56 protein-coding genes, 1 tRNA gene and 1 riboswitch (1 of these 58 running past the window's edge) are annotated in these 56,190 nt (G+C 64.3%); of the genes, 24 read left to right on the plus strand and 33 right to left on the minus strand.

The window, feature by feature from the left end; genetic code table 11:
* The 9 genes from RHOSA_RS0111675 to RHOSA_RS24270 all read right to left on the minus strand — a co-directional run.
* On the minus strand, positions 1-1,578 hold the 5' portion of the coding sequence (locus RHOSA_RS0111675; protein ID WP_027288815.1) for a xanthine dehydrogenase family protein molybdopterin-binding subunit. It extends 786 nt beyond the left edge of the window; only the first 1,578 of its 2,364 coding nucleotides appear in the window; its start codon is at positions 1,576-1,578; its stop codon lies beyond the left edge, outside the window.
* A 4-nt stretch (positions 1,579-1,582) separates the two neighbouring features.
* On the minus strand, positions 1,583-2,050 hold the full coding sequence (locus RHOSA_RS0111680) for a (2Fe-2S)-binding protein (protein ID WP_027288816.1): 468 nt from the start codon (positions 2,048-2,050) through the stop codon (positions 1,583-1,585).
* Between the two features lie 177 nt (positions 2,051-2,227).
* Positions 2,228-2,998 (minus strand): SRPBCC family protein, encoded by a 771-nt coding sequence (locus tag RHOSA_RS24765; protein ID WP_027288817.1) that lies wholly within the window; start codon positions 2,996-2,998, stop codon positions 2,228-2,230.
* Between the two features lie 195 nt (positions 2,999-3,193).
* Complete coding sequence (locus RHOSA_RS0111690; RefSeq protein WP_051432078.1) at positions 3,194-4,042, minus strand: ABC transporter ATP-binding protein; 849 nt, start codon at positions 4,040-4,042, stop codon at positions 3,194-3,196.
* A complete protein-coding gene (locus RHOSA_RS0111695; protein WP_027288819.1) occupies positions 4,042-4,785 on the minus strand; it encodes an ABC transporter ATP-binding protein in 744 nt (247 codons plus the stop codon). Before RHOSA_RS0111695 ends, RHOSA_RS0111690 begins: the two co-directional genes overlap by 1 nt.
* Positions 4,782-5,873, minus strand: a complete 1,092-nt coding sequence (locus RHOSA_RS22070) for a branched-chain amino acid ABC transporter permease (RefSeq protein ID WP_081728678.1) — start codon at positions 5,871-5,873, stop codon at positions 4,782-4,784. The genes RHOSA_RS0111695 and RHOSA_RS22070 overlap by 4 nt, the downstream gene beginning before the upstream one ends.
* Entirely contained in the window at positions 5,870-6,769 is a 900-nt protein-coding gene (locus tag RHOSA_RS0111705) for a branched-chain amino acid ABC transporter permease (protein WP_027288820.1), read from the minus strand. Before RHOSA_RS0111705 ends, RHOSA_RS22070 begins: the two co-directional genes overlap by 4 nt.
* A gap of 153 nt (positions 6,770-6,922) precedes the next feature.
* Positions 6,923-8,167: an amino acid ABC transporter substrate-binding protein gene (locus RHOSA_RS0111710; RefSeq protein WP_027288821.1), complete on the minus strand. Its 1,245-nt coding sequence runs from the start codon at positions 8,165-8,167 to the stop codon at positions 6,923-6,925.
* Positions 8,168-8,437: 270 nt separating this feature from the next.
* Positions 8,438-9,097 (minus strand): response regulator transcription factor, encoded by a 660-nt coding sequence (locus tag RHOSA_RS24270; protein WP_169816629.1) that lies wholly within the window; start codon positions 9,095-9,097, stop codon positions 8,438-8,440.
* A 321-nt stretch (positions 9,098-9,418) separates the two neighbouring features.
* Between RHOSA_RS24270 and RHOSA_RS22080 the strand changes: the two genes are divergently transcribed.
* Genes RHOSA_RS22080 through mnhG form a run of 7 tightly spaced genes read left to right on the plus strand, consistent with a single transcriptional unit; the run spans position 9,419 to position 15,498 of the window.
* A complete protein-coding gene (locus tag RHOSA_RS22080) occupies positions 9,419-11,800 on the plus strand; it encodes a putative monovalent cation/H+ antiporter subunit A (RefSeq protein WP_200372031.1) in 2,382 nt (793 codons plus the stop codon).
* A complete protein-coding gene (locus tag RHOSA_RS0111725; protein WP_027288822.1) occupies positions 11,797-12,216 on the plus strand; it encodes a Na+/H+ antiporter subunit B in 420 nt (139 codons plus the stop codon). The genes RHOSA_RS22080 and RHOSA_RS0111725 overlap by 4 nt, the downstream gene beginning before the upstream one ends.
* A 1-nt stretch (position 12,217) precedes the next feature.
* Positions 12,218-12,649 (plus strand): Na+/H+ antiporter subunit C, encoded by a 432-nt coding sequence (locus tag RHOSA_RS22085; RefSeq protein ID WP_051432080.1) that lies wholly within the window; start codon positions 12,218-12,220, stop codon positions 12,647-12,649.
* Positions 12,646-14,175, plus strand: coding sequence for a Na+/H+ antiporter subunit D (locus RHOSA_RS0111735; RefSeq protein WP_027288823.1), 1,530 nt, complete (start codon positions 12,646-12,648; stop codon positions 14,173-14,175). The genes RHOSA_RS22085 and RHOSA_RS0111735 overlap by 4 nt, the downstream gene beginning before the upstream one ends.
* Positions 14,172-14,732 (plus strand): Na+/H+ antiporter subunit E, encoded by a 561-nt coding sequence (locus RHOSA_RS0111740; RefSeq protein WP_081728679.1) that lies wholly within the window; start codon positions 14,172-14,174, stop codon positions 14,730-14,732. Before RHOSA_RS0111735 ends, RHOSA_RS0111740 begins: the two co-directional genes overlap by 4 nt.
* Positions 14,729-15,064, plus strand: a complete 336-nt coding sequence (locus tag RHOSA_RS22090; protein ID WP_051432081.1) for an MrpF/PhaF family protein — start codon at positions 14,729-14,731, stop codon at positions 15,062-15,064. The genes RHOSA_RS0111740 and RHOSA_RS22090 overlap by 4 nt, the downstream gene beginning before the upstream one ends.
* 32 nt (positions 15,065-15,096) lie before the next feature.
* The gene (gene mnhG / locus RHOSA_RS0111750) at positions 15,097-15,498 is read left to right on the plus strand and encodes a monovalent cation/H(+) antiporter subunit G (protein ID WP_037258198.1); all 402 of its coding nucleotides are present in this window, start codon (positions 15,097-15,099) and stop codon (positions 15,496-15,498) included.
* 31 nt (positions 15,499-15,529) lie between these two features.
* On the opposite strand, the gene RHOSA_RS0111755 is transcribed toward mnhG, so the two are convergent.
* Both RHOSA_RS0111755 and RHOSA_RS22095 read right to left on the minus strand, forming a co-directional pair.
* A complete protein-coding gene (locus tag RHOSA_RS0111755; protein WP_027288826.1) occupies positions 15,530-16,288 on the minus strand; it encodes an ABC transporter permease in 759 nt (252 codons plus the stop codon).
* Positions 16,281-17,132, minus strand: coding sequence for an ABC transporter ATP-binding protein (locus RHOSA_RS22095; protein WP_215905003.1), 852 nt, complete (start codon positions 17,130-17,132; stop codon positions 16,281-16,283). The genes RHOSA_RS0111755 and RHOSA_RS22095 overlap by 8 nt, the downstream gene beginning before the upstream one ends.
* Positions 17,124-17,238: riboswitch (TPP riboswitch) on the minus strand. It overlaps the preceding gene by 9 nt.
* Before the next feature lie 95 nt (positions 17,239-17,333).
* On the opposite strand from RHOSA_RS22095, the gene RHOSA_RS22100 reads away from it, so the two are divergent.
* Both RHOSA_RS22100 and RHOSA_RS0111770 read left to right on the plus strand, forming a co-directional pair.
* The gene (locus RHOSA_RS22100; RefSeq protein ID WP_051432083.1) at positions 17,334-18,506 is read left to right on the plus strand and encodes an acetoin utilization protein AcuC; all 1,173 of its coding nucleotides are present in this window, start codon (positions 17,334-17,336) and stop codon (positions 18,504-18,506) included.
* Positions 18,507-18,519: 13 nt separating this feature from the next.
* Positions 18,520-18,981 (plus strand): DUF192 domain-containing protein, encoded by a 462-nt coding sequence (locus RHOSA_RS0111770; protein WP_200372030.1) that lies wholly within the window; start codon positions 18,520-18,522, stop codon positions 18,979-18,981.
* Positions 18,982-18,992: 11 nt separating this feature from the next.
* On the opposite strand, the gene RHOSA_RS0111775 is transcribed toward RHOSA_RS0111770, so the two are convergent.
* Both RHOSA_RS0111775 and RHOSA_RS0111780 read right to left on the minus strand, forming a co-directional pair.
* A complete protein-coding gene (locus RHOSA_RS0111775; protein ID WP_027288828.1) occupies positions 18,993-19,640 on the minus strand; it encodes a uracil-DNA glycosylase in 648 nt (215 codons plus the stop codon).
* Positions 19,641-19,660: 20 nt separating this feature from the next.
* Positions 19,661-20,275: a LabA-like NYN domain-containing protein gene (locus RHOSA_RS0111780; RefSeq protein ID WP_027288829.1), complete on the minus strand. Its 615-nt coding sequence runs from the start codon at positions 20,273-20,275 to the stop codon at positions 19,661-19,663.
* A 161-nt stretch (positions 20,276-20,436) separates the two neighbouring features.
* Between RHOSA_RS0111780 and folK the strand changes: the two genes are divergently transcribed.
* From folK to era, 9 genes are all read left to right on the plus strand, one after another.
* Positions 20,437-20,952: a 2-amino-4-hydroxy-6-hydroxymethyldihydropteridine diphosphokinase gene (folK, locus tag RHOSA_RS0111785; protein ID WP_207140268.1), complete on the plus strand. Its 516-nt coding sequence runs from the start codon at positions 20,437-20,439 to the stop codon at positions 20,950-20,952.
* 73 nt (positions 20,953-21,025) lie between these two features.
* On the plus strand, positions 21,026-21,487 hold the full coding sequence (rpoZ, locus tag RHOSA_RS26070) for a DNA-directed RNA polymerase subunit omega (protein ID WP_027288831.1): 462 nt from the start codon (positions 21,026-21,028) through the stop codon (positions 21,485-21,487).
* A gap of 309 nt (positions 21,488-21,796) precedes the next feature.
* Positions 21,797-23,968, plus strand: a complete 2,172-nt coding sequence (locus tag RHOSA_RS0111795) for a RelA/SpoT family protein (RefSeq protein ID WP_027288832.1) — start codon at positions 21,797-21,799, stop codon at positions 23,966-23,968.
* Positions 23,969-24,077: 109 nt separating this feature from the next.
* A complete protein-coding gene (locus RHOSA_RS22105) occupies positions 24,078-24,611 on the plus strand; it encodes a DUF2062 domain-containing protein (protein WP_242468787.1) in 534 nt (177 codons plus the stop codon).
* Positions 24,608-25,387, plus strand: a complete 780-nt coding sequence (locus RHOSA_RS0111805) for a pyridoxine 5'-phosphate synthase (RefSeq protein WP_027288833.1) — start codon at positions 24,608-24,610, stop codon at positions 25,385-25,387. Before RHOSA_RS22105 ends, RHOSA_RS0111805 begins: the two co-directional genes overlap by 4 nt.
* Positions 25,384-25,794: a holo-ACP synthase gene (gene acpS, locus RHOSA_RS0111810; RefSeq protein WP_027288834.1), complete on the plus strand. Its 411-nt coding sequence runs from the start codon at positions 25,384-25,386 to the stop codon at positions 25,792-25,794. Before RHOSA_RS0111805 ends, acpS begins: the two co-directional genes overlap by 4 nt.
* A gap of 67 nt (positions 25,795-25,861) precedes the next feature.
* Positions 25,862-26,590, plus strand: a complete 729-nt coding sequence (lepB, locus tag RHOSA_RS0111815; RefSeq protein ID WP_027288835.1) for a signal peptidase I — start codon at positions 25,862-25,864, stop codon at positions 26,588-26,590.
* Entirely contained in the window at positions 26,577-27,296 is a 720-nt protein-coding gene (gene rnc / locus RHOSA_RS0111820) for a ribonuclease III (RefSeq protein WP_037256194.1), read from the plus strand. Before lepB ends, rnc begins: the two co-directional genes overlap by 14 nt.
* Complete coding sequence (gene era / locus RHOSA_RS0111825; RefSeq protein ID WP_027288837.1) at positions 27,293-28,243, plus strand: GTPase Era; 951 nt, start codon at positions 27,293-27,295, stop codon at positions 28,241-28,243. The genes rnc and era overlap by 4 nt, the downstream gene beginning before the upstream one ends.
* Before the next feature lie 62 nt (positions 28,244-28,305).
* On the opposite strand, the gene RHOSA_RS0111830 is transcribed toward era, so the two are convergent.
* Positions 28,306-29,088 (minus strand): SDR family oxidoreductase, encoded by a 783-nt coding sequence (locus tag RHOSA_RS0111830; protein ID WP_037256212.1) that lies wholly within the window; start codon positions 29,086-29,088, stop codon positions 28,306-28,308.
* Between the two features lie 69 nt (positions 29,089-29,157).
* Positions 29,158-30,066, minus strand: coding sequence for a nucleoside triphosphate pyrophosphohydrolase (gene mazG / locus RHOSA_RS0111835; RefSeq protein WP_242468786.1), 909 nt, complete (start codon positions 30,064-30,066; stop codon positions 29,158-29,160).
* Between the two features lie 132 nt (positions 30,067-30,198).
* Between mazG and RHOSA_RS22110 the strand changes: the two genes are divergently transcribed.
* Positions 30,199-32,250: a methyl-accepting chemotaxis protein gene (locus RHOSA_RS22110; RefSeq protein ID WP_242468820.1), complete on the plus strand. Its 2,052-nt coding sequence runs from the start codon at positions 30,199-30,201 to the stop codon at positions 32,248-32,250.
* A gap of 165 nt (positions 32,251-32,415) precedes the next feature.
* Complete coding sequence (locus tag RHOSA_RS0111845) at positions 32,416-33,366, plus strand: calcium/sodium antiporter (RefSeq protein ID WP_027288840.1); 951 nt, start codon at positions 32,416-32,418, stop codon at positions 33,364-33,366.
* On the opposite strand, the gene RHOSA_RS24275 is transcribed toward RHOSA_RS0111845, so the two are convergent.
* Positions 33,363-33,827: a PAS domain-containing protein gene (locus tag RHOSA_RS24275; RefSeq protein WP_169816630.1), complete on the minus strand. Its 465-nt coding sequence runs from the start codon at positions 33,825-33,827 to the stop codon at positions 33,363-33,365. The genes RHOSA_RS0111845 and RHOSA_RS24275 overlap by 4 nt on opposite strands.
* Positions 33,828-34,152: 325 nt before the next feature.
* On the opposite strand from RHOSA_RS24275, the gene RHOSA_RS24280 reads away from it, so the two are divergent.
* Positions 34,153-34,818 (plus strand): LuxR C-terminal-related transcriptional regulator, encoded by a 666-nt coding sequence (locus RHOSA_RS24280; RefSeq protein ID WP_051432088.1) that lies wholly within the window; start codon positions 34,153-34,155, stop codon positions 34,816-34,818.
* 100 nt (positions 34,819-34,918) lie between these two features.
* On the opposite strand, the gene RHOSA_RS0111860 is transcribed toward RHOSA_RS24280, so the two are convergent.
* On the minus strand, positions 34,919-35,938 hold the full coding sequence (locus tag RHOSA_RS0111860) for a TRAP transporter substrate-binding protein (protein WP_200372028.1): 1,020 nt from the start codon (positions 35,936-35,938) through the stop codon (positions 34,919-34,921).
* A gap of 399 nt (positions 35,939-36,337) precedes the next feature.
* On the opposite strand from RHOSA_RS0111860, the gene RHOSA_RS0111865 reads away from it, so the two are divergent.
* Positions 36,338-38,386, plus strand: coding sequence for an elongation factor G (locus RHOSA_RS0111865; protein ID WP_027288842.1), 2,049 nt, complete (start codon positions 36,338-36,340; stop codon positions 38,384-38,386).
* Here the strand turns inward: RHOSA_RS0111865 and RHOSA_RS0111870 are convergent.
* From RHOSA_RS0111870 to RHOSA_RS22125, 10 genes are all read right to left on the minus strand, one after another.
* Complete coding sequence (locus tag RHOSA_RS0111870; protein ID WP_027288843.1) at positions 38,383-38,934, minus strand: nucleotidyltransferase family protein; 552 nt, start codon at positions 38,932-38,934, stop codon at positions 38,383-38,385. The two genes, RHOSA_RS0111865 and RHOSA_RS0111870, sit on opposite strands and share 4 nt — an antisense overlap.
* Before the next feature lie 32 nt (positions 38,935-38,966).
* The gene (locus RHOSA_RS0111875; protein WP_027288844.1) at positions 38,967-39,371 is read right to left on the minus strand and encodes a DUF1499 domain-containing protein; all 405 of its coding nucleotides are present in this window, start codon (positions 39,369-39,371) and stop codon (positions 38,967-38,969) included.
* A 47-nt stretch (positions 39,372-39,418) separates the two neighbouring features.
* The gene (locus RHOSA_RS0111880) at positions 39,419-40,216 is read right to left on the minus strand and encodes an MBL fold metallo-hydrolase (protein WP_244880637.1); all 798 of its coding nucleotides are present in this window, start codon (positions 40,214-40,216) and stop codon (positions 39,419-39,421) included.
* 52 nt (positions 40,217-40,268) lie between these two features.
* The gene (locus RHOSA_RS0111885) at positions 40,269-41,060 is read right to left on the minus strand and encodes a TatD family hydrolase (protein WP_027288846.1); all 792 of its coding nucleotides are present in this window, start codon (positions 41,058-41,060) and stop codon (positions 40,269-40,271) included.
* Complete coding sequence (metG, locus tag RHOSA_RS0111890) at positions 41,060-42,637, minus strand: methionine--tRNA ligase (protein ID WP_037256215.1); 1,578 nt, start codon at positions 42,635-42,637, stop codon at positions 41,060-41,062. The genes RHOSA_RS0111885 and metG overlap by 1 nt, the downstream gene beginning before the upstream one ends.
* Positions 42,638-42,763: 126 nt before the next feature.
* Positions 42,764-43,873 carry a DNA polymerase III subunit delta' gene (locus RHOSA_RS0111895; protein ID WP_027288848.1) on the minus strand — a complete coding sequence of 370 codons (1,110 nt, stop codon included), beginning with the start codon at positions 43,871-43,873 and terminating at the stop codon, positions 42,764-42,766.
* A complete protein-coding gene (gene tmk / locus RHOSA_RS0111900; RefSeq protein ID WP_027288849.1) occupies positions 43,874-44,506 on the minus strand; it encodes a dTMP kinase in 633 nt (210 codons plus the stop codon).
* A 22-nt stretch (positions 44,507-44,528) separates the two neighbouring features.
* Positions 44,529-45,665, minus strand: a complete 1,137-nt coding sequence (locus RHOSA_RS0111905; protein WP_051432089.1) for a D-alanyl-D-alanine carboxypeptidase family protein — start codon at positions 45,663-45,665, stop codon at positions 44,529-44,531.
* Between the two features lie 152 nt (positions 45,666-45,817).
* Entirely contained in the window at positions 45,818-46,756 is a 939-nt protein-coding gene (locus tag RHOSA_RS0111910; protein ID WP_027288851.1) for a septal ring lytic transglycosylase RlpA family protein, read from the minus strand.
* A 136-nt stretch (positions 46,757-46,892) separates the two neighbouring features.
* Positions 46,893-48,200 (minus strand): lytic murein transglycosylase, encoded by a 1,308-nt coding sequence (locus RHOSA_RS22125; protein ID WP_081728685.1) that lies wholly within the window; start codon positions 48,198-48,200, stop codon positions 46,893-46,895.
* Positions 48,201-48,383: 183 nt separating this feature from the next.
* On the opposite strand from RHOSA_RS22125, the gene RHOSA_RS0111920 reads away from it, so the two are divergent.
* Positions 48,384-48,476: transfer RNA gene (locus RHOSA_RS0111920), tRNA-Ser, on the plus strand.
* Between the two features lie 61 nt (positions 48,477-48,537).
* Here the strand turns inward: RHOSA_RS0111920 and RHOSA_RS0111925 are convergent.
* The 5 genes from RHOSA_RS0111925 to RHOSA_RS0111945 all read right to left on the minus strand — a co-directional run bounded on the left by RHOSA_RS0111925 (position 48,538) and on the right by RHOSA_RS0111945 (position 53,271).
* Positions 48,538-49,461 (minus strand): efflux RND transporter periplasmic adaptor subunit, encoded by a 924-nt coding sequence (locus tag RHOSA_RS0111925; protein ID WP_437123669.1) that lies wholly within the window; start codon positions 49,459-49,461, stop codon positions 48,538-48,540.
* Positions 49,458-49,667, minus strand: coding sequence for a DUF1656 domain-containing protein (locus RHOSA_RS0111930; RefSeq protein WP_027288853.1), 210 nt, complete (start codon positions 49,665-49,667; stop codon positions 49,458-49,460). The genes RHOSA_RS0111925 and RHOSA_RS0111930 overlap by 4 nt, the downstream gene beginning before the upstream one ends.
* Positions 49,664-51,721 carry an FUSC family protein gene (locus tag RHOSA_RS0111935; RefSeq protein WP_027288854.1) on the minus strand — a complete coding sequence of 686 codons (2,058 nt, stop codon included), beginning with the start codon at positions 51,719-51,721 and terminating at the stop codon, positions 49,664-49,666. Before RHOSA_RS0111935 ends, RHOSA_RS0111930 begins: the two co-directional genes overlap by 4 nt.
* Entirely contained in the window at positions 51,718-52,194 is a 477-nt protein-coding gene (locus tag RHOSA_RS0111940; protein ID WP_027288855.1) for a MarR family winged helix-turn-helix transcriptional regulator, read from the minus strand. Before RHOSA_RS0111940 ends, RHOSA_RS0111935 begins: the two co-directional genes overlap by 4 nt.
* 174 nt (positions 52,195-52,368) lie before the next feature.
* Positions 52,369-53,271, minus strand: coding sequence for a LysR substrate-binding domain-containing protein (locus RHOSA_RS0111945; protein ID WP_027288856.1), 903 nt, complete (start codon positions 53,269-53,271; stop codon positions 52,369-52,371).
* 69 nt (positions 53,272-53,340) lie between these two features.
* On the opposite strand from RHOSA_RS0111945, the gene RHOSA_RS0111950 reads away from it, so the two are divergent.
* Complete coding sequence (locus RHOSA_RS0111950; protein ID WP_051432090.1) at positions 53,341-54,273, plus strand: DMT family transporter; 933 nt, start codon at positions 53,341-53,343, stop codon at positions 54,271-54,273.
* Positions 54,274-54,389: 116 nt separating this feature from the next.
* Here RHOSA_RS0111950 and RHOSA_RS22135 read toward each other — a convergent pair whose 3' ends face one another.
* The gene (locus tag RHOSA_RS22135; RefSeq protein WP_051432091.1) at positions 54,390-55,979 is read right to left on the minus strand and encodes a BCCT family transporter; all 1,590 of its coding nucleotides are present in this window, start codon (positions 55,977-55,979) and stop codon (positions 54,390-54,392) included.
* Positions 55,980-56,190: the final 211 nt, after the last annotated feature.

Below are 56,190 nucleotides of genomic sequence, written 5' to 3' on the forward strand. Positions count from 1 at the left end.
GTTGTAATCGGTACCGAACTTGTCCGCGACCATCTGGGCAAAGGTCGTCTCGTGCCCCTGGCCGTGGCTGTGGCTGCCGGTGAAGACCGAGATCGAGCCGGTGGCGTTGAAGCGCACCTGCGCACTCTCCCATAGGCCAACCCCAGCGCCGAGCGCGCCGACCACCTGCGAGGGCGCGATGCCGCACGCCTCGATGTAGGCGGAGAAGCCGATCCCGCGCAGCTTGCCCTTACGCTCGCTCTCCTGCCGGCGTTGGGCAAAGTTCGGGTAGTCGATCATCTTCAAGGCTTCGTCCAGCGCCAGCTCGTACTGGCCGCTGTCGTAGGTCAGGGCGACCGGCGTCTGATAGGGGAACTCGTCCGGCTGGACGAAGTTGCGCCGCCGGATTTCCGCCGGGTCCATGTTCATGTCCCGGGCACAGCGCTCGACCAGCCGCTCGACGACATAGGTCGCTTCCGGACGACCGGCACCGCGGTAGGCGTCGACCGGGGCGGTATTGGTGAACACCGCCTTCACATTGCCGTGGATCGCGGGGGTCTTGTACTGCCCGGCCAGCAAGGTGCCGTAGAGGTAGGTCGGCACGGCGGTGGCGAAGTTGGACAGGTAGGCGCCCAGGTTGGCCAGCGTGTCGACCCGCATGCCCAGGAATTTGCCGTCCTTGTCCATCGCCATTTCGGCGGTGGTGATGTGGTCGCGGCCGTGCGCATCGGCCTGGAAGGCTTCGGTACGGGTAGCCAGCCACTTGATCGGCCGGCCGTTGAGCTTTTTCGACGCCCAGACGCAGACCGTTTCCTCGGCATAGCAGTAGATCTTGGAGCCGAACCCGCCGCCGACGTCCGGCGCGACCACGCGCACCTTGTGCTCTGGCAGGTTGAGCACGAAGGCGCACAGGATCAGCCGCAGCAGATGCGGGTTCTGACTGGTCGAGTAGAGCGTGTACTCGTCGGTCCCCGGATCGTATTCGCCGATCGCCGCGCGCGGCTCGATCGCGTTGGGGATCAGGCGGTTGTTGACCAACTCGATCTTTGAGACGCGGTCGGCCTTGGCGAAGGCGTCGTCGGTCGCCTGCTTGTCGCCGATCTCCCAATCGAAGCAGAGGTTGTCCGGCGCCTCGTCATGGACCTGTGGGCCGTTCAGCGCCTTGCCGGTCTCGACCACCGCATCCAGCGGCTCGTAGTCGACCTCGACCAGCTCGGCGGCGTCGCGCGCCTGGGCATCAGTCTCCGCAACCACGAAGGCGACGTGGTCGCCGACGTAGCGCACCCTGTCGCGCGCCAGCGGCCAGTGAGGCGGTGCCTTGTGCGGATTGCCGTGCTTATCGGTGACGGTCCAGCCGCAAGGCAGCGAGCCGACGCCGTCGGCCTCCATATCCTTGCCGGTAAAGACCGCGACCACGCCCGGCGCCTGTTCGGCCTGGCTGGTGTCGATGCTCTTGATCCGCGCATGCGCCATCTCGGAGCGCACAAACACCCCAAAAGCCTGACCCTGACGGTTGAAATCGTCGGTGTAGTGGCCGCGACCGGTCAGGAAGCGGTTGTCCTCCTTGCGCAGAACGCGCTGGGCACCTGTGTCCGGCATGACCTCACCCCCTCATGTCCTTAGCGGCATGCTGAATCGCCTTGACGATGTTGTGATAGCCCGTGCAGCGGCAGATGTTGCCCTCGAGCCACTCCCGAACCTCGTGTTCGTTCGGATCGGGGTTGCGCTGCACCAGATCGACCGCGCTCATCACCATGCCGGGGGTGCAAAAGCCGCACTGCAGTCCGTGATGTTCCTTGAACGCGGCTTGCATGGGGTGAAGCTCGCCGTTCTTGGCCAGGCCTTCGATCGTCGTGATCTCACAGCCATCGGCCTGCATCGCGAGCATGGTGCAGGCCTTCTGCGACGTGCCGTCGACGTGCACGACGCAAGCGCCGCACTGACTGGTATCGCAGCCGACGTGCGTGCCGGTCAGATGCAATTCATTGCGCAGGAAATCCACGAGCAGTGTGCGCGGGTCGACCTCTCGGCTGACCTGCTGCCCGTTCACCGTCATCGTCACGGTGGGCATACCTACCTCCCTCATGTGGCCCATCCGGCCCACCTGGACTTTGGTGGCAGGCCGGCCTGTCGCGTTCATTCTTGCCCGGCTTACTGTCCGGGATTGTAGCTTAGCCTGTATTGGAGTGTGCGAGCGCCCCCATAGCAGGTCAAGCGCGCGTGCGGCGGTTGCAGACCTGGGGCGTGCTCACAACGCAAAGATGGCGAGCAGCGCGATGACCACCGCAATCAACCCCGCGACCCAGACAGGGTAGGGGACGATCATCTTGTCGTCGCGGGTACCCACGTCCTTGCCCTTCTCTTGCTGGGATGCCTGGGCAGCCTGCTTGGCCTGCGCATCGTCCCGGGCGGTCTGAGCGTTTTCGCCGGCGGTCTCCGGGTAGGTGCCGGCAGCCTGCGCAGCGGCGTGCGCCGCATCGGACTCGGCCTTCTGCGCCGAACCGGTCTCCGGCGTGCTCTGTTCCCCCTGAGCTGCCGCGGCGTCAGCTTGCGCCCCGGCCGTCTCGCCGGCTGCGCCGCCGCCAACGATGTCCTCAAACTTGTCGAAGAACTGTTTGGCGTACTTGTTCGCCGTCGACTGGATCAGTCGCTGGCCAAGCTGGGCCAACTTGCCGCCGACCTGGGCGTCCACCTTGTAGGACAGCTTGGTCTGCTCCGCATCGAGCTCTTCCAGCTTGACGTCGGCACCGCCCTTGGCGAAGCCCGCTGCACCGCCGCTGCCCTCGCCGGAGATCGTGTAGCTTTCCGGCGGGTTCAGGTTGGACAGGGTCACCTTGCCGGAGAAGCGCGAGTTCACCGGCCCGACCTTGGCTTTGACCTTCGCGGAGAACTCGTTGTCGTCGGACTGCTCGATCTCCTCGCAGCCCGGGATGCACTGCTTCAGGATCTCGGGATCGTTCAGGGCCTCCCAGACCTTCTGACGGTCGGCCTGGATGGTGTGCTCGCCGGTCAATTCCATCGCGCGGGTCTCCTCGAAAGCGGTTCGGGTGCCGGCGGACCGCGCTGGGTCTTGGAGAGCGCGGCCCAGAGCGCCGGAGGTGAAAGAGCGTTGAAGTCAACCTACCCTACGCTGTACGCGCGCGGTGGGGTGCGGCGCAAGCGCGCGGGTGTGATGGCTGTGGGTCCGTTCTGCGCCTTCACCGCAAGGGCAAGATCAGCCGCCCAGGAACAGTTTTGCGACTTCGTCATCGTTCAGCAGATCGGTACCCGGACCCGCCATAGCAAGCTGGCCGGCAACCAGGACGTAGCCGACGTCGGCGAACTCCAGACCCTTCTTGGCGTTCTGCTCGACCAGCAGAATGGTCTTTGCGTCGGTTTCCTTCAGGTCGGCCAGAATCTGGAAGACCATTTCGATGAACCGAGGTTCCAGGCCGATCGACGGCTCGTCGACCAGCAACACCGACGGGTCCATAACCAGCGCCCGGCTGATCTCCAGCAGCCGACGCTCACCACCCGACAACACCCCAGCGCGCTGGTTCTTGCGCTCGGCCAGGCGCGGGTATTTCTCGAACACCCGATCGGCCGCCTGTTTGGCTTCCTTCTTCGTCTCCAGAAGATAGCCACCCATCAGCAGGTTTTCCTCGACGCTCAGGTCGGGGAACACGGAATTGTCCTGCAGGATGTAAGCGATGCCCGCACGGGCCAGCTTATCCTTGGGCGAAAGACGCGTCACATCGCGTCCCTGCACCTTGACCGCACCATCGAAGATGTTGGTGAAGCCGAACACCGAATGCAGCACGGTCGATTTGCCCGCACCGTTCGGCCCGATCAGGCAGAGCGACTGGCCCGAGCCGACCATTAGATCGAGGTCGTGCAGAATCTCCATCTTGCCGTACCCGGCGGTCAGGCCTGCGATCTCCAGATGCGGCTCCCCCCGGCACAACTCCTTCAGGCGCGTCCTGTCCGGGGCATTCTCGGACAACTGCCGAGCCTGTCGGGCGACCTCGTCAACCGACAGCGCGCTGGTCAGGCCGGTGCGTTCGGTGCTGCTATGCTGCGCCATCACTGGCCTCCCAAATAGGCGTCGATCACGCGTGGATCGGCGCGCACCGCCTCCGGGTCGCCGTCGGCCAGCATCTGGCCGTGCGCCAGGCAGTAGATCCGCTGGGCGAGCGACATGATCACGCGCATGTTGTGCTCGATCACCAACAGCGTGATGCCGAGTTCCCGGTTGGCGTAGACCAGTCGCTCCAGCAGGCCGTTGATCAGCGTCGGGTTGATGCCGGCTGTGGGCTCGTCGAGCAGCAGCATTCTCGGCTTGTTCATCAACGCCATAGCGAACTCGAGCAGCTTCTGCTGACCGAACGACAGCTCGCCTGCCTGCAGGTTGCGCTTGGCGTACAAGCCGACCAGTTCGAGCAGGTCGTAGGCTTCCTGGTAGTCCGCATCATCGAAGTCGGCGAGCATCGTGCCCAACGTCTCGTTCGTGTGCGGGCGCGAGATCAGCATGTTCTCGACACAGGTCATCTTTTTGTAGATGCGCGTCTGCTGGAAGGTGCGCAGCAACCCGCGCCGGGCGATGTGCGGCACGCGCAAACGGGAGAGCTCTTCGCCACGGAATGTGATCGAGCCTGTGTCGATCGGGTGGTAGCCGACGATCGAATTGAACAGCGTGGTCTTGCCCGAACCGTTCGGCCCGATGATTCCGACGATCTCGCCGTCGGCCACCTGCAGGGAGATGTCCTGGTTCGCCCGTATGCCGCCGAACGACTTGGAGACATGACTAACCTGAAGCAGCGGGGTCATCGGCTGCCTCCCTGTTGGGCGGGATCCGTGCTGACGGCGGCGCTCTCGTCGACCGTGTAGCCGAATTTCTCCGGCCACTTGTCGCGGAGGTAGCCGACAATGCCTTTGGGGAAGAACACCACGATCAGAACGATCAGCAGGCCGAGCGCCACCCGCTGCCAGCCGAGCAGGTAGGTCCAGAACAGTTCCTGGGTGACGTGGAAGACGGCCGCGCCCACCACCGGGCCCCAAAGCGTGCCCTTGCCGCCGAGCACGGTCATCAGGACCATCCACACGCCGTAGGTGACGCCGGCGAAGGCGACCGTACGGGGATCGATGAAGCCGACGATGTTGCCCACGATGCCGCCGGCGAAGGCGGTGAAGAAGGCGCTGACGCACCAGGCCACCGTCTTGTAGCGGGTGGTGTGCAGGCCCATCGCCTCCGCCTTGTCCTCGTCGTCGCGGATCGCGTTGAGGGCGAGACCGAACCGGCCGCGGCGCAGGCGCTTGAGCGTGAAGAAGGTCGCCACCGTAAGCACGAAGGCGATGTAGTAGAACACCTGGGTGCGGTCGAAGCTGCCCGGGAACTGCGGCGGCACCATGCCGGAACCCGCCCCGATCCAATCCCAACCGGCCGCAAGTTCCGCCGCCGCGATGCCAAGGCCCAAGGTGCCGATGGCGAAATAGTGCCCCCGGAGCCCCAGCATGCCGAGACCCAGGACGCCCGCGAGCACGACCGAGAGGAGCGCGCCTGCGACCATGCCGGCGGCCAGACCGATGAAGTACTGGCTCGCCGTCAGCTGCAGCTCCAATCCTCCCTTGGCGGCGGTATAGGCGGCGACGTCGGCGTAGAGACCGACCTGCACGACCGAGGTCGCATACATGCCGACGCCGAAGAAGACGATGTTACCGAACGAGTTATAACCCATCTCGCCGCCCATCACGTTCCAACACAGCGCGATGACGACGAGCACCCAAAGGAAGGCGAACTGGGTCGTGAACGCCGGAAACACCAGCGGCGCAGCGATCGAAATGGCGAGCAGGGCGCCGTAGCCGCCGGTCAGGCGCACTGTCGTGCCCCTGGCAAAGCCGCGCGACGGCGCGGTCATCTCAGCACCTCCCGCTTGCGCTGCAGACGCAGGTTGCGCACCACCAAAATCACCACCAGCAGCAAGAACACGAACGCGTTCTGGTATTCCGCGCCCAACATGAAACCGGCGAACTGCTCGGCCACGCCGAGGCCGAAGGAGGACGCGATCACCCCCGGCAGATTCCCTAGACCGGCGACCACCACGATGGTGAAGGAGCGCACCGTATAGATCAGACCCTGGTAGGGGTGGATGGTGAAGGCCATCACCACGATCGCGCCGGCCGCGCCGCATACGGCCGCGTTCAGGCCGTAGGTAAAGGCATACACCCGATCGGTGTCGATCCCTAGGATGCGTGCGGCCCGTGGGTTCTGGGCGGTGGCGCGGATCGCCTGGCCCATGCGCGAGGAACGCATGAAGACCGTCAGCACCACCGCGATCACACCCGCCAGCACGAAGCCCAGCACCTTGGTCTGGCTGATCGAGACCATCGAATTGAAGAAGTACCAGCTCCCCAGGCCGCTCTCGAGCGTACGCACGTCAGAGCCGAAGATCTGGTTCATCAGCTGCTGAAACAGGATCGACAGTCCGAAGGTGGCCAGGATCGAGGTGAACAGGTCACGATCGACAACCCGGAAGATAATCGTCTGATAGGCTAGCCAGCCGATCGCGAACAGCACGGCGGCGGCGACAGGGATGCCGAGCAGGGTGGGCAGGCCCCACTGACTAAGCGCGAAGGCGACGAAGCCGCCCAGCATGACCCATTCGCCCTGTACAATGTTGATGATGTTCATGACGCCCCAGACGAGCGCCATCCCGTAAGCGGCGAGTGCGAACACGCCGCCCAGCAGAATGCCTTCGATTACCAGTTGAAGAGCGAGCGGCGGTGCCTGCAGCAGAAGGGACAGGTTATCCATTTCTCAGGTCACGGCGTCCTTGTGCGCGCAACGCAGCCCTCCGTATGCCTCAGGCAACGTACGGGGGACCGCATCGCATTACGGCGGGTAAAAGGGGGCCGGCGGGGTGGTCCACACCGAGCACCGGTCACCCGGCGGAGCAGTTTAAAGCGCTTAACGCTCGGACCACTTCGGCATCGGGTAACGCACCTCGGCGCTGGCATACTCGGTCGGAGCAACGACCTTATATTCGCCGTCCTGAACCTGGTAGAGCACCATCGGCTTGGCGGTGTTCTTGCCGGTGTCGTCGAAGTTCACCGGGCCGTAGAAGGTCATCAGATCGGTCGCCTGCAGGGCGTCACGCACCGCCTTCTTGTCCAGGCTGCCCGCCCGCTCGAAGGCGTCCTTGTAGACCAGCACGGCCGCTGCGGATTCCGCCGACTGATACGGCGGCGCATAGTCATAACGCGCCTCGAAGTCCGCTGCGAAATCGCTGGCCGAACCGAAATAATCGTCGCTGTAGGTCAGCGACGGCGCCCACTGGCTGGCGCACAGCGTGTATTCAGCCTTGTCGCCGAACTTCTGGATGATCTGCGCGCTGTCGCAGTGGGTCATCGCCAGCATCGGTACGTCGACGCGCATTTCGGACATCTGCCGGATCGCCAGGGCCGCGCCCTTGGAGTGGCCGGAGACGACCATCATGTCCGGGCTCTTCGCCTTCACTTTGATCAGCGTCGAGGACATGTCGTTGATCTCCGGCGGCAGCTTGTCGTCGACCACCAGTTCCATGCCGTGCTCTTCGGCGTCGGCAATCACGCCGGCGCGGATATCCTGGCTGAAGGGGTCGTTTTCGAAAACACCGGCGATGGTCATCTCGGACGGGTCCATGCCGTCCTTCTCCGCCAGTTCCGCGCGCAGCTGAACCGCGCTCGCGAGATACTGCTCGCTGGTCGACAGCACGGCGAACAGGTACTCGTACCCCTGTGTGAACAGCGAACGGGAAGCGCCGTTCGCTTCCACCATCGGCACGCCGTACTGCTCGGTGACCGGGGCGATCGCCTTGGTCATACCGGACGAGTAGGGGCCCAGGACGAACTTCACGCCGTCCTGCTGGATCAGCCGCTCGGCGAGCTGTGCGCCACGTGCCGGCGTGGACTCGTCGTCGTAGTAAGTGACCTCAAGCTTATAGGTCTTGTCGCCGACTTCGACGCCGCCCATCGAATTGATGCGGTCGACGGCCATGTCGTAGCCGTTCTTGGTGTGCCCACCGTTCGTGGAGTACTTGCCGGTGAGGGAAATCGCGGCACCCAGCGTGATGGTGCCGTCGAACTGCGCATCGTCGGCTGCCGAGACCGGTGCTGTGATTGCACACGCGGCCAAACCGGCAAGCCCGACGGTCAGCTTGCGGAAAGCAGTCATAGCGTGAACCTCCCCAGGTTTTTAATTTTTTTGATCGACGGGCGCCCACGGCTCGCATTGTTCGACTGCGGCTTCAATGATGGGCGCACGCCGGCATTCTCCATTCGGCAAGCAAGTTTGCCACACAAAGGCACGCCAAACAGACCAGTTTATAAAGCGGAAGGTAAAGACAACCTGCGTGGGACGCAACTAAGGCCGGTTCACGGCTTAGCGATCACGCCGAGACGATCTTAGTGACAATCCGGGGCAGAAGAGCAGCCCCTCATGTGCTCATGCCGGGTCGTTCATGCGACTGGCGCACAGCGCGACATCCACGCGGTTTCGCATGCCCAGCTGGCGGATCACCCGGTGGACGTAAATTCGGATCGTGCCCTCGCGCAGACCAAGGGTTTCGGCGATATCCCGGTTGGCGTAGCCCTTGCCAAGAAGCTCCATGACCTGCCGTTCGCGCCGGGTCAGGCGCCGGGCGCGACGCTCCAGTTCGGGATCATCGAGTTGCGGGGCCGGTGGCGCGGGTGGCCGCTCGGTCGGCAGATAGGCACGTTCGCCCGCCCGCACACGCCGGATCACCTCCATCGTGTCGTCGCGCCCGGCATCGAAGTGCATATAGCCAAGCAGGCCGAGCGCGCGGACATACTGAGCCACATCCAGGTCCGGTTCCGGGCTCGCAGCGATCAGGTGGGCGTGTGGGTGTTCGCCGCGCAGACGTTCGAGCCCTTGGAAATGCCGTGGACTGGCTGCGCCGCAAACATAGATCACGGCGGAACTCGGATCCGCTTGAAGCCGTTCTGCAACGATATGGTCGCTCTCTGCGGGAATGATCTCCACAGGAAGCTGCATATGTTCGAGGACATGCACGCCCGCGGCGATGCACCAGGTGAGGCCAGCTGTAATCACCACCGGGGGGTCGCGGTGGTCGGTAGACGACACCGTTTTAATCTCCATTGCAGATAGCGCCGGCGGGTCGCACGAGAGGGGACTCGGAATGCGCACGTATGCAAAGGACCGTAGGGCAGTCCGCTTGTTAACGCATTACGCGTTTAGAACGACGTTGAAGCGATATTTGCGACCAGAACGCGACATTCAGCATTCGGGCGGGCGCAAACGCCTTGCATGGGATGGACAAAATCAAGCCCAACCGGAATCGCTTGCGTGCGGGTTGCGCTGATCAGTAGGTTGCGGGCTTCAAGGGGGCAGGTCCGACGACCTCATGACAACAACCGAACCGAAAGGCGAGGCCGTCAGCCGACCATGATGTCATCTGCCGTCATATCCGGGTTCGTGTTGGGCGCGCTGGCGCCATGGCTGACCCGGAGGTTGGGTGCGTACGTGCACTGGCTGCTGGCACTGTTGCCAGCCGCATTGTTCGCCTATTTCGCGCAGTTCCTGCCGACGATCGCAGCGGGCAACACCGTTCGCGTCGCCAGCGAATGGGTGCCGGGGCTGGACGTTACGCTGTCGTTCTACCTGGACGGGCTCAGCCTGATCTTCGCCTTGCTGATCACCGGGATCGGCACCTTCATCGTGCTGTACACCGGCGGTTACCTGCACGGGCACCATCACCTCGGCCGGTTCTTCCTCTACCTGCTCTCGTTCATGGGCTCGATGCTGGGGCTCGTGCTGGCGGACAACGTGATCACGCTGTTCGTCTTCTGGGAGCTGACCTCGATCACCTCGTTCCTGCTGATCGGTTTCAACCACACCGAGGCGAAGTCGCGCCGCGCGGCGATGCAGGCCCTGGTGGTCACCGGCGGTGGCGGACTGGCGCTGCTGGCGGGTCTGCTGATCATGGCCGCGGTCACGGGGACGACCGAGCTGTCCGAGATTCTGGGTAGTCCCGAGGTCCTGACGTCTTCGGCGCTCTACGTGCCGATGACGATTCTGGTACTGCTGGGCGCCTTCTCGAAATCGGCGCAGTTCCCGCTGCACTTCTGGTTGCCCAATGCGATGGAAGCGCCGACCCCGGTCAGCGCTTACCTGCATAGCTCGACGATGGTAAAGGCCGGCGTCTATCTGCTGGCTCGGCTCAGCCCCGGGCTTGGGGGCACGGAGCTGTGGTTCTATGCGTTGGTGGTTTTCGGCGCGGTCACCATGCTGGTCGGCGGCATCCTGGCGATGCGCCAGAGCGACCTCAAGCTGGTACTCGCCTATACCACCGTGGCCGGTCTTGGCATCTTGACCATGCTGATCGGGCTCGGCGGCGACTACGCCTTCAAGGCGATGGCGCTGTTCCTGATCACGCACGCCTTCTACAAGGGCGGTCTGTTCATGGTCGCCGGCGCGATCGACCACGGCACCGGCACCCGTGACGCCACGCGCCTGGGCGGCCTGGCGCGGCCGATGCCGGCGACTTTCGCCGCAGCCGTCCTGCTCGGCCTGTCGATGGCGGGGATCATCCCGTTCGTCGGCTTCATCGCCAAGGAGGTGATGTACGAGGCCACGCTCCATGTCGGCGCGACGGGCGTTGTTCTGGTGACAGTCGCGGCGGTATTCGGCAACGCCTTCAACGTGGTCGCCGCCGGGATCGTCGGGCTGCGCCCGTTCCTGAGTTCGCACAAATCGACCCCGCACCATCCTCACGAAGCGCCGGTGTCGATGCTCGTGGGGCCGGTCTTGCTGGCCGCACTCGGGTTGTTCTGCGGTGTCGCCTTTCCGCTCACCGCCGAGTTCGTCGCCGCGCCCGTGATGGCGAGCTTGAACGGACTGCCGGTCGGCGACCAGGCGGCGGAACTGTACCTCTGGCACGGCATCAAACCGCCCCTGATTCTGTCACTTGCAACCCTGGCCCTGGGCGCGCTCGGTTTTGTCTTCTGGCCGCAGATGCGCGCCGGGATCGCCGCCATCTTGCGTGCGATCGGCTGGGGACCGGACCACGGCTACGACCAGACCATAACGGGCCTCGAACGACTGGCTTACGCCGTCACGCGGGTGCAGCAAACCGGCTACCTACGCCACTATCTGATGGCGACCTTCCTCGTCGCCGCCGCATTCATCCTCGGGACCCTGATCTGGGTTGGGGGGCTGCCAACCGACTTCCGTTCGCCCACGCTGCTCCTGCCAGAGGTGATCGCGCTCGCGCTCCTGATCGGTGGTGCAATCGTGGCAACGATCGTGTTTAGCCGCGTTGCGGCGGTCGCGGCCGTTAGTGTCGTCGGCTACGCGGTCGCCCTGTTGTTCCTAATCTTCTCCGCGCCGGATCTCGCGTTCACGCAGTTCATGGTGGAGACCCTGACGGTGGTCATCCTGGTGCTGGTGTTGATGCGCGTGCCGCTGGAAGTTAGTGCCTTGCGGACCCGGGCCGGTCGGCTTCGCGACGGCCTGATCGCCATTGCGGTCGGCACCGCGGTCAGCCTGGTACTGCTGACGACAACGCAAGGACCGCTCGACCTGCGGCTCAGCGAGTTCTTCATCGAGAACTCCGTGCCGGTTGCCCATGGCCACAACATCGTCAACGTGATCCTGGTCGACTTCCGTGCACTGGATACGCTGGGCGAGATCTTCGTGGTCACGGTGGCCGGTCTGTCCTGTTTCGGACTGCTGCGCTTAACGCTATCGCGGCGCAAGGCAGCCCGGGCATCGATCCAGCCAGCGCAGCGGACGGACTCGGGCGACATGCCGGGAGGTGAGGCGTGAACTCGATTATCCTGCATACCGCGACCCGGATCCTGACCAGCCTGATCCTGATGTTCTCGATCTACATCCTCTACCGCGGCCACAACGAGCCGGGCGGCGGGTTCATCGGCGGATTGATCGCGGCCAGCGGTATCATCCTCTATTCGGTCTCCTTCGGCAGCAGCTGGGCACGTCACGGTCTGCGCACTTCGGGCCTGTCGATCGCTGGGGCCGGGCTGTTCTTCGCCGCGCTGTCGGGCCTGCTGTCCGCGATCCACGGGCTGCCGTTCCTGACCGGGCTTTGGTACATCCCCAAGCTGGGCATCGAGGCCAAGGTGGCGCTGTCGACACCGCTGCTGTTCGACATCGGTGTCTACCTCGTCGTCGTGGGCGCGCTCAGCACGATCGCCCTGGAGCTGGAGGAGGCGCGCGACTGACATGGAAAGCATCCTCGCCATCGCGGTCGGCATCCTGTTCGCCTGCGCGGTCTTCCTGATCCTGGCGCGCGACCTGATCCGGGTCATGTTGGGTCTCGCGATCCTGTCCAACGCGGCCAACCTGCTGATCTTCACGAGCGGTCGGGTGACCCGAAACGCTCCGCCGATCGTGCCCGAAGGGGTCAAGGTGCCGGAGGGCGTCATCGCCAACCCCTTGCCGCAGGCGCTCATCCTGACCGCGATCGTGATCGGTTTCTCGCTGCTCGCCTTCGCACTGGTGCTGAGTTACCGCGCCTACGCCACGATGCGCACGGTCGACATCGACGCGATGCGCCTGGCAGAGCCGCCATACCCGGACCAGAATGTGCCGAGCGGCGCCGCCGGCCGGCAGCCGGACGCCCATCCCGCCCGCTTGCGTGAGACTGCGGAATGACCCACTGGCTGCTGTTCTGGCCGATTCTGGTCCCGATCCTGACGGCCTCGCTGTGCCTGCTTTTCTGGAGCCGGCCGGATCTGCAGCGGATCGTCTCGCTGCTCGGGACCGGCGTGCTCGCGGCGGGCGTCCTGGCGCTGTTCCGGGAGGTCTGGACAACCGGCATCGTCTCCGTCCAGGCCGGCGACTGGCCAGCGCCGTTCGGCATCACCTTCGTCGCGGACACGCTGTCTGTAACGATGGCAAGCCTGGCGGCCCTGATCGGCCTCGGGGTTGCCATCTATAGCCTGGGGGACATCGGGGCCGAGCGGGAGAACGCTGGCTTTCATCCGCTGTTCCAGGCGCTGCTGACCGGGGTCGGCGGGGCATTCATGACCGGCGACATTTTCAATATGTACGTCTGGTTCGAGGTCATGGTGATCGCCTCGTTCGGGCTGCTGACCCTGGGCGGCGAGCGCGAGCAGGTCGACGGCGGCGTGAAGTACGTGATCCTCAATCTGCTGGCGACCACGCTGATGCTGATCGCGATCGGTCTGCTGTATGGCGTCGTCGGGACGCTGAACCTGGCGGATCTGGCGCGCGTGGTGCCCAACCATCCCGACCAGGGCCTGCTGACCGCGATCGCAGCCCTGTTCCTGCTCGCTTTCGGGATGAAGGCAGCGGTATTCCCGCTCTATTTTTGGCTTCCGGCCAGCTACCACACGCCGGCCGCCGCGATCTCCGCGGTGTTCGCCGCGCTTCTGACCAAGGTCGGAGTCTACGCGCTGATCAGGGTGTTTTCGCTCGTCTTCACGGCAAGCCAGGAGTTCGCCTACACCGTTCTGCTGGTGGTAGGGATCGCGACCATGCTGGTCGGCATCCTGGGCGCGATCACGCAGGACGATGTGCGCCGGGTGCTGTCCTTCAACCTGGTGAGCGGTATCGGCTTTATTTTGGCCGGTGTCGGCCTGGGGACCGCGCTCGGTCTGGCCGGCGCGCTCTACTACACGGTGCACCACATTATCGTGATGTCGGCCCTGTTCATGGTTGCCGGCGTGGCCCAGCGCATTGCCGGCGCACCGGGTCTGACGAACCTGGGCGGTCTGTACCAGAAGCATCCCTGGATCGCGGTGCTGTTCTTCTTCGTGGCGATGTCGCTTGCCGGCGTGCCGCCACTCTCCGGCTTCTGGCCTAAGGTGATCCTGGTAAAGGCGTCGCTCGCGACCGACGCCTATGTCGTCGCGGCGGCAGCCCTGGTGACCGGCCTGTTGACCCTTTATTCGATGGCGAAGGTCTGGGCGCTTGCGTTCTGGAAAACGCAGCCAGAGCATACGGTCGCAGCTGCGGGGCCTGGAATCCTCGAAACGGGCGAAATGAGCCGCAGTGAGCAGCGCCTGACCCTGCTGCCAGTCGCCGCGCTCGCGCTGGCCACGCTGCTGATTGGCCTGTTCGCGCAGCCGCTTCTAACCCTATCCGAACGCGCCGCCGACGAATTGATCAATCATCAGCCCTACGTCACCACCGTGCTGGGAGGGGAGGGCGCATGACGGACCGAGATCCCGAACGCGGCTTTAACGGGAACGCCTCGGCGAGCGACGCCGAAACGGTGGAGGTGCCGCCCACCGCACGGCTCAACGTGTTCGTCCTCAACGTCGTGCTCGCTCTTGGCTGGTCGCTCGCCACTGGCGCCTTCTCGCTGCTCAATCTCGCGGTTGGTTACGTATTGGCATTCCTGGCGCTGTGGCTGCCCTGCCGGATGTGGGGTGAAGATACCTACTTCCGCCGGCCGTGGCGGATTCTACGCCTGGCCGGGATCTTCCTCTGGGAACTGATCGCTTCGGCCGCCACGGTGGCGATCCTGGTGCTGCGCCCCGGGCTCAAGTTCCGCTCGGCGATCGTGGCGGTGCCTCTGGACACCAAGCACGACCTCGGCATCACCCTGTTCGCTAACCTGATCTCGTTGACGCCTGGCACGCTGTCGCTCGACGTGTCCGAAGACCGTAGCACGCTCTACGTCCACACCATGGACACTCAGGATGCCGAGGCGGAAAAACGCGATATGAAGCGAACCTTCGAGGACCCGATCCAAAAGGCGCTGCAATGAACCCATTCAGCGAAGTTACCGGGTTTTTGGAAGCCGCGGTCGCGATCGCCGTGGTCTTGATCGGCGTCTCGCTGCTCCTGACCTTCGTTCGACTGATCAAGGGACCGAGTCTGGCCGACCGGGTGGTCGCCCTCGATCTGCTGACTGTCCTCGCGATGGGCATCGTCGGCCTGCGCGTGATCGCCACGGGCGATGTCTTGTACCTGGAGATCGCGCTCGCCCTCGGCTTGGTCGCCTTTCTGGCGACCGTGTTCTTTGCCCGGCTGATCGAAACGCGCGGAAGCGAGCTGGATCACGGCTACGACGCCGCCGACCGGGCGAAGGAGCGCTAGCGAATGCGCGCTGCCAAGTGGAGGATTGGGTGATGACGCCTGTCAGCGAGATCATCGCCGGGGTGATGATTCTGATCGGCTCGCTCTTCGTGTTTGTAGCCGCAATCGGGTTGGTCCGCATGCCCGACGTTTATATCCGCATGCACGCGGCGACCAAGGCCGGCACACTCGGCTCCGGCTTGTTGCTGCTGGCGGTCGCCGTGCAGGCCGACACCCTGGACGTGGTGCTGCGCGCAGTCGCAGCCGTTTTGTTCCTGATCGCCACCACACCGGTTGCCGCACACCTGCTGGGCCGGGCTGCCTACCTGTCGGGCGTGCCGCTGTGGAAAGGGACCGAGCTGGACGAACTTGAGGGCAAGTACGACCGCGGCACCCGCACGCTCGCCGGCCATCTTCCCGACGACGCCCCGCACGAACCGACACGCCGAAGCTGACGCTCGGCTTTCCGCGTTCCGCGCAGCAGCGTTATCGTTCCTCTGCTTGCCAGGGAACCGCACGACGAACCAGTTGGTCGACCGCGAAGTAGAGCGTCACCGCAAAGACGGCGAGCACGAACAGCGCGGCAAACATGATATCGACCTGCATGCGCGCGTTCGCCTGCAGCATCAGATAGCCCAGCCCGGCGCTTGATCCGACCCATTCCCCGACCACCGCGCCGATCGGCGCCACGGCGGTCGCCACGCGCAGCCCTGAACCGAGGGCGGGTAGGGCGGCCGGAACCCGCATGTGCCAGAGGACGCGCGCGCGTCCGCCCCCCATCGTACGGGCGAGGTCGAGCCATCCCGGCTCGGTCCGGCGCAGACCGTCGAAAAAGGCGCTGGTCACCGGGAAGTAGATAATCAGTGTGGCCATCACCACCTTGCTCGCCATGCCGTAGCCCAGCCAGACGACCAGAATCGGTGCCAACGCAAAGACCGGAATGGCTTGGCTGACGACGAGCACCGGCAACAGCCAGCGGCGCATCGTTCGGAAGCTGGCGATCACCAGCGCACTCATTGTACCGAGCGTCAGGCCGAGGGTGAGCCCCATCAGGATTTCGGCGAACGTGACCCAGGCGTGGTTCGCCAACTGCGACCACCGCGTAAACAACACCTCGCCGACCGCGACAGGGCCGGGCAGAATGTAGGCGGGCGCCTGACTCACCCACTGCACGCCCTGCCAGAACACGAGCAGCCCTGCGAAAATCGCCATTGGACGCACGAAACGGAGCGTGGCTTCAGACATCGGCCACCTCCTGCTGCGCGCGTTTGGCAGCGGCCAGCCGGTCCAGCAGCTGGCCCTGTCGGTCTGCAACCTGCTCTGCGGGGCGCGGCGGCACGCCAGGTGGTCCGGCCACGCTGTCGTCGAGCCGCGCCGGCCGGCCCGCCATGACACGAAGCCTGTGGCCCAGGCGCAGCGCTTCCAGCGGGTCGTGGGTCACCAGCAGTACCGTGCGATCGGCCAGCAGCTCGGCGGCCAGCGCCTGTAACTCGTAGCGGGTGATCGCATCCAGACCGGCGAACGGCTCGTCCATCAGGACGACCGGGCGGTCCTCCATCAATGTACGGGCGAGGGCGACCCGCTGGCGCATGCCCCCGGACAGCTCACTCGGGCGGGCGCCGGCAGCGTTCCCCAAGCCGACGCGGTCGAGCAACGCATCGGCCTGAGCCCGCAACGCACACGTGACCGTCTCACCGCGCAGCCGAGGACCCAACAGAACGTTGGCACGCGCCGACAGCCAGGGCAGCAGCAGGTCCTGCTGCGCCATATAGGCGATGCGCCCCTGCAGCGGGGTGCCATGCCCGTCGCTCACGTCGCCGCCGGCAGCGTCTGCCAGCCCGGCGATCAGGCGCAACAGGCTGGTCTTGCCGACCCCGCTCGGGCCCAACAGGCAGGTGATCTCCCCAGCCGGCAGGTCCAGGTCGAGGCGGTCGAACAGCTGCACACCGGCGAAGGCGAGGTGGGCGCCGCGTACCCGCACGCCCGGCGCGGCCGGTTGTCGGGGAGCCTGAGCTTGCGTGTGAAGGTTGGAAAAGGGGCGGGCGCAGACGCCGCCCAGGGCGTCTGCGGGCCAGTCTGACTGGGTCAATGCACACTCTCCCTACGCCGGTACGAACCGGATCAGGTTAAGGGGTCGTCCCGCCCTACGGGACCTCTCAGCCGCTCCATGGCTCGCGGCTCCCCCGGTGAAATTCACGCGTCTCGTGGCGCTCGGCTTGCCGTACTGCGCATAGGCCTTACCATCATGTGCGCCATGCACGATGCGCCACTTCCCCAGCCTGCCGCCCAAATGTCGAGCGGACAAGAGGCGTGCACGCCGCAATTCATCGGCAGCGAGATCTATCGCCATTCCAGCTATGGCACCAAGCATCCGCTGTCGATCCCGCGGGTATCCACCTGTATCGATCTATGCCGGGCAATGGGCTGGCTGCCGGAGAACGTCTACCACGACAGTCCGCTGGCCACGCACCAGCAGTTGGCGCGCTTCCACGACCCGGCCTACATCGCCGCGGTCCAGGCAGCCGAACGCACCCAGCACACCAGCGCAGAGGTGCGCGCCCGTCACGACCTGGGGGCGCGCGGTAATCCGATTTTCCCAGAAATGTTCCGCCGCCCGGCAACGGCGGCGGGCGGCTCGATCCTGGCCGCGCGGATGTTACTGGACCGGCCGGGCAAGGTGCACAGCCCCGCTGGCGGAACACACCACGGCCAACGCGACCGGGCGAGTGGCTTCTGCTACTTCAATGATCCGGTGTTGGCGCTTTTGACCCTGCTCGATAGTGGGCTGAGTCGGGTGCTCTACCTCGATACCGATGCGCACCACGCCGATGGGGTTCAGGACGCCCTGCACGGAGATCCACGCGTGCTGATGATCTCGGTGCATGAGGACGGTCGCTGGCCAATGGCGACGGCCGCCGACGGGACGGTCAAAGGTTCCGCCCGCGACATTGCTGGCGGCGCGGCGCGCAACATCCCAGTGCCGCCCGACTTCAACGACGATGAGATGGCCTACGTCCTGGAAGCCGCGGTATTGCCACTAATCGACGCTTTCGAGCCGGAGGCCATCGTGATCCAAGGCGGCAGCGATGCCTGCGCCGACGATCCCTTGAGCCGGCTTGGTCTGTCCAATACCGCGCTGTGGCGGGTCGTCCGTTCAGTCATGGACCTGGCGCCACGCACCTTGATGCTAGGCGGTGGCGGCTACAATCCCTGGTCGGTCGGGCGGACATGGGCGGGCTTCTGGGCAGTCCTGAACGGCTTTGAGATTCCAGCGCGCGTGACCCCGGAAGCCGAACGGGTGTTGCGCGGCCTTTCCTGGCGGCATAGTCGGGGACGCAACCCGCCGGAGTCGTGGTTCACCGCGCTCGCCGATCCGCCACGGCGCGGCCCGCTGCGGCCAGCCGTGCGGGAGGCCGTCGCCGCGGCCCTCGCGGCATCACCGGTCCACGATACCGCTTGTTGATGAGGAGACTGCCGTGCTGCGCCCGCTGGTCCTGGCCATCGCCCTTCTGACCGCTTTCGTTGCCCCCGCCTCAGCGGTGGAGTTCAAGACGGATACACTCGCAATCCGCACGCCCTCGGGCGATGTGCACGAGTTCACGGTGGAGCTTGCGCTGACCGACCAGCAGCGCACCCGCGGCCTGATGTACCGCCGCGAGATGGCCGGCGACCACGGCATGCTGTTCCTGTACGACCGGGTCGGGCTGCATGCGATGTGGATGGCCAACACCTACATCCCGCTCGACATGCTGTTCATCAAACCGAACGGGGAAGTCGTCCGCATCGCCGAACGCACGGTGCCGCAATCCAGACGCCCGATCTCCTCCGGCCAACGCGTCAAGGCGGTGTTGGAGTTACGCGGCGGCACCACCGAGCGCTTAGAGATTCCGGTCGGCTCCACCGTGTTGCACAAAGCGTTCGGGACCGGACGGGACTAGCCCGATCCGGATCAGGCCAGTTCCCGCGCCAGCCGGCCAAGTACCTCTCGAAACATCTCGGGCGTCAGGCGGCCCGTGTTGGTGTTGTAGCGCGAGCAGTGGTAGCTGTCGGCCAGGATCAGGCCATCGGGCAACACGTGCCAGGCGCCGTGCGCGAAGCGGTAGTGGCTTTGGCGCAGACCGCGCGCAACCAGCAGCGTATCGTGGGCGATCTTGCCCAGCGCCAAAACAGCGCGCAATCGGCCCATCGCGGCGATTTCGCCCTCCAGAAAGGTCGATCGGCAGGTCTTGATCTCCTGCGTCGTGGGCTTGTTTTCCGGCGGCACGCACTTCACCGCGTTGGTGATCCGGCAATCGACCAGTTCCAGCCCATCGTTCGGGTTGGCGCCGAAGGTTCCACGGGCGAAGCCGACCTCGACCAACGTGGGGTAAAGCAGATCGCCCGCCCAATCACCAGTGAACGGTCGGCCGGTGCGGTTCGCGCCCTTCAGACCCGGGGCGAGGCCGACCACCAGGACTTGCGCATCGAGGTCGCCGAACGACGCCACGGGCGCGTTGAGGAAGTCGGGATGACGTTGGCGGTTATACGCGCGGAACTCTGCCAAGCGCGGACAAAGCTGGCAGTCGGCCGGTGGCTCCGGCGGCTGGATATCGAACATATCGGCGGCAGACCTGAGGATTAGCGGTTGTAGTCTTCGTCGTCGTCCGGCAGGTCGTCCATATCGCGCGGCGGCCGGTTCCGCCGCCGCTCGTCCGGCGGGGAGGTGTGAATCCGCTCGATATCCTGGCGCAGCGTCTCCAGGTCGATGAAGGTGTCAGCCGCCCGGCGCAGTTCGTCGGCGATCATCGGCGGCGAGGTGCGTATCGTCGAGATGATCGTGGTGCGCACCGCCTTGCGCTGCACCGCCTCGATCAAGCGGCGGAAGTCGCCATCGCCAGAGAACAGCACGACGTGATCGAGGTAGTTGGAGATCTCGAGCATGTCGATTGCAAGCTCGATATCCATATTCCCCTTGGTCTTGCGCCGCCCCGAGGAGTCCGTGAACTCCTTGGTCGGCTTGGTAACCATGGTATAGCCGTTGTAATCCAGCCAATCGACCAAGGGACGGATCGGAGAGTACTCCTGATCCTCGACCAGAGCGGTATAGTAGAATGCACGCACCAGCCGGCTTTCGTTGGCGAACAGCTCCAAAAGACGACGGTAATCGATGTCGAAGCCGAGCGCCCGGGCCGTCTGATAGAGGTTGGCGCCGTCGATAAAGAGCGCGGTCTTCTCCGAATGATAAAAGTGCATCTAGGAATCCTTAAACAGCAAAGGGTTTTCTGAGGCGATGTCGACGCGCTAAGGCACAGACATCTACTTGGGACGCGTTAATCCACCTCCCTGTATGAGGGCGTAGCTGGATTGGCCATGCCACGCAAGACAGTTAAGGCAGACGGCTGGGTGTCATTGTCATGATTTCTTATATCGCCCTCGGGGCCAACCTTGCCTCGGAGCGCTTCGGCCCGCCGAAGGCCACGCTGACGGCCGCATTGGCGCTGATGGCGGAGCGCGGGCTGCCGGTCGCCGCACGCTCCAGCTGGTACGAGAGTGCCCCGGTTCCGATGAGCGATCAGCCCTGGTTCATCAACGCCGTCGTGCGTCTGGACGCAACGCCTGACCCAGGTCCGCTCCTTGAGACCCTGCACGCTTTGGAAGCCGAGCTGGGCCGGGTGCGGTCGATCGCTAACGCTCCGCGTGCTGTCGATCTGGACCTGATCGATGCCGGCGGTCGGGTAAGTGCGTCAGACGACTGGCCGGTTCTGCCGCATCCACGCCTACACGCGCGCGCCTTCGTCTTGATGCCGCTGAAGGAAATCGCACCCGATTGGCGTCATCCAGCAACCGGCACACACATCGACACACTTCTGGCCGCCCTGCCAGCCGATCAGAGCTGCCGCAAGATACCGGACACCCAGGCGGAGTCTTGAAACCACGGGGCGCGCACCATATAACGCACGATAGACATTTCCCGAACATCCGGCTTCAGGAGACAGCGACGCCATGGCGCGCGTAACGGTCGAAGACTGCATCATCCGCATCCCCAACCGCTTCCAACTGGTGATGATGGCCGCCCAGCGGGCGCGCAACGTCTCCGCTGGGGCCCAGCTCACCGTGGACCGTGACCGCGACAAGAACCCGGTCGTTGCGCTGCGCGAGATCGCCGACAGCACGATCGCGCTGGACGAGCTCGAAGACAGCCTGATCCAGAGCCAGCAGAAGTACGCGGCCCGCGAAGACCAGGACGAAGACGTGCCCGAGTTCGACGCCCTGGAAGGCGAACTCGAGGCCAGCGCACAGATGGCCGAAGAACTGCGCCCAGCGGGTGTCGACGCCGGTGCGGAAGGCACGGACGCCTCGGCCAGCGACGAGTCCGAAGGTGAGGGGGTCTCGCTCGAGGAAATGCGTGAACAGGAAGCCGAGACCGATACAGGCGCGCAAAATCAGGACGGCGATCAATCCTGAGCCGTGTAAGCGTTGGCCGGCCGGACACGTATTACGCGCACATGACAGTGCAGCGCACATGGGAGGCTTCGCGGCTTGGCGTCCGCGAAGCCTCTTTTCTTTCAATTCCTGCTGTGAGCGGCCGTTCGTCACGGCGTCGACGGCTTGGAGCACGCCGGCATCGACCGTACATTAGACCTGGGGCGGAGGCTGGGTGAGACCCCCACCCGCCGACATGGCCTCGCACCGCCAACCAGCACCAGCAACGCGACCCAGCCGGGACACGCGGCAGCCCGGCCCTGACACGAGCCGCAGCGCGGACGTTCTTCGATGATGCGCCAATTCGAACTGGTGGAGACGGTTAAGTCCTACGACGGCAACGTCGACGAGGACGCGCTGAACCGCGCCTACGTCTTCTCCATGAAGGCGCATGGGGCGCAAACGCGCGCGTCCGGCGACCCCTACTTCTCGCATCCGCTGGAGGTCGCCGGCATCCTGACCGGCCTGAAGCTGGACGGCGCGTCGATCATGACCGCGCTGCTGCATGACACGGTCGAGGATACGGACACCTCGATCGAGGACATCGAGCAGTTGTTCGGCAAGGACGTCGCGCGACTGGTCGACGGCGTGACCAAGCTGTCACGCCTGGAACTGCAGAACGAGCAGAGCAAGCACGCGGAGAATTTCCGCAAGCTCGTGCTGGCGATGTCCGAAGACATCCGGGTGCTGCTGGTCAAGCTGGCCGACCGGCTGCACAACATGCAGACGCTGCATTACATGCGCGATCCGGAAAAGCGCAAGCGGATCGCGCGAGAGACGATGGAGATTTATGCGCCGCTGGCCGAGCGGATCGGCATGCAGTCCTTCAAGGACGAGCTGGAAGACCTGGCGTTCCGCGAACTGAACCCGGAAGCGCGCGAGTCGATCGTCAAACGCTTGGAATTCCTGCGCGAGCGTGGCGGCGACTTGGAGAACCGGGTATCCCAGGAACTCCAATACGCGCTGGACGGCGAGGGGGTGCACGCCGCTGTCCGCGGTCGCACCAAGACGCCCTATTCGATCTGGCGCAAGATGCAGGTCAAGAACGTCGGGTTCGAGCAGCTATCCGACATCATGGCGTATCGGGTGATCGTCGACACGGTGTCCGAGTGCTACCACGCCCTGGGCGTGCTGCACGCCCGCTACCCCGTCGTGCCGGGCCGCTTCAAAGATTACATCTCGACGCCGAAGCCGAACGGCTACCGGTCTCTGCACACCGGCCTGATCGGGCCGCAGCGCCAGCGGATCGAGGTGCAAATCCGCACCCTCGATATGCACGAGGTCGCGGAATACGGCGTGGCCGCGCACTGGCTCTACAAGCAGCCGAGTGCCGAGGCGGAGACGAACGGGCAGGGCCGCTCGGTAGACGGCCGACAGTACCGCTGGGTGCGCGAACTGCTCGACATCCTGGAACACGCCTCCAACCCGGAGGAGTTCCTGGAGCATACCAAAATGGAAATGTTCCAGGACCAGGTGTTCTGCTTCACGCCCAAGGGCGACCTGATCGCCCTGCCGCGCAACTCGACGCCGGTCGACTTTGCCTATGCCGTCCACTCCGAGGTTGGCGACACCTGTGTCGGCGCCAAGGTCGACGGCCGCATGGTCCCGTTGAAAACGACGCTCAAAAACGGCGACCAGGTCGAGATCGTCACCTCCAAGGCGCAGACGCCCTCGCCGGACTGGGAAAAGTTCGTCGTCACCGGCAAGGCGCGCGCACGCATCCGCCGCTTCGTGCGCCAGAAGGAGCGTGAACAGTACCTCGAGCTCGGCCGACAGATGTTGCAGAAAGCCTTCCGTCAGGCGGGCTACGACTTTACCGAGAAGGCCGTAGCCGGCGTGCTGAAGCGCTTTAAGGCGGAGAACGTCGGCGACATCTACGTTTATGTCGGCCGAGGCGACATCACCGCGCGCGAAGTGGCCTACGCCGTCTTCCCCGGCAGCAAGGAGAGCGACAAGGACCGCAAGGTCGTCCCGATCCAGCAGCGCGCCAAGAACAAAAGCGGCAAACGCGAACACGCGATTCCGATCCGCGGCCTGATCCCGGGCATGGCGGTGCACTACGCGCACTGCTGTCACCCGTTGCCCGGCGAGCGGATCGTGGGCATCGTTACGACCGGAAAGGGGGTCACGGTGCACACGATCGACTGCGAGACGCTGGAGAACTTCCAGGATGCTCCGGAACGCTGGGTCGACCTCGCCTGGGAAGCGGACGAGACCGACGAACCCTACACCGGCCGCCTCCACGTCGTGGTGGCCAACGAACCCGGCAGCCTGGGCGATTTGTCGACCGTGATCGGCAAGAACCGGGCGAACATTTCCAACCTCAAGATCACCAATCGGTCGGTCGACTTTTTCGAGATGCTGGTCGACGTCGAGGTGACCGACGTCAAGCACCTCACCAATGTGATGGCGGCGCTGCGTGCGTCACCAGTCATCACATCGGTCGACCGGGCGCGCAGCTAGCGGCGGCTAGCGTGCGCCAAACCAATCGGATGTCGACATGATTTTCGGGCGCCGCAAGCGGCCGCACTTCTGGAGACGCGTGCGTGATACGGTCTGGCCCAAGGCCGGCTTGCGCCGCGCGCTGATCTACATCTCCCACCGCGTTCGGCGTCTTCCGGGATCGCCCTATTCGATCGCGGCGGGCTTTGCCTGCGGTGCGGCGATCTCCTTCACGCCGTTGATTGGCTTTCATTTCCTCTTGGGCGCGCTGATCGCCTTTCTCATCGGCGGCAACGTGATCGCCTCGGCGATCGGAACAGCCGTGGGCAACCCCTGGACCTTTCCTTTCATCTGGACGGCGATCTTCTGGCTCGGCCGGCTCATTCTGGGGCACCCGAACGGCACTGCGCTGCCCGACGAACTGACCCTGAACTACATCTTCGACCACACCTGGGATGTCTTCTACCCCATGCTGATCGGCGGGCTGCCGACCGCCTTGGTGGCGTGGTTGATTTTCTTCTGGCCGTGCTATAAGGCCGTGGCCCGATATCAAGCGCACCGCGAGGCGCGCCGCGCCCGCGCTCGCGAACGTCGGGAGGCCAAGCGCGCCGCCAAAGCCGCCGCCAAGACCGCCCGTGCCGAGGCCAAGGGAGAGCAGTCATGACGCAGCCGATCCGGCTCGGCGTCAACATCGATCACATTGCCACCCTGCGAAATGCCCGTGGCGGTCGCCACCCAGATCCGCTCCGCGCCGCCAAGCTGGCCGAGCAGGCGGGGGCCGATGGGATCACCGCGCACCTGCGCGAAGACCGCCGGCACATCGTCGACCGCGACATCGAACGGCTGAGTGCTGAACTCACCGTACCACTCAATCTGGAGATGGCGGCGACTCAGGAAATGCTGGAGATCGCCCGGCAGCATCGCCCACACGCCTGCTGTCTGGTCCCCGAACGCCGCGCGGAGGTGACGACCGAAGGCGGCCTCGACGTCGCCGGCCAACAGGATACGCTCAAGCGTTTCGTAGACGAGCTGGGCGCCGCAGGGGCACGCGTATCGTTGTTCATCGATCCCGAACGCCAGCAGTTGGAAGCAGCGGCGGCGATCGGTGCTCCGGTCGTGGAGTTGCATACCGGCGCCTACTGCGATGCTTTCCTGGAAGCCGCGGCGCAAGGGCAGGCGCCAGACGACGCAACCCATCGCGAACTCGACCGGATCGTCGAGGGCGCCCGGTTGGCCGCAGCGCTTGGTCTGGAGTGTCATGCCGGTCATGGTCTGACCTTCGACACGGTGAAGCCGGTTGCAGCGCTTCCCCAGGTGGTCGAACTCAACATCGGGCATTTTCTGATTGGCGAGGCAACCTTCACCGGTTTGGACGCCGCAATCCGGCGGATGCGCGAGCTGATGGACCAAGCACGCGAGGCGGCTGCAGCGGCGTTATGATCATCGGGATCGGCAACGACATCTGCGATATCCGTCGGATCGAGCAGACCCTGGAACGCTTCGGTGACCGCTTCACCGACCGGGTATTCACGACGACCGAGAAAACGCGCGCCGAGCGCCGTGCGAACCGGGCAGCCACCTATGCCAAGCGGTTCGCGGCCAAGGAAGCCTGCGCCAAGGCGCTTGGCACCGGCGTCCCGCGCCGGGGCGTGTACTGGGTCGACATGGGTGTGGTCAATCGCCCGAGTGGCCAGCCGACAATGAGCCTGACCGGAGGGGCCGCAGACCGGCTGTCGGAGCTGACCCCGGCCGGGATGACGGCGCAAATTGATGTCACGATTACCGACGAATATCCGCTGGCGCACGTTTTCGTGCTGATCTCCGCTGTGCCGGCAACGCAGACCTGACGCCCATACTTCCGTTCCGTCCCCGGATCCCCGGGCGGCGTCCAAGACAACGAGTGCAGTCGATAAAATGGCGACAAAGCAAAACAAGGGCGGCTTCGGTGAGACCCTGCGCACGGTGATCTACGCCGTGCTGATCGCACTGGTGATCCGCACCTTCGCCTTCGAACCCTTCTCGATCCCCTCCGGCTCGATGATCCCCACCTTGCTGGTCGGGGACTACCTGTTCGTCTCCAAGTATGCTTACGGCTACTCGCGCTTTTCGTTACCGCTGGGCTTGCCGCTGTTCAACGGCCGGATCATGGCCGACCAACCGGAACGCGGAGACGTGGCTGTGTTCAAGCTGCCCGCCGACAACTCGACCGACTACATCAAGCGGGTGATCGGCTTGCCGGGCGACCGGATCCAAGTCGTCGACGGTATCCTGCAGATCAACGGCGAGGCGGTGAAGCGCGAGAAGGTCCGTGAGACACGGGTTGGGCAGGCGGCGGTCACGATCTACCGCGAAACCCTGCCCAACGGGCGCACCCATCTGATCCGCGAGCGCGGCGACGAAAACTACTTCGACAACACACCGGTGTACGAAGTCCCGAAGGGCCACTATTTCATGATGGGCGACAATCGGGACTCCTCACAGGATAGCCGGGCGCTGCAGCGCGTCGGCTACGTCCCGTTCGAAAATCTGGTCGGCCGTGCGGAGGTCGTGTTCTTCAGCCACGACGGCTCCGCGTCGATCTGGGAAGTCTGGAACTGGCCGACCGCGATCCGCTACGGACGGCTGCTCCATGGCATCGACTAACGCCGACGCCAACCTGGACCGGCTGAGCGAACGGCTCGGCCACCGCTTTGCCGATCCGCAACTGCTCCGACAGGCGCTGACGCACTCCAGCGCCGCCGGCAGCCGCAAGGCTGAACTGGTCAGCTACGAGCGTCTGGAATTCCTGGGCGATCGGGTGGTCGGTCTGATCGTGGCGGACATGCTGCTGGAGCGTTTTCCCGACGAGCCGGAAGGAGCGCTTGCCCGCCGGCACGCCTTCCTGGTCAGCCGAGAGGCGCTGGCCGAGGTTGCGCGCGACCTCGGCCTGGGCGAGTTCCTGCATATCTCCAAAGGCGAGGATGAGGGCGGCGGCCGGCAAAACCCCACGATGCTGGCCGACGTCTGCGAAGCCATCATCGGCGCCCTATATCGGGATTCTGGGCTGGACGCGGCACGCACATTCGTCGTGCCGAAGTGGGACCCGCTGGTCCGGCAGGACCGCAAGCCCCCACAAGACAGCAAGACCGCGCTGCAGGAATGGGCGCAAGGTCGCGGCCTGCCGCTGCCGACCTACCGCGTGGTCCAGCGGAGCGGACCGCCACACGATCCGCAATTCACCGTGGAAGCGATGGTCGACGGATTTGATGGAGAACGCGGGCAGGGGCGTTCCAAGCGCCTGGCTGAACAGGACGCCGCCACGCGTCTTCTACAGCGCCTGCAGACGGCTGAAGGAACAAACCAAAGATGACGGATCAGCCAATCCCGCCCGGCGACGGCGAGTCCGCGCCAACGCCACGTCAGGGCCGCTGTGGCGTGGTGGCGCTGGTGGGCGCGCCGAACGCCGGCAAGTCGACCCTGATGAACCGGATGGTCGGCGCCAAGCTGTCGATCGTCACCCACAAGGTCCAGACGACCCGGACCCGCGTACGCGGCGTGGCGGTCGAAGGCGACAGCCAGGTCGTGTTCGTCGACACCCCCGGCGTCTTCACCAGCCCAAAACGCCGGCTGGAGCGGGCGATGGTCGCTTCCGCCTGGCAGGGCGCCGACGACGCCGATGTGGTGGTGCTGCTCTACGACGTCGCGCGCAAGGGAATCGACGAGGATACGCTGCGCATCGTCCGCCGGCTCAACGACTTGTCGACGCCGATGGTGCTCGCACTCAACAAGATCGACCGGATCAAGCGCGAGAAGCTGCTGGAGATCGCCGCCCGCTTCAATCAGGAAGGCACGTTCCAGCAGACCTTCATGATCTCGGCCGAGACCGGCGACGGCGTCGACGATTTGCGGAGCTATCTGGCCGGTCAGGTACCGGAGGGGCCCTGGCTGTTCCCGGAGGATCAGCTGTCCGACCTGCCGATGCGCCTGATCGCCGCGGAGATCACACGCGAGAAGCTGTTCCTGCGTTTGCATGAGGAACTGCCATACGCCCTGACCGTCGAGACCGAAGACTGGCAATCCTTCGACGACGGCAGCGTACGCATCGAGCAGGCGATCTACGTCGAACGCGAAGCGCAGAAGAAGATCGCGCTCGGCCGGCAGGGCAGCAACATCCGCAAGGTGCGTGAGGCCGCCCAGGCCGATCTAGCCGAACAGCTGGGCCAGCCCGTCCACCTGTTCCTGTTCGTCAAGGTCCGCGAAGGCTGGACCGACGATCCCGAGCGGTATGCGCCGTGGGGTTTGGACTTCAACGCCTAAGGATAGGACTTTGTAAATAACACCCCTCCTCCATGAGGAGGAGGGGGGTCGCATCTCGTGCGCTATTCCTTATGGAATTTAAACGGGTTGAAGGCCTGCATCGTGGGCATGACTTCAAGCCGGTTGATGTTGACGTGCCGGGGCATCGTTGCGGCGAAGTAGATCGTCTCGGCAACATCTTCCTTACGCAACGGCTGCAGGCCTTCGTACGGCTTCTTGGCCTTCTCGGTGTCGCCCTTGAACCGCACTTCGGAAAACTCGGTGTGCGCCAGCCCCGGTTCGATGTCGGTGACGCGCACGTTGTAGCCGAGCAGGTCCGAACGGATGTTGAGCGAGAACTGCGCGACGAACGCCTTGGTCGCGCCGTAGACGTTGCCGCCAGGGTAGGGGTAGGAGCCCGCGACCGAGCCCAGGTTGATGATGTGCCCGCGATCGCGCTTGCACATGCCGGGCAGGAGCGCGCGCGTGCAGTACATCAAGCCCTTGCAGTTGGTATCGACCATGGTGTCCCAGTCGTCGATCACCGCATCCTGAGCGCCTTCCAGCCCCAGGGCGAGGCCCGCATTGTTGACCAGCACGTCAACCTCGGCGAACAGGGACGGCAGGTTGTCGACCATCTTGAACACGGCCTCGCGGTCGCGGACGTCGAGCTTGACCGTGTGGATCCGTTCGTGACCGAACTCCTGGGCCAGCTCGTCGAGACGCTCCTGTCGACGGCCGGTGGCGATCACCTTGGCGCCCTGCTCGTGGAAGCGCTTGACGGTGGCATAGCCGAAACCGGCGGTGGCGCCGGTGACCAGCACGGTCAACTCGGCAGGATCCACCTTTTCGCTGTCGATCGACATTAGCTTCCTCCCATAATCGACTGTTATTCAGTCTATTTCAGAATCTGTACGGCAATCTGTTGCACGCCATCAGTCTGCCGCAGCGCTCCGCTTGCCGGCTTGCCAGTGAGCTTCAAGTTCATCGAGGGAGCAGTCCTGCGGCCGTCGACCTTCCGCGGCCACGCGCCGCTCGACCTCCCGGAAGCGGCGTTCGAACTTGGCGTTGGCATCCCGCAGCGCGGTCTCCGGATCGACGTCCAGCTTGCGCGCCAGATTGGCGACGGTGAACAACAGGTCGCCCATTTCCTCGTGCACCGCCTCTGGCGCATCGCCCCGGGCGATCTCCTGGCGGAGTTCACCGATCTCCTCATCGATCTTGGCGAACACCTGCTCCGCCTCTGGCCAGTCGAACCCCGTGCGCGCCGCGCGCTTGGACAACTTCGATGCTCGCATCAGGGCTGGCAGGCCAAGCGACAGATCGTCCAGCGCACTCGGGTCGCGCCCTTCGGCGCGTGCCTTGCGAGCACGTTCGTCGGCCTTCTGGCGTTCCCAATTGACCGTCTGGGCATCCGCGCCGGTCACCCGTTCATCGGCGAACACGTGCGGATGCCGGCGGATCATCTTGTCCGCGCACCCGGCCGCCACGTCGTCGAAATCGAACTGGCCGTCTTCGCTGGCCATCTGCGCGTGATAGACGACCTGCAACAGCAAGTCGCCCAGTTCATCGCACAACTCACCCATGTCGGCGTTGCGGATGGCCTCGGCGACCTCGTAAGCCTCCTCGATCGTATAGGGGGCGATCGTCGCGAAGGTCTGCTCGATGTCCCACGGGCAACCGCGGTGTGGGTCGCGCAGACAGGCCATGACGGCACGCAGCCGGTCGATCCCGCTCGAATGACGGGGGATCGGCTGGGTAGGTTGGGGCGCCGCTTTCTGGGGGGTGTCGTTCTGTTCGCTCATCTCGACGGTAAAACTACAATCCGGGCTCTGCTGAGCCAAGCAATGTCTGGGACCAGGAAAGCCAAGAGATCCGCAAACCTTCGTATAGCAATTAATATGACTTTAAAGAATTCGCGGGAATTTCCGCATGGGTTGGTATAAATCGTGCGGAGGAGAACGGGCTTGATCAAGATGACGCTTTCAAGACGGATTGCGTTTTCAGCTGCTTTGGTAACCCTGGCAGGTTTCGCTGGCACTTTTGCGTATGTATCGATCGAACAAGGAAATTTTGCGCATCAGTCGGGTCGGGAAATACTTGCTCAGCAGGCAGAACGTATTGCCGAAGCAACACATGGTGAAATCGGGCGTGCTGAAACACTCGCCAGCACAATGGCGTCCTCGCTGGAAGGATTGCTTCGCAGTGGCGGGTCCGACCGCTCGGCTTATGCGCGCGTCGTGCAGCAGACCATTGCCGACAATCCCGGCGTTGTTGGTGGCGGTCTAGGGTCCGCGCCAAACGTCCTGGGCCAGGACTCGAATCATCGTGATATAGGCTTTAACGACGCCCAAGGGCGTCTTGTTCCCTATTTTTACCACGATGGGGGATCTGTTGCTTGGGAGCCCCTGGTCATGGGCGGCGATTCCGGGTCGGAGACTTGGTACGACGCCCCCATGGCGAAGAGAGCCCCGGTCTTGACCGAACCTTACCTGTATCCGGTCGGCGGCAAGGATGTCTTGATGACCACCGCCTCCGCACCGGTCATGCACAACGGCAAAGCCGTGGGTGTGACGACGATCGACTTGGGACTGACCGACCTTCAAGAACAGATCGCCAGTATCGAGATTTTCGAGACCGGGTTTGGCGCACTGCTGAGCGAAGACGGCCTATGGGTGTCGCACCCAGATGGCTCGCGCCTGAGTAAGATGGTCAGTGCCCCGGAATTCCGCGACGCGCTGGAGCGCGCCAAAGCCGGGCAAACGAGCTTGCAGACAGTTGATCTAAGCGGGACCGAATCGCTTTTCGCGGCGGTCCCGGTGCAGTTTGCCGGTGGGGACACGACCTGGACCGCCATTGTCAGCGCCCCGACGAGCGAAATCATGGCGAATGCCGACAGCTTGCAACGCGGCATTCTGATCGTGGGCGTCCTGATCGTGCTCGCCGTCGTCGCTGTCTTGGTCTGGGTCGGTTCGTCGATCGCGAAGCCGCTGGTCGCGCTCACCGGTGTGACCGAACAGATCGCGCACAATGACAGCACGCCGGAGGTCGTCGGGCGCGAGCGAAGCGATGAGATCGGCTCGATGGCAAAGGCGGTGCAGATCCTGAAAGAGAGTGTGCAGCGTCGCAAGGAACTGGAACGCGAGAACGAAGAGCAGGCAGCTCAAGCCACAGAGGAACGCAAGCGCGTGCTTTCGGAAGTTGCCGACATGCTCGACAGCTCGGTGCGCCAAACGGTGGAAGAGGTGCGCAAGTCTGCCTCCCAGATGTCGAACAGCGCCGATACCGTCGCACAGTTGGCCAGCCAATCTGCCGAACGTTCGGAACACGCGGCAAGCGCCAGTTCCGAGAACAACGAAGCCGTCTCGACCATGGCCTCGGCCACCGAGGAGATGTCGACCGCCATCCGAGAGATCGCGCAACGTGCATCGACGACGGCGGAGAAGACGACTCAAGTTTCCCAGCAGGCGGATGACGCGACCGAAAAAATCCGTGAACTCGACGAGGCCGCGCGTCGGATCGGCGACATCGTCACCTTGATCAATGGCATCGCCGAGCAAACCAATCTGTTGGCGTTGAACGCGACCATCGAAGCCGCCCGCGCCGGCGAAGCCGGCAAGGGGTTCGCCGTCGTCGCCAACGAGGTCAAGAGCCTGGCCCAGCAGACGTCGAAAGCGACCGAGGAGATTTCCGAGCAGGTCTCAGGGGTGCAACAGAATACCACCAAGGCCGTCGAGGCGATCGACGGGGTTACCCACTCGATCACCGAGATCAACGAAACCTCTCATGCCATTGCCTCGGCTGTCGAAGAACAGGAGGCGACGACGGGCGAGATCGCCAGCAAGGTCAGTAGCGTGGCCGAGCGCACCACAGGCGTACAGGATGCCGTCTCCGGCCTGGCTGACGATGCCACGGCGACCGGCAATCAAGCCAACGAGATGCGCAGTCACATCCACGAGGTTTCCGAAGACATCAGTCGACTGTCGGATACGGTAACGGATGTGATCGGTAAAATTCGCGCAGCTTAACGTACCACCCACATCGACAGCTGAGGTATAAAAGGGCGGGTTCCGTGCAGAGCGGAGCCCGCCCTTGCGTGCGTAGCGCGTTCGTGTTTTGCCCTTGGTGCAATCGTATGGGTCGTGCGCCGCCACACGGCGACATGGAATACGGCGACATGGAATGATGCGTCGGTGACTCCTTCGTTAGCTCTTGTCCTCGGCTTTGGCTTGCTGCTCCTAGGCGGTGAACTACTGGTCCGCGGGGCGGTCGCGGCAGCGACACGGCTTGGCATCTCGCCCATGATCATTGGCGTCACGCTGGTCGGTTTCGGGACCTCGACGCCAGAACTGGTGACCTCCATCCAGGCTGCGCTGGACGACGTTCCCGGAATCGCGGTGGGTAACGTCGTCGGGTCCAACATCGCCAATGTGCTGCTGATCCTTGGACTCTCCGCGGTCATCACACCGATCGCCGTGAATCCGAACGCTGTACGCCGGGACTGCTGGATCGTGATCGTCACCGCCGGCGTCGCCACGGCGGTGTTGTTGGGACTGGGGGGCATCGGCTGGATGGTCGGTTTGGCCTTCGTGGCCGCGCTTGCCCTCTATGTCGTCTGGACTTACCGCTTGGATCAGCAGGACGGGGCGAGCGCGGAACTGCATGCAAACGAGGCCGCGCAGGTCCCGGCAACCGGTATGGCGTTGCCGTTCGCGTTCGTGACGGCCGCGGCGGGTCTGGGGCTGACACTGTTGGGGGCAGGGTGGCTGGTCGATGGTGCCGTCGGGATCGCCCGAAGCGCCGGTGTCTCAGAAGGCGTGATCGGTCTGACCATCGTCGCGGTGGGCACGTCGCTACCGGAACTGACGGCCGCGATCGTTGCCACTTTGCGCGGACACAGCGACGTCGCGTTCGGCAATGTCGTGGGAAGCAATATCTACAACGTGCTGGGCATCCTGGGTCTGACAGGTCTTATCTCGCCACTGCATCTGCCGCCCGACATCACCTGGGTCGATCTGGGCCTGATGGTCTTCGTCAGCGCCGCACTCCTGCCGGTTGCCCTCAGCGGGTTGAAGATCAGCCGGCGGGAGGGCGGAGTGTTCCTGGCGCTCTACGCCGGCTATATGGGCTATCTCACGCTTTAAGGCTCTTCCGTGCGCCGCTCGCGCGGCTTGGTGGCATACGTCAGCACCATGTCGACCGACCGGCCGTCGTATGACAGCGGCAGGAACAACTTATCGATCGTGAGATCGGATTCCCGTCGGCTGGGTGGCGGGAGTGTCGCGTGCACCGGACAGGCCTCGGTGAGCACGGTGGCGTAAAGGGCGACGAAGGTGTCCCTGTGCGAGGCCGGCACGGTCTCGACAATGCGCTTACCGGTCGATTCAAACCCCCATTCACTCGCGAGGTCCGCGCCGACGAGCTGGTAAACCAACTCGCTCCCCCGCCGCTCCGCCAGCGTGATCCGGCCAAGATAGCTGCGTAGTTCGATCGGATCGATGTCATCACGCGTCGGCAGGGCATTGCCCTGACGCTTGCTCTGCCAATACTGGTGCAGGCTGCGCAGTGGAGCCGGGCAGCTGTGCACGTCTTTAAAGGTACGCAAGGGCTTCGCCAACGTAGTACTTCCGCACGAATCCAGTGGATCATATACCCGCAGGAGGTGTCACACCCCCAGCGGGCACCTGTGACATGCCTGATCGCGATCGCTGTGGATATCCGTTGAAATACGGAGGTTAGCGCGTGGTGCAGCATGTTCAGCTAAGTGACCGTTGTATGGTTTCCGAACATGCTGTCTTGGCCAGTTATTAACCAACAACCAACTATGTGTTTGGAGACAAAATACCCCCGGATTTCGCGCATCCCAGCGCCCGGCGTTATCGGGTAACGGCTTGCGCGAAACGGCCGGTCACAAAGAAGGAAGCCCCAAGATGACGGTTGTTTGGCCTTTTGCGAACGCCAACGAACTGTCGCAGGACCGCATCGAAACGCGGCTGCTGATGGCACTGCTGGAAAGCATGCCTGAAGCAGCCTTCATGATCGAACATGGCAACCGCACGGTGATGGCGTGTAACAGCCGCGCGGAGCGGATGTTTGGGTATCGAATGGACGAGCTGCTCGGCAATACGACCTGTCTGCTCCATTTGTCCGAAGACGCATACGAAGGCTTCGCGCAGTCGTCCCAAGGCATTCTGGAGCACGGGCAGCCATTCCACGGCCAACTCTGGATGCGCCGCGCCGATGGGACCTGCTTTCCGACCGAGCACACCCTCACGCCGCTGCCGAACGTAGGGGATCAGCTGATTTCGTTGTCCCTTGTCCGCGATTTGAGCCAGAAGCAGCCTTCGACACACTTTTCCAGGGTATTCAACACCCTAACGCCACGCGAGCGGGACGTGTTCGCGTATACCGCGCGCGGTCTGAGCGCGAAAGAAATCGCGCGCAATCTTGGACTGTCCCACCGTACGGTGGAACAACATCGGAACAACATCCTGCAGAAGTTCCAGCTGCGTAGCGTCAAGCAACTGCTGGCAGAGGTGGCAACGGCCGGCGCCATCGCTCAGCCGCAAATCGATAAAGCCGCAGAGCGATCCTAAAGCGCTCGCGCCAGACCAGTGCGGGGTGGGTAGCCGCGCAAAAAGAAGGAGTCGGCCGCGTATTGGCCGACTCCCAGAAAATTTCTGAATCTCGGGCAGCTTACTCGCTATCGTAGAAGTCCGCCGGAAGGTGGGCGCGCTTTTCCCAGAGCCGGTGAGTCTTCTGAAAATCCTTCTGACTCTGCCAGATCCGTTTGAAGTCGGCGTCCCTCTCAGCCTCGGCCTGCAGAACCTCCTCGGTGGTCGCCTGCAGCTTTTTCAGGGTCTCCCGCGGGATATCCTGAATGTTCACGCCCTTTTCCTGATAGGTCTCCAGGATCTGGCCGTTGTTGTACTCGTTCTGGGCCAGCGAGGTGGCCGTGGCAGCGCGGCAGACGTTCTTGACCAGCGCCTGGTTCGCCTCTGACGCCTCGTTCCAGGACTCGCTGTTAACGAACAGATAGACCGCGTTCGCCGGCGCATGCCAACCAGGAAACAGGTTGTAGTTGGCAACCTTGTCGAAGCCGAGCAGGCGGTCGATCATCGGCATGGAAAACTCGGTGGCATCAAGCTGCCCGGTCTGCAGGGCCTGGAAGATCTTGCTGCCCCCCATCAACGTGACTGACGCGCCGTACTGCTTGATCACCTCGGACCCGAGGCCGGCGAACCGGATGTTCATGCCGTCATAGTCTTCGACGCTCTCGATCGGCTCTTTATACCAGCCGGCGGTTTCCGGGCCGGTCAGGCCGCACAGTTCGAAGTGGATGTTGTAGCCTTCGTCCTGAAACAGCTCCTGCAGCATCTCATGGCCGCCGCCTTCATAGTACCAAGCCATGAACGCCCAGGGCTTCAGGCCGAACGGCGGGGAATTGAACAGCGAGGCCGCCGGGACCTGGCCCTGTTCGTAGGCCGTCGCGCTGAAGCCTGCCTGGATCTTGCCGGTCGAGACGGCCTCCGCGATTTCAAGGGTCGGAACCAGCTTGCCTGGCTCGAACACGCGGATTTGCACGCGACCGCCACTAGCCGCGTCGACCTGCTCACTCAGGTAGGCCGCCGGCGACCCCAGTCCGGGCAGATCGGGCGAAAAGGCCGTCTGCAGCTTCCAGCGCACCTCGTCCTGCGCCGTAGCCGGCGCACTCAACGCCGACAGCGCGAGCGCGCCTGTCAGCGCGATAGCCGCTGCGCGACCGGCAAAACATTTGAAGTCATGTGTAAACGCCAAAGCGTAAACCCCCTTTATAGATACCCTTGTGTTGGACGGCTCTTCCGGGCCGCTTCCCTCTTGTACGGCAAAGCGCCACAGACGAACCATGGCGAAGCGCGCAAACGCCCGCAACGTGCCACGGTCTCGGCTCTAACAGCCTTGCAGTGGGCGCAGAGCCGGAGTGCGCCGGGTGCATTTAAGCCTTGGATTGTTTGGGTAACAAGCTGTGTCGCGTGGCTTTTTGCCGCTTGTCCTCCCGCTTTGCCTGCTGAGACGATATCCCGACAGCCGCACGGCAATCTGGCCGTACGCGCCAGCACGGGGAGGTGACACGTCATGGCCCAGGAGTCCGCCCATCCCAATCGCTGCGTGGTCCTGGCCGGCACCGCGACCAGCGGCAAGACCAGCCTGTTGCAGGCCTTGCTGCATACGGCAGGCGCCATCGACCCGCCGAATAGCGGCGCCGGCGGTCATACCGTTGGTGACCACAGTCCGGAGGCCCGGCGACGCGAGATGTCGACGGAGCCGAACATCGCCCATGCCGAGTTCCTTGGCGAATCCTGGTCCTTGATCGATTGCCCTGGCTCGATCGAGCTGATGCAGGACACCAAGACCTGCCTGATGGGGGCGGACGTCGCGGTCGTGGTCGTCGATCCGGATCCGGCCAAGGCACTGACGCTGACACCGCTGCTACGCTTCCTCGACGCCCACCGCATCCCGCACATGCTGTTCGTCAACAAGGTCGACGCCCCACAAGGCCCGATCAAAGAGCTGATCGCCGCCCTCCAGGACGTCTCGTCCCGACCGTTGGTCCTGCGTCAAGTGCCTCTGCGCGACGGCGATCGCGTGACCGGCTACGTCGACCTGGTGAGCGAGCGCGCCTATCGCTACCGCACCGGACAGTCTTCCGAGCTGATCCGGATGCCGGAGAGTGTGCAGGATGACGAGAATGCGGCGCGCCAGGAGCTTCTGGAATCGCTGGCAGACTTCGACGACGCCCTGCTTGAGAAACTGCTGGAGGACGTCGTGCCGCCGGCCGAGGAGATCTATCAGGACATCACACAGGACCTGGCAAACGACAAGATCGTGCCGGTGATGCTGGGTGCCGCGCAGCGGGACCACGGCGTTACGCGCCTTTGGAAGGCCCTGCGTCACGAGACGCCAGACCCCAGCGTGGCCGCTGCACGGCTGAACGTGCCCGAAGCGGCGGGCGCGCAAGCGGGTGATCTGGCAGCCTGCGTGCTGCGGACCTTCTACCTGCCGCATACTGGCAAGCTGAGCCTGATACGTCTTTGGCAGGGCGAGCTGCGCGAGGACACGAACCTCGCGGGTCAGCGGCTGGGCAGCCTTTACCGCATGTTCGGCAGTGAACTGATCAAACAGGCGCGTGCAGAGGCCGGCGACCTCATAGCCCTGGGACGGATCGAGGACCTGCACACCGGTGATGTGATCGGCCCGAAGGGTAGGGTGGTCTCCCCGGAGATCGCCTGGCCCGAACCGGGTTTCCCGGTTTACGGATTGGTCGTCCACCCACAGCGACGGGAAGACGAGGTCAAGCTGACCAGCGCACTCGGTAAGCTCAGGGAAGAAGACGCCAGCCTGATCCTCGACCGGACGACGGAGGACCAAGGTTTGCTGCTGCGCGGGCAGGGCGAGTTGCACCTGGGCATTGCGCTAGAGCGCTTGGGCAACCGCTTCAACGTGGCCGTCGACAGCACCCGTCCGCACACCTCCTACCGCGAGACAATCCGCAAGGGGACCCGTTACCACGCCCGCTTCAAAAGGCAGAGCGGCGGCCACGGTCAGTTCGCCGATATCCAGGTCGAGATCTCTCCGCAGCCGCGCAGCGCCGGTTTCAATTTCACCAGTTCGATCGTCGGCGGCGCGGTGCCGAAGCAGTACATCCCGGCCGTCGAGGCCGGCGTCCGCGAAGGGCTCCAGCGCGGACCGCTCGGTTTCGAGGTGGTCGACGTCGCCGTCGAACTGCTGGACGGGCAGTACCACTCTGTCGACAGTAGCGACGAAGCATTCCGGACGGCCGGTCGCATCGCCATGCAGGAAGGGCTGCAGGACTGTGACTCCGTACTGCTGGAACCGATCGATGAGGTCCGTCTGGCAGCTCCGCGCGCATACATCTCCCGCGTGACCAACCTAGTCTCGGGCAAGCGCGGTCAAATCCTGGGCATCGAGGAGAAGGCTGACTGGCCCGGATGGGACGAGGTGCGTGCCCATATGCCCGCAAGCGAGCTGGGCGATCTGATCGTCGAGTTGCGCTCTGTGACCCAGGGGGTCGGTTTCTTCGAGCACGCCTACGACCATCTACAGGAACTGTCCGGGCGGCTCGCCGATAAGGTCGTCCATGAACGACAGTCCACAGCGCGTTAGGACTCAATAGACAGCAGGGGCCATCTCTCGACCCAGCGTTTTCGCGCCGCGCGCTCCGACAGTGCGCGCGTCGTCCTGTCATCGGACGACACCGCGCGCAGCCGGAGCGATTCAAGGTCGCCCAGACCGTGAGGCGCCAAAAACTCGTAACGGTCGGTGCCGATCTGACGGACCGCGACTGCGGTAGCTGTCTCGACCCAGTATGATATGGCCTCGGCCGTGCAACGATATGGCGCGTGCCCGTGACGGGCATGCATCCGTGTCTGGTTGCGTACCTCCCAAACGAAGGCTGGCGCGCGCCGCGAGAGCTCAGCTTCAATGCGGTGCTCTTGGAAGCCGTCATCTTCCGGATCGAAGTACACGACGTCGACGTCACTGGGACGCTCGGGCGCACGGCCATGCATCACGTCCCACACGGCGTTCCTCAACGCTCCCGCGCCGATCCAAGCGTCCGGAAGATCGAGAGCCGCCAACGCGTCCAAGGCCGCACGCAGGTGCGGCGTGGTGCGGACGACGGCAGATACGGACACGTTCCGCGCATAATACATATTATGGAAAAGTCAGATCGCCGAAACCAACCTTACGCGTTTGCCGATCCCAACATCTCGCGCAGCTCGGATAGCCAACGCTGCACCCGTTTGCGGTTCACGCCGAAGTCGTAATAGCCAAGCTTGGCCCGGCTGTAGATCGACAGCGTGGCATGCGTTGCATCCACCGCCTCGAAGGCCACCGTGATCTTGTCGGGAAAGCGGAAAACCTTGGAGGTCTGCTCGAATTCCGCCTGCATCGCCTCCCGATCCAGATGCAGCAGATGGGTGCGCGGTTCGCGCGATGCGATCGACACGACCGCATCGCGCACCTGCTGCACCGTCGCCGGAAAGATCGGGCTCTCCAGGTCCGCGTCCGTGCGCGTGGCATGGCCTGGCAGCGCCAAAGCACTGTTCGGTTTGCGCTTGCCCGGAATGGTCTGGAAATCGAGTAACATTGGTTTATTCCGCATGATCAACGCGTTATGCGCGCCTTCTTAGACTTCTAAAGGTCCGCCAGATCGATCGTCATGTTGTCGCGTCCGGGCTCCACGCCTGCGGGACACTGTGCGGCCACGTCCGCGTAGTTCATCGTATGGTTCATGTGCGTCAGCACCGCGCGCGCCGGTGCGACGCGGCGGATCCAGGCCATCGTCCGGGCGAAGTGCGCGTGACTGGGATGCGGCTCATGGCGCAGACAATCGACGATCCACAGATGCACGCCCTCAAGTGCCTGGAACCCCGCTTCCGGAATTTCCACCGCATCCGGCGAATAGCCCACCGGCCCGATCCGGTAGCCCAGTGTGGTGATTGGCCCATGCCCCTGCTCGAACGCCGTGATCTCCAGGCCGAACAACTTGAACGGCGCGCCCACGGGGATTGTGTGATCGCGCAACATCGCGGAATAGCCGGACCGGGTCGACGCCGTCGAGGCGAAAGCATAGTCGAAGCGCGCCGTCAGGTTCGTCATCGTCGCCGGATCGCTGAAAGCCGGGATCGGCTCGCCGCGTGCGTAAACCAACGGGCGCAGGTCGTCGATGCCATGACAGTGGTCGGCGTGGGAATGCGTGAACAGCACCGCATCGAGGTTGCTTACCTCGGCGTCAAGCAGCTGCTCGCGGAGATCCGGCGAGGTATCGATCAGAATCGTCGCCTGGGGCGTGCGCACCAGGATTGACGGACGCCGGCGGCGATTGCGCGGATCGGCGGGATCACACGCCCCCCAGATACCACCCACGAGCGGCACTCCGCCGGAACCGCCACACCCCAGCACCGTAACCTGCATGTCGCTGTGCGCCGTCACGACCGCCCTGCCCTCAACCTCGCCCTGTCTGCTCTCCGGGTTCTTCGACGCGTCACGCGGCCTCCGCCGGACGCGCGGCACGGCTGAACAGACGGAAGAAGTTGTCGGTCGTGCGCCGCTCCAGTTCCGCACGCTCAAGCCCCAGCGTCTCGCACAGGCTGTCGGCGGTATAGGAAACGTAGGACGGCTCGTTCGGCTTGCCCCGACGCGGTACCGGCGCGAGGTACGGCGCATCCGTCTCTACCAGCAGCTTGTCCGCCGGGACCATCTTGGCGACGTCGCGAATCTCCTCGGCCTTCTTGAAGGTCGCGATGCCGGACATCGAAATGTAGAAGCCCAGATCGAGCGCCGCTTCCGCCAGGCCCATGCCGGAGGAGAAGCAGTGCATGACGCAGGAGAACGGACCCTGCTCGTAGCCCTCGCGCAGGATCAGCGCCGTGTCCTCGTCCGCTTCGCGGGTGTGGACGATCAGCGGCAGACCGGTCGCGCGCGCGGCCACAATGTGGGCGCGGAAGCTTTCAGCCTGCGCCTGGCGCGGGGAGTTGTCGTAGTGGTAGTCGAGACCGCTCTCGCCGATCGCAACGACGCGCGGATGCTGCGCCAGTTCGATCAGCTTGTCCGGTGCGCTTTGCCCCTCCGGGCCAGCCTCGTGCGGATGCACACCGACCGAGCACCAGACGTTCTCGTAGTTTTCGGCGATCTCTTTCACGCGGTCCCAGCCGGACAGCGTGGTGGAGATCGTCACCATCGTCTGCACACCGGCACGCCGGGCGCGGCCGACCACCTCGTCCAGGTCCTGGTGCTCGGCGATCATGTCCAGGTGGCAGTGGGAATCCACCAGCATCAGGACGCTCCCTTGGTCTCTTCGTCCTCGACATAGCGCGGGAACACACCTTGCGGCTTCGCGATCTCGGTCCCGGGCACCAGGCGGGTCCCCAGCGCGGCGAAGTCGCGGGCCGCGTCCGACTGGTTCATCTGGCCGAGCAGGGCTGCAGGACCGTTCGGCATGAACGGCTGTGCCAGAATCGCCAGCTTGCGGATCACCTCCGCCAGAACGTAGAGAACCGTCGCCATGCGCGCCTTGTCGGTCTTGCGCAACGCCCAGGGCGCCTGCTCGTCGACGTAGCGGTTGGCCTGTGCCACGACGGCATGATGCGCCTCCAGCGCGCGGTGGAAGGCCTGCAGGGCGAGCTCGCTGCGCATCCGCGCCAGCGCGCTGTCGGCGGCCGCCAGCATCGCCTCGTCCGCCGGGCGCAGTTCGCCCGGTTCGGGAATCTGACCGCCGCAGTTCTTGTAGATCATCGACAGGACGCGCTGACCCAGATTGCCGAAATCGTTGGCCAGGTCGTTGTTCATGCGGTTGACCATGGCCCGGTGTGAAAAGTCGCCGTCGTTGCCGAACGGCACTTCCCGCAGCAGGAAGTAGCGTGTCTGGTCCAAGCCATAGGTCTCGATCAGCTCGTAAGGATCGATCACGTTGCCGAGCGACTTGGAGATCTTCTGGCCCTCGTTGGTCCACCAACCATGCGCGAACACGCGCTTGGGCGGCGCGAGACCGGCCGCCATCAGGAACGCCGGCCAATAGACCGCGTGGAAGCGCAGGATGTCCTTGCCCACCATGTGCAGTTCAGCGGGCCAGAACGCCTGATATTCATCGGCGTTTTCATCGGGATAGCCGACAGCCGTGATGTAGTTCGTCAGCGCATCCAGCCAGACGTACATGATGTGGTCCGGATCGTCCGGTACCGGGATGCCCCATTTGAAGGTGGTACGCGAAATCGAGAGGTCGCGCAGACCGCCCTTAACGAACGAGATCACCTCGTTGCGCCGGCCGTCGGGACCGATGAAGTCGGGGTTCTGGTCGTAAAACTGGAGCAGCGTGTCCTCGAAGGCCGACAGCTTGAAGAAGTAGCTCGGCTCCTCGACCCACTCGCATTCCGCGCCGGAGGCCGCGATCATACGGCCATCCTCGGTCCTGGTCAGCTCGTCCTCGCCGTAGAACGCCTCGTCGCGCACGGCGTACCAGCCGGAATACTTGTCGAGGTAGATGTAGCCAGCTTCTTTCAACCGCACCCAGATCGCCTGCGCCGCCTTCACATGCCGGCTTTCGGTGGTCCGGATGAAGTCGTCGTTGGAGAACTGCCAAGCCGCCGAGAGGTCACGGAAGTTCTGCGACATCCGGTCGGTAAAGGCCTGCGGTTCCAAGCCGTTCTTACGCGCGGACTGCTCGACCTTCTGACCGTGCTCATCCGTGCCGGTCAGGAACTTCACCCGCCGTCCGTCCAAGCGCATGAAGCGCGCCAGCACATCGCAGGCCAGCGTCGTGTAGACGTGGCCGATATGCGGCTTGTCGTTGACGTAATAGATCGGCGTCGTGATGTAATAGGGTGTTTTTGCAATGTCTTTGCCGTTAGCCGGCATGAGCAGTGTCCTTCTCGGCTCTCGCGCAGGTCTGCGGCGTGTGGAAGCAGCTGAACGACGGCGCCGGCGCCTGGATCCCTGGGATGGGGCCAACCGGCTCCGCGCGCCGCATCCCGAACGGCGACGTCAGGAGGCCGTGGACTGCAGGTCCAGGAAGGCGGTCAGGACCACCTGCTTGCGGTCGAGATTGGCGCGCTCGGCCCGCCGGAACAAGCCAGCGATCTTTTCCCACAGGCTAAGCCACTGTTCAAGGTCGCCCCGGGCGGCCAGCCGGGCGGTCGCAGCGCCCTCGCCCGCGACCACGTCAGCCGGCGTCTCCCCACGCGCCTTGGCGCGGATCAGCCGGCCCAGCCACCAGGCCAGCAAGTCCCCGCCAAGCCGAAAAGCTGTCGGGTCCTGGCCTTGTGCCAGCTTGTCGGCAAAGGCGTGCAGTCGGCTGGTCTCGAGCTGCGGCAAACCGGTCAGCAGGTCCACCAGTTCCCGGTACAGCGCCACCCCGCCAGCCTTGTGCAGGTCGAGCGCCCGGCCAATGCTGCCTTCGGCGAGCTGCGCGAGCGCGGCGCGGTCGTCTTCGCCGACGTCCGGCAGGTGCCGGTCCAACAGCGTCGCCATGCTGTCCGCATCCAGGGTCGAGAGGGACAACTGCGCACAGCGGCTGCGGATGGTCGGCAGCAGACGTGCGGGCGCATGCGAGACCAGCAGCAGGACAGCCTGGCTCGGCGGTTCTTCCAACACCTTCAACAGCGCGTTGGCCGCGTTGGGGTTCATCTCCTCGGCGGCGTCGACGACGATCACCCGCCAGTCCGAGCTCGACGGCGTCATGAAGCAGAAATGCACGGCCTGCCGGACGTGCTCGACCAAGATATCCGCGCTTGGTTTCAGACTGCGCTGTTCGCGCGGCATGAACGGCTCGAGGGAGAAGATATCCGGGTGACTGCCGGCAGCGACCTGCCGGGCGACCGGATGCTCCGCCCCCAGATCCAGGCTTTCCGGTCCGCCGCCGAACAGACCCCCGCCCTGCCCGCCGCCCGCCAATACGAACTTGCCGAAGCGATAGGCAAGCGTCGCCTTACCGATCCCGCGCGCACCGGTGATCAACCAAGCGTGCGGCAAGCGCCCGGACGACCAGGCGCGCAGCAGCACATGCTCCCCCTCAGCGTGGCCAAGCAGGTCGCGCGTCGTGCGGGGATGCGGCACAGACGCATCTGCCGTCTCAGTCTTGCTGCGGGCGGCCATCTAAAGCGCCACGCCCAGACGCGTCTGCACGGCCGCACGAACGGCCGTGGCGACCGCCTCAAGATCGCCGGTCGCGTCGATCAGCACGCAACGCTCCGGTTCGGCCTTGGCGATTGCGCGGTAGCTTGCCCGCAAGCGCTCGTGAAAGGACAGATCCATCGCTTCGTATCGGTCGCTCCCCTGCCCGCGCCCCTGCGCGCGTGCCAGGCCGACCTCGGCCGGCACGTCGAGTATCAAGGTCAGATCGGGCTGGCTGTCGCCAACCACCATGCGGTCCAGCTGGTCGAGCGTCTCGGCCGGCACCCCTTGTCCAGCCCCCTGATAGGCACGGGTCGAATCGTTGAATCGGTCGGAAACGACCCAATGCCCGTCGGCGAGCGCCGGACGGATCGTTTCGACCAGGTGCTGCGCTCGGGCCGCGGCATGCAGCAGGGCCTCGCTCAGCGGCTGCCACGCTAGGCCGTGGGCCAGCAGCACATCGCGCACGACTTCCGCGGACGGGCTGCCACCAGGCTCGCGTGTTGCCACGACACCGATGCCAACAGCGCGCAAGGCAGCGACCAGCCGGTCGCGTTGCACGCTCTTGCCCGCGCCCTCGCCGCCCTCCAGCGTTATGAACCGGCCGCGTGTCACGAAACAGCGGACGCAAGCACGCTTAAGGCGCGCCGAAGACGAGGTATTCGACGCCGGAGACGATCCGGCCGAACGTGCCCAACTGTGGGACCGTCTCACCCGCCTTGAGTGGAATCGTCCGGGTCTCGATGCTCGGCGCCTCGATCGTGAGCGTGGCGAGCTGTTCGCCGGCCTCGATCGGCGCGGGGATCGGCGCCTCGTACGTCAAGGTAACCGTCATGCTGTCGGTGGCGTCCGCCGGCAAGGTCATCTCGAGCCGCTGCTCGCTCACGAGCGGCACGCTCGGCTGGCTGCCCAGCCAGACTTCGGCTTGCTCGACCGTCTCGCCGGCCTCGAACAGGACGACGTTCTTGAACTCGCGGAACGCCCACTCGATCAGCCGCGCGCTCTCGTTCTCCCGCCCACTCGGACGGTCCAGCCCGTTGACGACGGTGATCACGCGGCGACCATCGCGCATGGCTGAAGCGGTCAAGCCGTAGCCGGCGTTGCGGGTGTAGCCGGTCTTCAACCCGTCGACCCCCATGTTCCGACGCAGGAGCGGGTTGCGGTTATACTGACGGATGCCGTTCCAGGTGAACTCGAGCTGGTCGTAGAAGCGTTCGTAATAGTCCGGGAAGTTCGCGATCAGGGCCCTGGCCAAGCGGACCAAGCCAAGCGCGCTTGTCCGGTGTTCAGGGTCTGGCCAGCCGGTCGCGTTCTCGAAGTTGGTCGCCGGCATATCCAGCTTTTCGGCGTAGTCGTTCATGATATCGGCGAAGGCGTCCTCGCTGCCGGCAATCCCTTCTGCCAGCACGATCGAGGCATCGTTGCCGGACTGGACGATCATGCCCTGCAACAGGTTCTCGACCGAAACCTCGTTGCCGACCTCGACGAACATCTTGGAGCCGCCCTTCCGCCAGGCCTTTTCGGACACGACAAAGGTGTCGTCCATCGAGAGATCGCCGTTCTTCAGCCGGTCGAAGATCACATAGGCCGTCATCAGCTTGGTCATCGACGCCGGCGGCATCGCTTCCCGGGCGTTCTTTTCGAACAGCAGCGTACCGGTGTTGAAGTCCATCACGACGGCTTCGCGCGCTTCGGTTTCAAACGCGCTGGCCGGCGCGCTGCCGACAGCCAGCACGAACAGCGCGAAAAAGGAGCGGATCAGGGTGCGGCGCATGGTTGGTGTCACGTCTCGGTCGATCAGGAAGAGGATGGCGTGGCAGGAGCTAGATGGCCTGCCCCGGCAGGCTGTATTGCGGCATGAAGGTCGAAATATGGCGTTCCGACCGAACGCTCAGAGTCCGTCCGAGGCGCGGGCGCGGTTCGCTGCTAGTCTACCACCACGCGCGCCTGCGTGTAGCCCTTGGAGACCACCCGGTTCAACAGCCGGTCGGCTGACTCGACGGTTTGCAGCGGCCCTAGGCGCACGCGAAAGAACCGGCGATCATTGACCATTGCACGTTCGATCCGGGCGTTTCCAAGCGGCGACAGCTTGGCGCGCAACTGGTTGGCATTGGCGTACTGCGTGAACGCGCCGGCCTGGACGAATATGCTGGTGTCCTTGACCGGCTGCTGTGTGACCCGCCCGTCGACTTCCGGCGTGTCGACCTGTTCCCGCGTGCCTGACTGTGCGCCCGGTTGGCGGCGCTGTTGCTGGTTGTTGTCTCCGTGCCCCTGCTCCGCGTTGCCGCTTCGCGTGGGCGAAGCGCGCTCGTCGGACAAGCCCGCCGTTTCCACCTCGCCCGCCAGCCGCCGGCTATCCGCCGCGACGACCTGGACCCGGACTTTCGCGGTGCCCTGCCTCTTGAACTGCAACAACTCGGCCGCACGGGCGGAGACGTCGATGATGCGCCCCCGGGCGAACGGGCCGCGATCGTTGACCCGCAGCTTGATCGATTTGCCGTTCTCCAGGTTGGTCACACGCACGATGCTCGGCATCGGCAGCGTCCGGTGCGCGGCCGTCAGATCGTTCTGATTGTAGGTCTCGCCGTTCGCGGTCGTCTTGCCGTGAAAGCCCGGCCCGTACCAGGAGGCGATCCCGGTTTCGCTGTACTGGTAGTCCGCTTCGGGATGATACCAGACGCCCCCGATCTGATAGGGGTTGCCGACCTTGTAGTAGCCGCCGCGGCCGTCCGGCTGGTCGGGTGTAACGGCCTTGCGCGCCTGCTTGGCGGTGTGCGCGACCAGTTGGGTTTCCGCGCAGCCGCCCAGCAACAGCGCCGTAGATAGAACTGCGAGTGCAGTTCGCTTCCCGGTCAGGCGCGTCATCGGAATTGTTGAACCCTAAGGATCGACCGCAACATTTTGGGGCTCCACCACGCTTTTCTGGCCATTATGCGCAAGATACGTGCAATTTCCATTGCCCGGCAAGTCGTTGCCCATGCGCGGCCCATCTGCCGACCGTCTATTGCGTCGCTTTCTGGCGTAAGCGTTCCAACAGCCGGACCGACGCGTAACCGTCTGCCGGCAGGTCGTTGGCGCTCTGGAACGCGCGGATCGCCGCGCGCGTCTGCGAACCCGGCACGCCGTCGACCGGCCCGGCGTCGAAGCCGAGCCGATTCAACAGACGCTGGATCTCCTCGGCCTGATCGAACGACAACGGCCGGTTGTCGGCGTCCCGACCGTGCTGGATCGCCGGCAAGCCGACGATGCGATCGGCTAGGTGCCCGACCGCGATCGCGTAGTTGATCGAGCGGTTCCAGCTCAGGATATGGCGGAAGTTCTCATAGACCAAAAAAGCGGGCCCGGCGTGCCCCTGCGGCAGGACGATCGATCCCTGCATGCCCGCAGGGGTCGACAATGGTTGGCCGTTTGCCTTGCGCACGCCGAGCTTGGCCCAGGCGTCAAGCGGCTTGCGCACGGACAGCGAGGCCTGGCGCAGGTCGAAGCCGTCCGGCAGCACAACCTCACGCCCCCATAGTTCGTCCCCCTTCCAGCCAAGGTCGCTCAGATAGTTCGCGCCGGAGGCGAAGACGTCGGGCAATGTCCCCCAGATGTCCTTCTTGCCATCGCCGGTGCGGTCGACCGCGTGATTCACAAAGGTCGAAGGGATGAACTGCAGATGCCCCATCGCCCCGGCCCAGGAGCCCATCATCCCGTCGGCCGTCACGTGACCCTGGTCGACGATGCGCAGCGCATCCAACAGTTGCGCCCGGAAGAACTCCGGACGCCGCTGATCGTAGGCAAGCGTGGCCAGCGCATCGATCACATGGAAGGACCCCAGATAATCGCCGAAGTTCGTCTCCAACCCCCAGAAGGCCACCAGGAAGCGCGGCTGCACGCCATAGTCGTCAGCGACTCGCTGCAGCAGATCGCGGTGCTCGGCGAGCATCTCGCGCCCGCGCTGAATGCGCTGCTCCGAAACGCGCTTGTCCAGGTAGCTCCAGAAGGTCTGCGTGAACTCAGGCTGCTGCCGGTCGAGCTCGATGACACGGTTAACCGGCGCGACGTCCGTCAGCGCGGACTCCAGGGTGGACGCCGCAATACCCTGCGTCCGCGCCTCATCACGCAGATCCTGCAGCCATTGCTCGAACGGCTGATCGTTCTGCGGCGCGACGACGGCTTGCTTCTCGTCCTGCTGTGCCGTGGCCATTCCAGGGGTCGCGATCAGCGCGACAGCAGTGGCCAGCCCCGCCCAGATACCCAGCCAGCGCCGGCGCGGGCTGATACCAGAGGGACGCGTGGCGTTGTGGAGACAGGCAATCGTGGCCATCGGACGAGCACTCCAAGCGCGACTCGCGAACCGCCGCAATCGGTCCGCTTTCAATGCCGGCGCTTCTGCCACAAAGGTCGGGGTCTGGCAATTGACCGTGCGCCCTGTTTGCACGCACCACCTTGATGCCGCCCGGTCACCCGGTCTAAATCGCAACAGCGCGGCGCGCACCCGGGCCGCTGCGGGGGAGTGGCAGAGCGGTCGAATGCGGCGGTCTTGAAAACCGCAGAGGTGGCGTTCCCACCTCCGGGGGTTCGAATCCCTCCTCCCCCGCCAATTTCGGGCTCGGCAGCTGTGCGAAAAGCTCCTTCTTATCGCGCCGCACCGCGTTGGCTTTCTATGGCCTCGACGCCTGCTCGGCCATCTCCGCCGTGCGGTTGGCCGGTTCGGATTCTTCGACATAGAGGCTGGCCGTCATGCCCGAGGCGAGCGGCAGGCCAGACGGGACGTCCTCAATCCGCACTCGGACCGGGATCCGCTGCGCGAGGCGCACCCACTCGAAAACTGGGTCGACCGCGGGCAAGCCATGCTGATCGGCGGTATCGTTGCTGTCGGCGATACCGTGTCCGATGCTTTCGACATGTCCTTCAAGCTCCGGATCGAACCCCATCAGAAGGACGCGCACGGAATCCCCGATCCGGATGCGGTCGAGTTGGGTTTCCAGGAAGTATCCGGTCACCCGGAAGCTGTCGGCATCGACCATGGCGACCGCCATCTGACCGGCGGTTGCATAGTCGCCCGGTCGCAGGTGGAGGTTGGTGACCCAGCCGTCCGCCGGTGCCCGGACCGTCGCCCGCTCCAGATTGAGTTCGGCAAGATCGAGTGCGGCCTGCGCCTCCCGATAGTTCGCCTCGGCGGCAACCGCCTCGCGCGTGGCTTGTTCGACGGTTTCCGCACTGACCGCGCCGCTGGCACGTAGGGACTTGCGCCGTCGGGCGATCGACTTTTTCAGGTGCAAAGTCGCCTTGCTGGATTCCAGCTTTGCTTGCGCCTGCTCGACTGCCAGCCGGAACCGGCTCGGGTCGATCTTGAAAAGGACATCGCCGCGCTGCACAGCTTGGTTGTTGGTCACCTCGACCTGCAAGACGGTCCCGGAAACCTCCGGGGCGATCTTCACCACGTCAGCCGTGACCCGGCCATCGCGGGTCCAGGGTGCGTTGACGTAGTAGTCCCACATATGCCGGCCGAGCAGCACCGCGCAGACGACCATAATGAGGGTCAGGAGAATGCGGCCTGCTTGGTTTCGAAGCGAAGACATCATGGCGAAAGACGTTCTTGTAAAAGCACTGCGGTCCCAAGGAGCGTGAAAAAAAGTGCGACGTTGAAAAGCGCCGGATGCCAGACGTGCCGATAGAGGCCAGCCGCCGAAAACATCCGTCTTATGGCGAGAAACACCCCGTAGCAGCCAAGGACCAGAGGCAGCAGCATCGGGACATAAACGCCAAAGAGGTCGAGGTCCGGCCTCATGCACCCCCCTCCACCGACGTTGCGATCAGTTCCGGCGGATCGCTCGCTGGAAACAGCGCGTTGCGCAGCCCAACCAACGCATCCCGGACGCGACGCGGTGGCGCCGCGAGGGGTGTCTCGAACGGCAGCGTCCTGAGACAGGCATCGAGCGTCATCAACAGGGAAGCGGTCTCGGCTGGCTTGCCCGCACGCCGGGCGCGATAGTGCGCCGCCAACCGTTCAAGCAGATCCTCCACGGTCTGGCGCTGGGGCGCGGACAAGCCGTTCTTGTTGCGTTGGATCTTGAGCGTATCCAAAGCGACCCGCAGGTCGCGCAGGATGTCGTTGCCAACCAGGCTTGAGTCCGGCGCAACGGCGGCGAGTTTCGGCACCAGAAGGCCGAGCTGGTCGGTCATGCGATGCAGCACCGTCTCGCGATCGATCCGGCGCGGGGTACGGGCGGTCTCGATCACCATGCCCCAGCCCGATTTCAGCAGGCGCGATGCGCTGGTCTCGGCCCCGATCGCACGGACGGTCGCCAGTACGATCGTGGCGATCGCGACCCCGATCAACGTCGCGAGGCTGACGTTCGCGAACGCGACGAAATCCATCCTCAGCCGCTCGTCGAGCTGGAGCATGTAGATCAAATTGACGCTGAGTTGGAACCCCATCAGCCAGCGCGCGGGGATGGCGAGCAGGATGCCAACGGGGATCAAGAACAGCCCCAGCGCCAGGACCAGGGGCACGAACCCATGGATCCATGGCAGGATCGCGAATTCGTAGACGAAGGTGATGCACGCCGCAGCCGCAACATAAAGCATCACCTTCTGCAGCGCGGGCCGCGCATCGTCCAAGGTGGCGAGCACGCAACACAGGATGCTCGCGATCTGCACGGCGTAGCTGCCATAGCTCCAGTCGGTGGCGATCCACAAGCTGCAGGACAGTAGGATGGCCACGACCACCGCGCATGCGGAGAGCAGGGCCATGCCGTAGTCGCTATGGAGGTTGGCCGGCCGCCGGTCGCCGACCGACAAGGCTTGGCTGAGCGCGTGCGTGGAGCCCTGCGCCATATCCATCCGCAGCAGCCGGCAGTCGCGCCAGACCTCGACGAGATCGCGCAGCCGCTTGGCAAGGCGCACAACCAAAAGGTCCCGCCACCTGGGCCGGTCCTCCCTCGGGGTCCGCTCCTGCGAGATCTCCGCGAGCAGCGCGTCAGCCTGCGCAATCACGTCCTCGTCCGAGGAGCTGATCCAGGTGGCGATGCGCTCGAGCAAGATGCCCTCGCGTCCACGCCCCTCGGCGCTGCGGTCCAACTCGGACACGATGTCCGCGATCTCCGAAAGCAGCGGCAACAGCGCCACCATACGCTGCTGCAGCGCATTCATATGGTTGGTGAGCGCCTGGCCCTTAATGCCTTCGTAGCCAACGTGTGTCGTAAAGCTACGCAGATCGACCGCGTCGGCCGCGAGATCGTGGCGTTGGCGCAAGGCGGCGTCGGTCTTGCCATTCCCAAGAAGAACGTCGTGCGTCAGGCTGCCGGCGTTGTCGAGCCAGCCCTCGACCCGGCGCGCCAGCACCGGCCCCGCCGCGCGCGGAAACACACTGCGGGCGATCACGGCGGAACAGAGAATGCCGATGGCGATTTCCTCGACGCGCGCCACCGCATAGTCGAAGCTCACTTCCGGCGTGTTGACGAGCGCGAAACCGGTTAGGGCCGCCGTGTACCCCGACAACTGGAACAAGTAGGCCCGCGGCGTGCGGTCGAGCATGGCGATAAACAGGCAGGTGCCGCACCAACCGGCAATGCCGAGCGACAGCAACACCGGCGAGAAGAAAAGATTGGGCACGAGTACCACGGTCATCGCCGCCCCAAGCACGGTGCCAATAAGACGGTAGACCGCTTTTGACGTATTGGCACCGGCCAAAGGGTTGGCGGTGATATAAACCGTGCCCGCGGCCCAGAACGGTTGCTCCAAGCCGAACCTCAACGCGATCCAATAGGCCAGCATGGATGCGCTGAACGTCTTTACGGAGAAGACGACGTCTTCGACCGCGAGAGGCTTGGCTGAACTCATCCGCGCTTGGTCCGGGACTGGCAATCTTCAAGCGCGGCAGACATCTGCAGCAGTAAGCGATGAGTCGCTTCGATATCGGCCGGCGCGACGTCCCGCAGCAGCTCCTCGCGCAACGCCACGGCAATCCGATCGACCCGCAGGCCGAGCTCGCGCCCCTCTTCCGTCAGCTCGAGCAGCTTGGCCCGGCGGTCGGAGGGATCCTCCCGGCGCTGCAGCAGCTCCTTCTTTTGCAGGGCATCGATGATCCAGACGACGGTGGAATTTTCCAGACCGAGCCGCTGCGCCAGTTCGCGTTGACGCATCAGCTTGTCGCCTGCGCGCAGCAGCTCAAGGATCGGCAACGCGGTGGCGTCGGACAGGCCTTCCTCGGCGATACGTTGGCCGAGAATACGCCGCCATGCCTGCCCGACCGCCGGCAGGAGCCGGCCAAAATCGGACCACTGCTGCCCGTTCGTTTTTTGATCGCTTGCCATGCTTACCCTGCCCCTTCGGGGCTGTGAATCTGAAGGGCAAAATATCATGGAATTCCACTAATACAATTCTCATGCATATGCATCGCGGGCAGACCACCCGGATTGAATCTGCAAACCTGGCAGGGTTTACCCTGGAACGTAGGCGAGACGCCCCGCCCGCAACGACCGTTCGCTTCAGGCGACCTCGAGTTCGGCCCGCAGCCAGGCAAGCAAAGCATCCGCCTGTCTGGGATCGCCGCGCCGGGTGCCGCGGAAGACTGAGATTTCCGCAGGACGCGCCACGGTCTCGCGACAAGCCTGAACCAGTTTGCCATCGGCGATCAGCCCCGTGACCGTCCGCCGCCAGCCAAGCGCAATCCCCTGTCTGGCGACCGCGGCCTGAAGGACCAGCGGGAAGCTGTCGAAATCGACGATGCGGGCATCTCTCGGAATAGATTGCCCAATGGCCGTGAACCACTCGGGCCAATCCATCCAGTCCTGCGGCACCACCCGGTGGGAAAGCAGCGGGTACTCCGCCAGCCCGGCCGGCGAGAGCGGGAGATCGCTCTCGTCGATCAGGCTCGGTGCGGCCACCGGGAAGATCTCGTCCGACGCTGTGAAGGCCAGCCGCGCCGAACCCGAAGGCCGTCCGGTTGTCTGGATGGCGACGTCGAAGGGTTCGGCGACCTCGGTCACGGGCGCGAGGGAACTGACCACCCGCACTTCCAACCCGGGGTGGCGCTTGTGGAAATGGGCCAGACGCGGCATCAGCCAGTAAAAGGCCTCGCAGAGCTGGCAATGCAGCACGAGACCACCGGGATGTCGGGCGCCGCGCAGCCGCGCCGCCTCGGCCGCCATGTCCGCAAGCGCGGCCCCGACGACCCGCCCGAACTGGCGTCCCTCCTCGGTCAGGAAGACCGCTCTGTTGCGACGTTCGAAAAGCACCACGCCCAGATCGGCCTCGAGCGCGGCAATCTGCTTGCTCACCGCCGTCTGGGTCAGGCCAAGTTCCTCAGCCGCCGCAGTGAAGTTCTCATGCCGGGCCGCGGCCTCGAAGGGGCGCAGGCGCGACAGCGGCGGCAGGGCGCGGCGATCCATTCCAAAGCCTCATGTTTTTCCGACGACTAGTCATTTTATGCAGCCATACTAGTCGGCTTTCCATACCTTATGGCATGGATATCCGTCCCTTCGGCCCGAGCTGGCGGGCCAACACTCGGCATCGCCGCGATCGTGGTCGCGGTGTTTCTCCTCTCCTTCTCGGACGCTTTGGTGAAACTGGCCGGGGACCGCTTCGGACTGGGGCAGCTCGTACTTCTGCGCTCGCTCGTCGCGGCCGGGCTCCTGGCCGGCGCAGTATTCGCTATGAGCGGCGCGGCCGCGCTCTATCCCAAACGACCAGGCTGGGTCTGCACGCGAAGCCTTTGCCTGGCAGCGATGTGGCTCAGCTACTATGCCGCCCTGCCCGCGTTGTCCTTCGCGCTCGCGGCGGCTTGCTACTACAGCTCGCCTGTCTGGATGGCGCTGATCGCGCGCTTCGCCCTGCACGTGCCGATCGGTGGGCGCGGCTGGCTCGCGATCGCGCTCTCCCTGGCCGGCGTCATCCTAACGGTCGACCCACAGCCAGGAAACGTCTCACCCCTGCTGCTGTTGCCGCTTGCCGCGGCGGGTTTCTACGCCCTTGCCGGAATCATCACCTGGCGCCGCTGCCAGGACGAAACAGCCGGGGCAATGGCACTGAATCTCAATATCACCCTCTGCGCCGTGGCCGGTCTCTGGCTTGTCGCGCTCGCTGTAGCCAGCTCGCCGGAGAAAGCCGGGTTCGTCCTCGCGTTTTGGCCAGAACTCAGTGCATCCGACTGGTTTCTGGTGGTCCTTTTGGGCGTCCTATTGGCCATCATCGCCATGGCGGTTGCCTTGGCCTACCGTCTTGCGCCCACGCCCATCGTTGGGGTCTTCGACACGGCCTATCTGGGGTTCGCGGCACTTTGGGGCGCCCTTTTGTTCGCCGACATGCCGACGCCTCAGGAAGGGGCCGGGATCTGCATGATCCTCGCCGGGGCGATCCTGATTAGCCTTCGTGCCCCGCGTGGAAAGGTCTGAGAAACCTCAGCCGATAAGACGTAAAAACGAAAACCGCCGTCCGCACCGGTTGGTGCGAACGGCGGCATTCGGTCTCTCCCGTGAGTTCGAGCTTCGCGCTTCGCGCGCGGCCGAGATTACTCGGCAGCCCGATGTCGCTCGGCGGGAGTCTTGTAGCCAGACTGCTGGCGCGGCGGGATCGTCTCCGAACGCAACTGACGGATCAGCCCCCAGCACATGAACGCAAGTACGATCGAGAACGGCAGCCCGGAGGTCACAGAGGCCGTCTGCAGGGCCTTGAGCGGGTCACCCTCTGTGGCGGCGCCAGCGACCAGCAGAATCGCCGCGACACCCCCCTCTGTCACGGCCCAGAACAAGCGCTGCTGCCAGATCGGGTGCGGATCGCCGCCGTTAGTCAGCATGTCGACGACGAGCGAGCCGGAGTCCGAAGAGGTGGCGAAGAAGACCGCCACGACCACGATCGCCAGCAGCGAGAACAGCGTGACGAACGCGGACGGCAGGGACAACTGCTCGATCAGGACGAACATGGCATCGTTGGTACCAGCCTCAGAGAGGAGCTGATTGCCGCCATTCAGAAGCATGTCCAACGCGCTGCCGCCGAAGATCGTGAACCACACGATCGAGGCGCCGGTGGGCGCAAGCAAGCAGCCCAGGATGAACTGCCGGATCGTACGGCCGCGGCTGATCCGGGCAATGAACATGCCGACGAACGGCGACCAGGCGATCCACCAGCCCCAGTAGAACAACGTCCAGGTGCTGATCCAGTTGCTACCTTCCTGCGAGAAGGTGAACATCCGCAGGCTCGTCTCCGGCAGGTGCTGGATGTAGTGGCCGGTCGCGCCGATCACGAACTTAAGGATGAACAGCGTCGGGCCAACAACGAACACGACCAAGGCAAGCAGAATCGCCAGGTACATGTTGATCACGGACAACCGACGCACACCAGCGTCCAAGCCGGCCATCACCGAGGTCACGGCAACAGCCGTCACCACGCCAATGATAATCACCTGCCAAGAGGCGCTGATCGGCAGACCGAACACTGAGTTCAGACCGGCGTTGATCTGCGTCGCCCCCAGGCCCAGCGAGGTCGCCAGACCGAACAGCGTGCCGAACACTGCCAGAATGTCGATCAGATTCCCCAGCCAGCCGTACACCGCTTCGCCGATCAGCGGATAGAACGCCGAAGCCGGGCGCAGCGGCAGATCATGCCGGAAGCAGAAGTACCCCATCGAGAGGCCAACGACGATGTAAACCGCCCAAGGATGAAGCCCCCAGTGGAAGAACGTCAGGTTCATCGCGGTCACGGCCGCCTCGGCAGTCCCGGGTTCGCCCACCGGTGGTTTGTTGAAGTGGAAAATCGGCTCGGCAACGCCGTAAAACACTAGGCCGATCCCCATGCCGGCCGTGAACAACATGGAAAACCAGCCCCAGGTGCTCCACTCCGGCTCCTCGTGATCCTTGCCGATCTTGATCCGGGCATACGGCGAAAACAGCAAGCAGATCACGAAGACCAGGAACCCGGTGACGGACCCGATGTACCACCAACCGAAGTAGGTGGAGATTCCGGACTTCATGCTGCTGGCGATGTCGCCGAGATTGCCCGGCGCCAACACCCCCCAAAGCACGAACGCGACCACCATCGCCGCCGAGATCAGGAACACCGGTGGATTGGTGTGTTCCTTTAAATAGCTGTTTAGGTTAGCCATCCAGCCTCCACGCGGTTTTCCATTATTGGTATGCGAACGAATAGGGGCCGGGCAGGTTCCGCGTTCGGCACGGCACACAGGCGGCCCATGAAACGTCCGTAGCGTAATCGCGCCGGACCTAGGTGGTCCGGTAAGCCCTTGTCAACAGCTGTGGTCTTGGCGGCAATCCAGTTCGAGCAAGATTACCCAACAACCCGCCTGCCGCCATACT

This window comes from Rhodovibrio salinarum DSM 9154 (assembly GCF_000515255.1).
Classification (GTDB): domain Bacteria; phylum Pseudomonadota; class Alphaproteobacteria; order Kiloniellales; family Rhodovibrionaceae; genus Rhodovibrio; species Rhodovibrio salinarum.

Bases quoted from the DNA above. Each gene is read 5' to 3' on its own strand.
- RHOSA_RS0111885 (WP_027288846.1), bottom strand. From the start codon at position 41,060: ATGCTGGTGGATTCCCACTGCCACCTGGACATGATCGCCGAGCACCAG.
- RHOSA_RS0111780 (WP_027288829.1), bottom strand. From the start codon at position 20,275: ATGCACTTTTATCATTCGGAGAAGACCGCGCTCTTTATCGACGGCGCC.
- RHOSA_RS0111680 (WP_027288816.1), bottom strand. From the start codon at position 2,050: ATGCCCACCGTGACGATGACGGTGAACGGGCAGCAGGTCAGCCGAGAG.
- RHOSA_RS22100 (WP_051432083.1), top strand. From the start codon at position 17,334: ATGTCGAGCGGACAAGAGGCGTGCACGCCGCAATTCATCGGCAGCGAG.
- RHOSA_RS0111895 (WP_027288848.1), bottom strand. From the start codon at position 43,873: ATGGCCGCCCGCAGCAAGACTGAGACGGCAGATGCGTCTGTGCCGCAT.
- mnhG (WP_037258198.1), top strand. From the start codon at position 15,097: ATGACGCCTGTCAGCGAGATCATCGCCGGGGTGATGATTCTGATCGGC.
- RHOSA_RS0111940 (WP_027288855.1), bottom strand. From the start codon at position 52,194: ATGGCAAGCGATCAAAAAACGAACGGGCAGCAGTGGTCCGATTTTGGC.
- lepB (WP_027288835.1), top strand. From the start codon at position 25,862: ATGGCGACAAAGCAAAACAAGGGCGGCTTCGGTGAGACCCTGCGCACG.
- era (WP_027288837.1), top strand. From the start codon at position 27,293: ATGACGGATCAGCCAATCCCGCCCGGCGACGGCGAGTCCGCGCCAACG.
- RHOSA_RS0111865 (WP_027288842.1), top strand. From the start codon at position 36,338: ATGGCCCAGGAGTCCGCCCATCCCAATCGCTGCGTGGTCCTGGCCGGC.
- folK (WP_207140268.1), top strand. From the start codon at position 20,437: ATGATTTCTTATATCGCCCTCGGGGCCAACCTTGCCTCGGAGCGCTTC.
- RHOSA_RS0111830 (WP_037256212.1), bottom strand. From the start codon at position 29,088: ATGTCGATCGACAGCGAAAAGGTGGATCCTGCCGAGTTGACCGTGCTG.
- RHOSA_RS22080 (WP_200372031.1), top strand. From the start codon at position 9,419: ATGATGTCATCTGCCGTCATATCCGGGTTCGTGTTGGGCGCGCTGGCG.
- rnc (WP_037256194.1), top strand. From the start codon at position 26,577: ATGGCATCGACTAACGCCGACGCCAACCTGGACCGGCTGAGCGAACGG.
- RHOSA_RS22135 (WP_051432091.1), bottom strand. From the start codon at position 55,979: ATGGCTAACCTAAACAGCTATTTAAAGGAACACACCAATCCACCGGTG.
- RHOSA_RS0111950 (WP_051432090.1), top strand. From the start codon at position 53,341: ATGGCATGGATATCCGTCCCTTCGGCCCGAGCTGGCGGGCCAACACTC.
- RHOSA_RS0111925 (WP_437123669.1), bottom strand. From the start codon at position 49,461: ATGATGTCTTCGCTTCGAAACCAAGCAGGCCGCATTCTCCTGACCCTC.
- RHOSA_RS0111930 (WP_027288853.1), bottom strand. From the start codon at position 49,667: ATGAGGCCGGACCTCGACCTCTTTGGCGTTTATGTCCCGATGCTGCTG.
- RHOSA_RS0111705 (WP_027288820.1), bottom strand. From the start codon at position 6,769: ATGGATAACCTGTCCCTTCTGCTGCAGGCACCGCCGCTCGCTCTTCAA.
- RHOSA_RS22085 (WP_051432080.1), top strand. From the start codon at position 12,218: ATGGAAAGCATCCTCGCCATCGCGGTCGGCATCCTGTTCGCCTGCGCG.
- RHOSA_RS0111905 (WP_051432089.1), bottom strand. From the start codon at position 45,665: ATGCGCCGCACCCTGATCCGCTCCTTTTTCGCGCTGTTCGTGCTGGCT.
- RHOSA_RS24280 (WP_051432088.1), top strand. From the start codon at position 34,153: ATGACGGTTGTTTGGCCTTTTGCGAACGCCAACGAACTGTCGCAGGAC.
- acpS (WP_027288834.1), top strand. From the start codon at position 25,384: ATGATCATCGGGATCGGCAACGACATCTGCGATATCCGTCGGATCGAG.
- RHOSA_RS0111935 (WP_027288854.1), bottom strand. From the start codon at position 51,721: ATGAGTTCAGCCAAGCCTCTCGCGGTCGAAGACGTCGTCTTCTCCGTA.
- RHOSA_RS22110 (WP_242468820.1), top strand. From the start codon at position 30,199: ATGACGCTTTCAAGACGGATTGCGTTTTCAGCTGCTTTGGTAACCCTG.
- RHOSA_RS0111945 (WP_027288856.1), bottom strand. From the start codon at position 53,271: ATGGATCGCCGCGCCCTGCCGCCGCTGTCGCGCCTGCGCCCCTTCGAG.
- RHOSA_RS0111875 (WP_027288844.1), bottom strand. From the start codon at position 39,371: ATGTTACTCGATTTCCAGACCATTCCGGGCAAGCGCAAACCGAACAGT.
- RHOSA_RS24765 (WP_027288817.1), bottom strand. From the start codon at position 2,998: ATGGAATTGACCGGCGAGCACACCATCCAGGCCGACCGTCAGAAGGTC.
- RHOSA_RS0111910 (WP_027288851.1), bottom strand. From the start codon at position 46,756: ATGACGCGCCTGACCGGGAAGCGAACTGCACTCGCAGTTCTATCTACG.
- RHOSA_RS0111735 (WP_027288823.1), top strand. From the start codon at position 12,646: ATGACCCACTGGCTGCTGTTCTGGCCGATTCTGGTCCCGATCCTGACG.
- RHOSA_RS0111795 (WP_027288832.1), top strand. From the start codon at position 21,797: ATGATGCGCCAATTCGAACTGGTGGAGACGGTTAAGTCCTACGACGGC.
- RHOSA_RS0111870 (WP_027288843.1), bottom strand. From the start codon at position 38,934: ATGTATTATGCGCGGAACGTGTCCGTATCTGCCGTCGTCCGCACCACG.
- RHOSA_RS0111710 (WP_027288821.1), bottom strand. From the start codon at position 8,167: ATGACTGCTTTCCGCAAGCTGACCGTCGGGCTTGCCGGTTTGGCCGCG.
- RHOSA_RS0111775 (WP_027288828.1), bottom strand. From the start codon at position 19,640: ATGTTCGATATCCAGCCGCCGGAGCCACCGGCCGACTGCCAGCTTTGT.
- RHOSA_RS0111690 (WP_051432078.1), bottom strand. From the start codon at position 4,042: ATGGCGCAGCATAGCAGCACCGAACGCACCGGCCTGACCAGCGCGCTG.
- RHOSA_RS0111695 (WP_027288819.1), bottom strand. From the start codon at position 4,785: ATGACCCCGCTGCTTCAGGTTAGTCATGTCTCCAAGTCGTTCGGCGGC.
- RHOSA_RS22090 (WP_051432081.1), top strand. From the start codon at position 14,729: ATGAACCCATTCAGCGAAGTTACCGGGTTTTTGGAAGCCGCGGTCGCG.
- rpoZ (WP_027288831.1), top strand. From the start codon at position 21,026: ATGGCGCGCGTAACGGTCGAAGACTGCATCATCCGCATCCCCAACCGC.
- metG (WP_037256215.1), bottom strand. From the start codon at position 42,637: ATGCCGGCTAACGGCAAAGACATTGCAAAAACACCCTATTACATCACG.
- RHOSA_RS0111740 (WP_081728679.1), top strand. From the start codon at position 14,172: ATGACGGACCGAGATCCCGAACGCGGCTTTAACGGGAACGCCTCGGCG.
- RHOSA_RS0111805 (WP_027288833.1), top strand. From the start codon at position 24,608: ATGACGCAGCCGATCCGGCTCGGCGTCAACATCGATCACATTGCCACC.
- RHOSA_RS0111755 (WP_027288826.1), bottom strand. From the start codon at position 16,288: ATGTCTGAAGCCACGCTCCGTTTCGTGCGTCCAATGGCGATTTTCGCA.
- RHOSA_RS22125 (WP_081728685.1), bottom strand. From the start codon at position 48,200: ATGGCCACGATTGCCTGTCTCCACAACGCCACGCGTCCCTCTGGTATC.
- RHOSA_RS22070 (WP_081728678.1), bottom strand. From the start codon at position 5,873: ATGACCGCGCCGTCGCGCGGCTTTGCCAGGGGCACGACAGTGCGCCTG.